Origin of the sequence: Pseudoalteromonas sp. TAE56 (genome assembly GCF_000497955.1) — a bacterium.
In the GTDB taxonomy this organism is placed as follows: domain Bacteria; phylum Pseudomonadota; class Gammaproteobacteria; order Enterobacterales; family Alteromonadaceae; genus Pseudoalteromonas.
Map to the genome: position 1 here is coordinate 1 of NZ_AUTN01000110.1, position 57,671 is coordinate 57,671.

Consider the following 57,671-nt stretch of genomic DNA (forward strand, 5'->3'; position numbering starts at 1 on the left):
ACTTTGTTGTCTGCCGTAACCAGTTCAATAATGCCGTGAACGCCTTCGTTATTTAGTTCATCATTTACTGTTGATGCAAAATTAACGGCGTTATTTGCATTGAACTGAGTCGTTATTACTGAATAGACTCCTTGCCAATTTACTGCCATTTTTATTACCTAATTTATGTTTAGACTTGATATGATAGGTATATTGTATACAATAATCAATATGCCAATGTGGCATTTTACAAATTTATAGATGCATGGTTCTAAACCAAAAAAGAAAGTTATGCTAAGGCACTGTAAGTAAATAACTAATAATTAATAATTAAAGTTGTTACAGCGTTGATTATTAATGGTACACAAAACAACACAGCCCGTTTATTACAGGCTAACAACGCAAATAGTATTAAGTGGAGTAACACATTTTGGCAGAGCAAAAAAAACAACAAATAGCTGTGGTTGGTGCTGGAATTATTGGCATTTGTTGTGCACTTAACCTACAACGAGCTGGCTTTTCCGTCACTTTGTATGACGAAAATGGATTGGCTCAAGGCTGTTCAAAAGGTAATGCGGGGCATTTTGCTACCGAACAAATCTTTCCACTTGCACACCCATCATTATTGAAAAAGTTACCGGGTATGTTATTCAACCCATTGGGTCCACTACGCATAGATTGGCGCTATATTTTTAAAGCGCTGCCATGGTTTTGGCTGTTTACAAAAAATATGAGAAGTAAAACCTACAGTGCAAATATAGAAGCGCTTAAAGCATTAAATAACAGAGCTATTACTGCATACGAGCACTTGCTCAATGAGTTTAATTTAGCCCACTTACTCACAAAAAAAGGAAGTTTGTTAACTTTTGAAACAACATCGCTCACACATATAAAAAAAATTTATAATAGCTTTATAGCTCAAGGTATTGCTGTTGAACTACTCAGCGCTGAAGAGGTTAAATTATTAGAGCCAACCCTATCGGCAGTAATAACACATGCTTTATTATTTAAAGATGTAGCCCACAGCGTAGATCCTTATTTTTTTTGCATTAATTTAGCTGAACAATTTAGTGCACTAGGGGGGAAGTTTTGCCAACAAAAAATATCTAAAATTAAGCAGTCTGACGGCGGGTATATACTCAGTAATAATCAACAAACATTTTTCGTTGATAAAGTTGTTGTTGCAGCAGGAGCATGGAGTAAATCGCTAATAGAGCCTTTAGGTTATAAGGTGCCATTAGATACTGAACGTGGTTACCACTGCATGCTAGCAAGTAATTATGGCTTATCTAGGCCTGTTGCGTCTGCAGAACGAAATTTTATTATGACCCCTATGATCCAAGGACTCCGTATTGCAGGCACTGTTGAATTTGCTGGCACTGAGCGAGAAATGAACGAAAAACGTGCTTTTGCATTAGTACCGCACGCAAAAGCAATGCTAAGTAATTCTTCTATTCCATCAGAACCGAGTAGCATATGGATGGGTTGTAGACCATCTTTGCCAGACTCATTACCCGTAATAAGTGAAGCACCTTACCACCCTAATTTATTTTTTGCCTTTGGCCACCAGCATCTCGGTTTAACACAAGGTGCCGTCACAGGAGAGTTAATCACTAGTTTATGTTTAAGACAAGACGCAGAGATTGACCTAACACCTTATAGTATATGCCGATTTAACACCCAAGCGGCAAGTAATTCACACATACCATTTGCCCAATAAGCACATTAACTAGGAGAGTATAATGACAACCAAAGGTATTGGCATTCAAACCAAAGAACAAGCACTTGCTAGTTTGAATGATGTGACTGAAGATTTAACCCCGATTCAACCACAAGAGCACCTAGAACGAATTAAAAAAGCTCAGCAATACATGCAGGCCAATGGTATTGATGCCATATATTTAAATGCAGGCACAAACCTTACTTACTTTACGGGAATGCGTTGGTATGCAAGTGAGCGTCTGGTGGGAGCAATTTTACCTGCTAATGGTAGTGTGCAATATATTGCTCCGTATTTTGAAATTGGTTCATTAAATGGCTTTAAAGTGATTGATGGTCCAATTCACGGTTGGCAAGAGCATGAAAGTCCATACGCATTATTTGTCAATATATTATCTGAAATGGGTATTGCTGCTAATGGCACAGTTGGTATTGACGAAAGCGCACAGTTCTTTATTTTTGATGGCATTAATAAAGCCCAAAATGGCTTAAAGTTAGTTAATGCACAGCCTGTTACTGCACATTGTCGCATGCATAAATCAGCCAATGAACTTGCATTAATGCAATGTGCTATGGATATGACGCTGGCGGTACATAAAGCAACTGCCAGTATGCTACATGAAGGCATCAGTACCACTGAAGTAGAAGCGTTTATAAAGCAAGCACACCAAAAAGTAGGCGCACCAGGCAATTACTTTTGCATTGTATTATTTGGTGTTGCAACTTCTTTCCCCCATGGTGTAAAAGACGCGCAAATATTAAAAAAAGGTGACATGGTATTAATTGATACTGGTTGTAAAGTGCATGATTACTTATCAGATATCACCCGCACCTACGTATTTGGTGAAGCGAGCGATCGCCAGCGCCAATTTTGGAACTATGAAAAAGCGGCACAAATTGCTGCATTTAATGAAGCAAAAATAGGCCAAACATGTGAAGCCGTAGATGCTGGAGCTCGTAATTATTTAACAGCACAAGGGTTGGGTCCTGAATACCAAACTCCTGGCTGCCCGCATCGCACTGGCCACGGCATTGGCTTAGACATTCATGAATGGCCATATTTAGTAGGCGGTGATAAAACCCCTCTTACTAAAGGTATGTGTTTTAGTAACGAACCAATGCTAGTTGTACCTGATGAATTTGGCGTGCGATTAGAAGATCACTTTTATATGACTGAATCAGGACCTAAATGGTTTACAGAACCCGCACACAGTATTGATAATCCATTTGGCTTGGCTGAGTAAGCCAGATAAACAAAAAATAAATTCGGCTATATAATATAATATTAAACAGCACAGTTGCTCAAACTGTGCTGTTATTATGCCACTTTATGCGTGTACTAATTAAGTTAAAGTTCTCTGCGGTTTGTGTCAACTAAGCCCTCGTCACCCTCTGCTTTACAAGTAAATAATCGCTGTATGAACCTAAAACTCTGCATGTTTTTAACTCATATTTTAAAGGGTAAGTTAAGTATGTAAACGTTATTATTAGTTTACTTTTAAACCCAAACACCATACCATTTATTGTATACAATATACATAAATACAAGGTGACGATAATGATAAAAAGTATAATCCTTCTACTACTCGTATTTTTAACTGTAGCTTGCCAACCACAAGCAGCGACTTATATTAAAAATCCTATTAAACCAATAACACCAGCACCATTAAAAGCTGATATAGCAGTGAACGGTTACACAAGTACACTAAAGGACATAGATATTAAGTTTTTGGGTAAAGAAGTTCCCTACACTTATAGTGAGAGTAAAATTGCTAATAGCCGAGGTTATAATTGGTGGATAAGCAAGCACTTTGCACTTAAAAGTGACCTACCTGAAGAAAAAGTAAGGCTATATTTAGAGTTATTAGAGATGTCTTATCCACACTATGTTGCGTTGTTTGGGATGGAGCCACCTAATATTGAACGCCAACGGATTGCTGTGGTTTATGGTAGTAGTCGTTCAAGAGTTCGTGAAGCTATGCTTGATGATGGTTTTTTACGTGGCGTTCATAAAACAGCTGGTGGTGAAACCATGTATTATAATCGCGCAGGTTACAACTTCCCTAGTCATAGAGAACATCATCAGCGCTACATCGTGATCCACGAAACAATGCATGCATTTCATATGGCATTAAATGGCCATTCTACTTGGGCACCCAATTGGATAACAGAAGGTCTAGCTGATTCAGTTGCTCATCATGTTTATGATCCAAATCTGAAACAACTAACAGTAATGGTATTTGATCGTGCCCCAATGAACTATATAGAGATGGGCTTAAAACAGTATTACAGCGAGAACAAACCCACTATTGAACAAATTAACGATGATCCTGCACTTAAACGCGGTCTTAATTTTTTTATCATTCATTATCTTTTAAGTTCACCAGAGCGAGCACAATTTTTTGCTTACTTTTTAAAGCAGCTTAGGCTAGCTAACCCCCATAGTGAGTCAACCCTTTCAACGGCTAACTCATTACTTAAACACACTTTTAAAGATTGGCAAGCAATTGAAGAAGGCTTCGCTGATTTTGTACAAAATATTAAGCCAAGTTTTCATATAGTGTCAGGACCATGGGAGCAAGATGGGGCTTCTTATTGGTTACGAAATACAGACTCAACTGATTTATCTCGTTTAGATATTAACCCACCGAGAAAACAGACCCACCCTGTCATGGATTTTCCTGGGCCATTATCGAATCAGATTATAAATATTTCTAACAAAAACCAAGTGGCTGTTTTAATCGGTTTTGAACAATCACAGATACGCCGAAGCGAAGTCGGTGTTGCTTTACAAGCAAAACGTAGCAAACATAATCAACTATATAGGCAGCGTTTTATTGGGAAAGAACAAATAAATGATGATCAGTTGTTGGAATTTATAATCGTTGATGGTGAACGCTTGCATATAAATGGGCAAAATATAAATAAATTTAGTTCATTACAGCTAGGCTTAACACCTGAAATTAGGGAGGCCTTAATTAAAAATAAATCTATTGCCATCCTGCTTTCTTTAGAGGAGGCACATATAAAAATCACCTTAACTGCACTAAATAATAAATTAATAGAGCAGCAAATTATTCTGCCTATCGCTCGTGATATACTAACAACATTAAACACCAAAAAAATCAGCTTACTAAGTAGAAACAACAACCATTTACTTACCCCTTATTTATATCCTGCTAACTCATTTAGTAATACACAGCCATCTGTTGCCCAAATACCTAATCCCTGGGTGTTTAAAAATTATAATTTACTAAGCCGCTTATTCAGAACGTGCCAAATTCATGTCTTTAAACTAACAAATTGTGAGCTTGAATTAAGTAAGTTAATGGCAAAGCTAACAGATAAAAAACACCATACAACTATTAACTCTGAGTTAAACTTAAAGCTTAACGATTACATGAAGCGATTAGGTGATATTGGTTTTAGAGCGCTTTCTGGTATTGATTCAAGTATATACTTTAATAAAAGTGATGCTTTTTTAAGAGTTTACAACCCCACAGATTTTGAACTAAAGATTTCAGCTAACATTCAATTTTTAGATACTAAAGGGAATGTTATTGCAAAACAAAAAATAAGTAATGCGCTAAAACCCGGCACTCATAATCTCGATTTAACGAAAGTCCAAGGCGCTAAAAGTTTAAAGGTTGACCAAAAACTACAATGGCAGTCACTTAGCTATCAATCACATTTTCGTGAATCTCTAATGCCCTTTAATGGTGTTGGAATGAAATATAAGTACACCAAAAACAATAAAAACATAGGTGTTTTCAGCGTAACGCTTACAGGACCATATTCAGGTAAAACTGATGGTACGCTCACTCTTTCTGCTATTTCTGATTTAAAACCTTTAGTAATAAAAGAACTCAAACAAAAGGTGAAAATAGAACCTTATGAGAGCAGAACCTATCACTTTGAATTAGCTAATAACAGTGAGCTCACTCGTGCAAATATTACAGCATATTTAGATGTAGATGGTGAAAAAATAAGATTAGTAAAAAACGTAAACTTAACTAAATAAAATCATGCGTTTTAAGTTGCTCACAAAAGCAGCTTAAAATTCTCGCCAACCTGCGAAAAAATAAACCTGCTTAGTAGTAACATTTATAATCGCTACAAAGTAAGCTTTCTTACATGACATTAAGTTATTTAAATCAAAGAGAAAAATGGGATTTTACGAGTAAATATAGATATATTGATTTTGGCAATCATTATGGATATGATAATGGCTATCATTTACAATTACCTTTTGGACTTCTTTGCTATGAAATTACTATTTAAACCAGCCAAAACTTTAGGTGCAAGCCTTTTACTAGCCTCGGCGTTTATGGCTCAACCAGTATTAGCTAACGGCCCTATTGGCGAGCATGTTAATCATCTTCAAGCTAACCTTAAAAGTTACGCAGAAGAAGTAGAATGGATGGTAGGCAAAGTTGATACCATGGTAAGCGACTACGATACTAAAGGCGCAAAATCTGTAAAAACTGATGATTTAATTGAATATTGGGAATCAGTTAAGTTTCACAGCGCAATAGAAACTAACTTTGTACCGGTATACGCTTCTATTTGGCAGGGTCTTTATGGCGTAAAAATGGCCATTGATAATAAGCAGCCTGCTGAGGAAGTTCGTAAACAACAAAAAGCGATGAACATAGCCTTGTGGCAAGGCCTTGGGGCTGTTAAGCTTGCTGCAAAATTCCAGCAAAAAGGCTTGTTAGACACTGTAAAAGCAACCGCTACAAAAGAAATGACACAAAGTGCCACAATTGATGAAATTAAGCACAAATTAGACCGTGTAGTAGCTAAATTTGCTGAGCGTTTACAAGACGAAGCAACTGAAATTGTTCATGACACTTACCTACACCTGTTTGAAGGCGTTGAAGGTACACTTATTGAGCAAGACGCTAACCTAGTTGAAGTGCTGGAAAAAGACTTTAACGTAACACTGCCACTAGCAATTAAAAACAGCAAAAGCGTAGATGAAGTACGCGATGTGATCAGTGATATGCAAACAAAATTAGACCGCGCTAAAACGCTTATAGAAAAAGCAGAAAAAGCCCGTAAGGATGTATTTTAAGTGAAGCGTAGGACCTTTATTCAAGGCCTAGCTGCGTTAGGGGTGGTTGGCTCATTGCCACTACCTCTTTCTCGTGCGCTAGCCGCTGATATAGCAAACCCAGTTTCTGTTGATGATTTACCAAAGCTTGAAGGTGAGTTAACCCTTTATTTAGGTCGAGGCGAAGGTGGTTTGTATGAAAACGTATTACAGGCAATCCAGAAAAAAAATCCAGACTTTAAACTCGGTATACGCCGAGGTCCTACTGCTGCTTTAGCAAATACCATTGTTGCAGAAGCTAAAGCCGGTGTTCGCCGCGCTGATTTATTTTGGGCGGTTGACTCAGGCGCTATAGGTTTGGTAACCGATGCAGGTCTTGCACAACCTATCCCAGGTGATTTATCTGCTCAGTTACAACCACAATTTAGATATAAAGAGTGGGCACCTGTAACTGGCCGTATTCGTACATTGCCATATAACACGTCGCGTTTGACCAAAGATCAAATTCCAACAAGTATTATGGAAATTGCCGACAGCGATTTAAGTATTGGTTGGGCGCCCGCCTACGCTTCTTTTCAATCGTTTGTAACCGCAATGCGAATTTTAGAAGGCGACGACAAAACTGCTAAGTGGCTTAAAAAAATTCAAAAACGTGCTAAAACATACGCTGGTGAATTAGGTGTTGTGATGGGCGTTGAACGCGGTGAAGTTGATATTGGTTTTGCAAATCACTATTACACTTTGCGTTTAAAATCAGGTAAGCCTGATGCCAAGCTAGATTTAGCATTTACACAAAATGATGCGGGCTGTTTAGTTAATGCATCGGGTGTATTAGCGCTTAACAATGATCCGCTTGCTACTAACTTTATGCGTTACTTACTAAGTAAAGAAGTACAAGGTTACTTAGCCAGTGAAGCGTACGAAATTCCGTTAGTAAATGGTATTACCCAACCTGAGGGTTTACCGTCACTTGCTAATATTTCTCCACCTAAAGTAGATTTAACACAGCTAGCTGATTTACGCCCTACTATAGATTTGATGCGAAGCAGCGGCGTATTGTAATGAAAATACCTGCCTCTTATCCAATGGCGCTGCTTGCAGCGCTTGTTGCGCTTACCCCTGTTTATGTATTAATTGTACTTGCAAGCGATGCAAGCTCAGTGTTTGACACCCACAATCTTCAAATTTTAGGAAACACGTTATCCTTAATGGGTTTAACGGTACTCGGATCTATTTTAATTGGTGTGCCACTTGCGTTTATTAGCGCGTATGTCCATTTACCATTTAAAAAGCTCTGGCTGGTTGTATTTGCAGCGCCGCTGGCAATTCCCAGTTATATTGGCGCCTTTACCCTCTATGCTGCTTTTGGCCCCGGTGGCGAAATAAACACCTTAACAGGAATAGAAACCCCATCTATGTATGGCCTAACCGGCGCTGCCATTGTAATGACGCTTTATACCTTCCCATTTGTAATGATGACAACTCGCTCATCCTTACTGAGCCTTGACGCGAGCATGGTTAACGCAGCGCGTACGCTTGGAATGTCGATGACGCAAAGTATATTTAAAGTAATATTACCGCGCGTAGTTAACGGTATTGCAGCAGGTTCTTTGTTAGTCGCGCTTTATACGTTATCAGACTTTGGCACGCCCGCAATGATGCGCCTAGATACCTTTACCCGCGTAATTTACGTTGAATACAACGCCTTTGCGTTAGGGCGTGCAGCCATGCTTTCGCTTCAACTGATGGTTATTGTTGGCTTTTTACTTTTAGTTGAATCACAAATAAAAACAGCGCCTGAGCGCCATGGTCGCCCGTTAATTTTATTTCCAAACAAATTACAGTTAAGTACCATGTTTGTTACGTTTGCACCTGTTTTACTGCTTGCTATTGGCTTGCCTTTGGCTATATTTTCGCTTTGGTTAGCTCGTGATGGTTTTAGCTCATTTGATTTTAATATTGCGTGGAACTCTACGTATGCATCGGGTATTGCGGCAATTGTAGCTGTTATCGTTGCGATTCCCGTTGCACATGCCGCACTGAGTGGAAAAACGGGTCGTATAATGGAGCGTGTTACTTACTTTGGTTTTGGTATTCCGGGTATAGTAATGGGCACAGCGCTTGTTTACGGTGGTTTGCAGTTACCGTTTTTATATCAAACACTGGGATTGCTTATTATTGCTTATATGCTGCGATTTTTACCACTTGCTGTAGGCTCTGTTAGAACAAGCACTGAACACTTAGATCCAAGCTTAGTAAAGTCTGCGCGCGTATTAGGGGCAAGCCCACGTGAAGTATTTACTCGTATAACACTGCCTTTAACAATGCGCGGTATTATTGCCGGTGCAGCATTGGTGTTTTTAGAGTCAATGCGCGAACTAGAAGCCACGCTACTCCTTGGCCCAACAGGGTTTGAAACACTCTCTACCTATTTATGGCGTGTATACGAAGCGGGCTACTTTGGTCGCGCTGCTATTCCTGGATTATTGTTAGTAGTGATATCTGCCTGCGGGTTAGCTATTATGATGTCTGGCGAAAAACGCAACCAGTTTGAACATTAAGGATTTAAAAAACAATGCTATCTGTAAGTCAGTTGTCTATAGATTATGGCAGTAACCGCGTAGTAAGCGATTTAAATTTATCCCTGGGTGAAAACGAAATCCTTATGCTTGTAGGGCCAACAGGTTGTGGTAAAAGTACAATTTTACAAGCCCTTGCGGGCCTTATACCTATTAGCGAAGGCGAAATAAACACGGGTAAATGGCGTGCTACACCTAAATTAACCATACCTCCTGAAAAACGCAGTGTAGGTATGGTGTTTCAAGATTTTGCGTTATTTCCGCACTTAACCGTACAGCAAAACATTTGCTTTAGATTAAAAGATACAGCCCCTGCTGAGTATTGGATAAACCTACTTGGACTGAGCGATTTTAGAGATAAAAAACCAGCAACGCTTTCTGGCGGCCAAAAGCAGCGCGTCGCACTTGCACGCACCCTTGCCCACCAGCCTGACTTTGTATTACTTGATGAGCCGCTTTCTAACTTAGATGCTGCCCTTAAAGACATGCTTCGCTGGGATATTAGAAACGCACTTAAAGCCGCTGGCGTACCTGCTATTTGGGTAACACATGACCAAGAAGAGGCACTTTCTGTTGGCGATCGTGTTGGCGTTTTAAAAGGCGGTGAAATTCAACAAATTGATACGCCAGAGCGCTGCTTTAGTACCCCAAACAATCGCTTTGTGGCACGTTTTTTAGGTGAGGCGAGCTTTATTAGCGGCCAATTTAGCCAAGGACAAGCCACTACTTCAATTGGTAATGCTCCCGCTCATGGCGTTGACTGTGAAAGTGGCGACGTTGATGTACTACTTCGACCAGACGATGTATTACTCGTTCAAAGCAGTGTTGGCAGTAACGGCGAAGTTATTTGGGTACGCTTTGAAGGTGGCAGCCGCTTGTGCGCTGTAAAACTTGCGTGCTCTACTGTTGTAACTAGTCGAGTAAGCCATGAAGTTGTGGTAAACCCTGGCGATGAAGTACATGTATCACTAAGTACATCCCACCCACTAGCGGTTTATAAATCTACAGACTGATATAAATATTGATGTAGGTATTAATTTAAACACTAATACCTACATCAATACTTGCTATTTAGACCCAAAATTCAGTTTAAATACGCTCCCCGTAAAAGCCTGTTGCGCTTAAAACTAATACCTTTTACCTTTAAAAAACTCACCATAGTCAATAAACAACAATAATATGCAGGTTAATTTATGAACCTCTTGCTATTAATCAGCTGTTGCTGTTTACTGAACAAAGATTAATGTTCAAATAGTTCCTCTCAGATATCGCTTATCAAGTTACGCCTTTTATATTAGTTGAAACCACACACACACATCAAAACACATTATTAAGCATTGCTTTTAGCGAACGTATTATAAAAATAAAGCTATAATCACAGCATTCCTGAACCTTAATTATCCTTTAAACGTTTATAAAGTTGTTCAGCCCTTAATGGTACAAAGGAACTAGATAGTGAATAAAATAAGTACCAAGAAAGAACTATTAGAATACTCTGAAAGTATTGTAAATACAGTTCGTGAGCCACTAATTGTTTTAGACCAGCACTTAAGAGTAGTAACAGCGAGTCGCTCATTTTATGAGTTTTTTCGCGCTAATCACAAAGACACCGTTGGAAAGTTAATATACAACCTTGGTAATAATCAATGGAACATTCCCAAGCTGCGTGAATTACTAGAAACGATATTGCCTCAAAAAACGAGTTTTGATGATTATAAAGTTGAGCACAATTTTAAAACAATTGGTTGGCGTACAATGCTGCTCAACGCAAGGCAAATTAAACGCACTCAGTCAAAAGATCGCATAATTTTATTGTCTATCGAAGATATTACCGAACGTAATGCGATTCAAGAAGGGTTAGTAAAAGCAAATAAAGCACTTGAAGTATTAACAAACGATTTAGAAAGTGCTGCACGAGTAAAGTCTGAGTTTTTAGCTAATATGTCGCATGAACTTAGAACCCCACTTAATTCTATTAATGGATTTTCTGAAGTGCTTTACGATGAAACATTCGGCACTTTAAACGACAAACAAAAACAATATGTCAAAAATGTATTGGTGAGCGGCAAACATTTATTGTTACTTATTAACGAAATATTGGACATGGCTAAAATTGAAGCCGGTAAAATGACCCTTACTATTTCTCACCTACCGATACGCCAAGTATTATACGAAATTACAGGCCTTACAGCAGATACAGCTAATCAGAAGCAACTGGATATGTGCCTTGAAATTGCTGATGACTTGCCACCAATTGAAGCAGACTCCCTTAAGGTTAAACAGATACTTTATAATTTGCTTTCAAATGCAGTGAAGTTTACACCCGATGAGGGTCAAATTGGTGTCAAAACACGACATACAGATACTGAAATAGAGATAACAATTTGGGATACGGGTATAGGTATAGCTGCTGAAAATATGGAAAAAATATTTGAAGGTTTTTTTCGCATTGAAACTCCCTACTCTAGATTAACAGAAGGTACAGGGCTAGGACTGCCTATTGCAAAAAGTCTAGTTAAGTTGCATGGGGGCGAATTTGTTATTGAATCTGAAGGTGTCAACAAGGGCACATCGGTTCGTATCACTTTGCCTATTAAACAAAAGCAGATGGTAAAGAATAATGAAAACCAAAATAGTTGTAGTTGACGATAATGCCAATAATTTATTGTTAGAGAAAGATCTCTTACTCATGGCAAATTTTAAAGTGTTTACTGCTATGAATGCAAAGGATGCACTTTTAACAATAAGACGTGAAATCCCGGAAGTAATTATATTAGATGTTCAACTCCCAGATATGTCTGGGACAGAAATTGCTAAAATTTTGCGAGATGAAATAGAAACGGCAAATATTCCTATCGTTTTTGTTACGGCTTCTGTTTTACCCGCAGATATAGACCAATTGCTGTGTATACCTAACAGCGCATATATTTCTAAACCTATAAATACGCGTACATTCGCAAAAGAAATTAGCTCATATATAAAGTAATAATAATTTTAAATTTAAGCTTCAATGCACAAGGAAAAGTTAATGAAAGATCACCCAGTAATTTTGATTGTAGATGATAACCTTCAAAATATAGAACTCATGCAAGCGTATCTTGAACCAAAAGGATATAAAACGGTAACAGCTACTGGTGGTCAACAAGCATTAGACATTTTAGCAAATCAGCCTATTGATCTTATTTTACTCGATATTATGATGCCGGGTATGAACGGCTTTGAAGTAACACGTCGTGTACGTGGAGACGCTTTATTAAAGCTATTGCCTATCGTCCTTATTACCGCTTTAAGAGAGACAAAAGAGCGAGTTAAAGGCATTGATGCTGGTTGCGATGACTTTATTACAAAGCCTGTAGATAAAAATGAGCTGTTATCACGCGTTAAGTCTCTTCTAAAGATTAAAGACTATAATGATTTAAGAACAAATTATCAGAAACAACTAGAAGCGGAAGTTGCCCAAAGAACAGAATCATTAAAGCAAGCAATGCTAAGCCTAAAAGAAGCTTCACTCGAAACAATTAATAGGCTAACTAAAGCTGCTGAATATAAAGATGAAGAGACCGGAGCGCATATTAAACGCATGAGCTTATATTCGGAAGCCGTTGCACGCAGCTTTGGATTAGATGAGACAACAGTTGAAAATATTTTATTTTCGGCATCTATGCATGATCTCGGAAAAATATCTACACCTGACCATATCTTGCTAAAAGCCGGTCAATTAGATGCTGCAGAATGGGAAATAATGAAACAGCATACCGTTGTAGGCGCTAATATACTTTCAGGTTCTGATTCAGAAGTTATTAAACTAGGTGAAATTATTGCCCGCTCACATCACGAAAAATGGGACGGCTCTGGTTATCCTGATGGCTTAAAAGGTAATGAAATTCCAATTTCAGCACGCGTTGTTGCTATTGCCGATGTATTTGATGCTCTCTCATCAAAGCGTCCTTATAAAAAATCATTCTCACAAGAGAAAACATTTGCCATTATCAAAGATGGTAGTGGTAATCACTTTGATCCCGCGGTAGTGGATGCTTTTTTTGCAGTTCAAGAAGAAATTCTAGCGATTAAACAGAAGTATGCTGAAAAATAACACGTCCATAATTAATTAGAGGAAACCCCATGAACGGACCAAACCCAAATAATCCTTCACCAATGGAAGGTTTTCCTCAAGTAGGTTTTTTAAAAAACTTTATTACTTCCGCCAATATTGAAGTAGGCGATTATACTTATTATGACGATCCTGATGGCCCTGAAAATTTTGAAAAAAATGTGCTTTACCATTTCGATTTTATAGGTGACCGTCTCATTATCGGGAAATTCTGCGCCATCGCTAAAGACGTTACTTTTATAATGAATGGTGCTAACCATCAAACTTCTGGCTTTTCTACCTATCCCTTTTTTATATTTGGTAATGGCTGGGAAAAGTCTGCACCAAAATCAAATGATTTACCCTTTAAAGGCAATACAGAAATTGGTCATGATGTTTGGATTGGGTATAACGCTACAATTATGCCCGGGATAAAAATTGGCAGCGGCGCTATTATTGCCAGTAAATCAGTTGTCACCTGCGATGTACCTGCTTATAGCGTTGTGGGTGGAAACCCCGCTAAAGTGATAAAAAACAGATTTGACGATAAAACAATAAATACGCTGCTAAATATAGCTTGGTGGGATTGGAGCAATGAAAAAATCACTGCTCATTTAGGTGCTATAACTCAAAATGATTTAGACCTGCTGTCTAAACTTTAGCACTACCACTCAAACATGTAAGCCATTTTACTTATTGTTTTAAGCGGGACATTATGAGAATTACGCTTAGCATATAAGTGCTGCATTGACTTGTCTTTCACTTCACCCACTATCACTTCTTTTACTTGATAACCTAGAGCAACAGCAGCTTGAGAGTAAGCTATAAATTCCCACTTTTTAATATTGGTGTTATCTACAATTACCAATGGCATACCTTGAGCAAGTGCATTTATAAAACGCGCTAAATTTAAATTATGAAATTGCGACAATTTAAATTTATCGAAATGATATTCGCCCTGCTCATTAATAAAGTAATCATCAGTTGAGCAGATTAGGTATTGGCTTTCGTCAACTCCACCTAATTCGTCAGCAAGGCTTTGCGCATAATAAGACTTACCGCTTCCTGGTAGTCCTCGTAAAATAAAAACTTGTTTCATAGCATCGATTTTTTAAGTGTGAATAAATATTAATTTGATTTGTTTGTTAATAATGCCACAAAATCATTAAATTTAAGAGCAACAAATCATAATAGTGGCAATTAAACTCTAAAAACTGTTTAAAAATAAACCGCATGCATAAAAACTTTTAAAGAGTTGCCCACAATAGTTTTTTTATTCAACTTTACTAGGTAAGATACAGGGTTCAAGTGCAGCGCCGTTTATGTGCAATTTATGCCCGAGTGTTGCGCACAGTTAAAATAAAATAGTTAGGCAACTTATATCATTGGAGTGAAGATGAGCCATTTAGCGATTTCAGAGCTATTAAAAGGCAATGTTGCGGTAGACAGCCAAGTAACAATTAAGGGCTGGATCCGTACTCGCCGCGATTCAAAAGCAGGAATTTCATTTTTAGCCGTTCATGACGGTTCGTGTTTTGATCCTATTCAAGCGGTAGTTCCTAATTCACTGAATAATTATGATGAAGTTACTAGCTTAACAGCCGGTTGTTCTGTGTCGGTTACTGGTGTTTTAGTACAATCTGCTGGCCAAGGTCAATCATTTGAAATTCAAGCTAACACTGTGACTGTATTAGGTTGGGTAGAGAATCCAGATTCATACCCAATGTCGGCAAAGCGCCACAGCATTGAGTACTTACGTGAGCATGCTCACCTTCGCCCTCGTACAAACATGATTGGCGCAGTAACACGTGTACGTAACTGTTTAGCACAAGCTATTCACCGTTTTTACCACGAGCAAGGCTTTTACTGGATCAGCACGCCAATCATTACGGCAAGTGACTGTGAAGGTGCTGGCGAAATGTTCCGTGTGTCTACGCTTGATATGCAAAACTTACCGCTTACAGATAAAGGCGAAGTTGATTACAGCGAAGATTTCTTCGGTAAAGAAGCATTCCTTACTGTATCTGGCCAATTAAACGGCGAAACTTACGCGTCTGCAATGTCAAAGATTTACACGTTTGGCCCAACATTCCGTGCAGAAAATTCAAATACATCTCGCCACCTTGCAGAATTTTGGATGGTAGAACCTGAAGTTGCGTTTGCTGATTTAGAAGACATCGCAAAACTTGCTGAAAACATGCTTAAGTATGTATTTAAAGCCGTACTTGAAGAGCGCCGTGATGACATGGAATTTTTTGCACAACGTGTAGAAAAAACCGCAATTACTCGCTTAGAAGAATTTGTAGATAAAGACTTCGCACAAGTTGATTACACAGACGCTGTAGAAATCCTTAAAACGTGTGGTAAAAAGTTTGAGTACGCTGTTGAATGGGGTGTTGATTTACAGTCTGAGCACGAACGTTACTTAGCTGAAGAACACTTTAAAGCACCGGTAGTTATTAAAAACTACCCGCGCGATATTAAAGCATTTTACATGCGCCAAAACGAAGACGGAAAAACCGTTGCTGCAATGGACGTAGTAGCACCAGGTATTGGTGAGATCATTGGTGGTTCACAACGTGAAGAACGCCTTGATGTACTTGATGCACGCCTAGAAGAAATGGGCTTAAACAAAGAAGATTACAGCTGGTACCGCGATTTACGTAAATACGGTAGCGTGCCACATTCAGGCTTTGGTTTAGGCTTTGAACGCTTGGTTGCTTATGTAACAGGTATGGGCAACGTACGTGATGTTATTGCCTTCCCTCGTACTAAAGGCAGCGCAACTTACTAATACTAAGTTAGCCGTTTATAAATACTAAAAACCAGCCAATTGGCTGGTTTTTTTGTGTTTTTAATTTACCGTATAAAAAAGCCGCAGCACTCTAAGAGCACCACGGCTTTCAACCAGAATAAATTTTGCTTAATTAAGCGTTATAAAGCGCCTTCAAGCTGAGGTAGTACTTCAAATAAATCAGCGACTAGGCCGTAATCTGCTACTTGGAATATTGGCGCATCAGGATCTTTATTAATCGCAACGATTACTTTTGAGTCTTTCATGCCCGCTAAATGCTGAATAGCACCGCTGATACCTACTGCAATATATAAGTTAGGCGCTACAATTTTACCTGTTTGCCCTACTTGCATGTCGTTAGGTACAAAGCCTGCATCAACTGCTGCACGCGATGCGCCAATAGCTGCACCTAGTTTATCGGCAATACCATTAAGTAATGCAAAGTTTTCGCCGTTTTGCATACCGCGACCACCCGATATGACCACACTAGCAGCTGTAAGCTCAGGGCGTTCTGATTCTGTTTGCTCAACACTTACAAAGCTGCTTAATTGCGAATCTGATACTGTATCTACATTTGTTATAGCAACAGCTGATTGCTCACCTTGTAAATCAAAGCTACTGGCACGTACGGTAATTACTTTTTTACTGTCGAGTGATTTAACCGTGGCGATTGCATTGCCTGCATAAATAGGTCGTTTAAATGTATCTGCGCCCACTACTGCGATAATTTCAGAAATTTGCGCAACATCTAATAGCGCGGCAACGCGTGGCATAAAGTTTTTGCCTGTTGTCGTTGCACTTGCAACAATGTTGCTGTAGTCATCGCTAAGCGATAAAACTAAATCGGCCATGCTCTCAGCTAACTGGTGTTCATAGACGCTATTATCAGCAACTAAAACATTAGCTACGCCATCAATGCTAGCAACGTGTGAGCTCATTGCACTTAAGCTGTTGCCTGCAATAAGTACATCAACAGGAAAACCCATTTTTACTGCAGCGTTAATAGTTTTTGAGGTTTCTGGTTTTAAGGCACCGTTGTCGTGCTCTGCAATTACGAGTGTTTTCATTTAAATCACCTTTGCCTCTGTTTTTAATTTTTCTACAAGCTGTGCAACGTCTTCAACAATAATTCCTGCGGTGCGTTTAGCTGGCTCTTCTACGCTTATTAATTGCATACGCGGTGTTAAATCAACACCAAGCGAATCAGCTGCTATTACTTCAAGCGGCTTACGTTTGGCTTTCATAATATTTGGCAGTGATGCGTAACGAGGCTCGTTTAAGCGTAAATCAGTTGTAACAACAGCCGGTAAGTTAAGTGCTACAGTTTGCAGGCCCCCATCAACTTCGCGGGTCACGTTTACTTTGCCATTTTCAATAACAACCTTGGATGCAAATGTACCTTGGCCACGTTTAGTTAAAGCCGCTAGCATTTGACCTGTCTGGTTATTATCTGAATCGATTGACTGTTTACCTAAAATTACAAGTTCAGGAGATTCTTGCTCTACAATTTTAGCGAGTAGCTTTGCAATATGGAGTGACTCGAGCTTTTCATCGGTTTCGATGTGAATGGCTTTGTCGGCACCCAGTGCTAGTGCTGTGCGTAATTGCTCTTGAGATGCTTTAGGACCAATAGTAACAGCAACAACTTCGCTGGNCCGGCTTCTTTTAGGCGAATGGCTTCTTCTATAGCAATTTCACAAAACGGGTTCATTGCCATTTTTACGTTGGTTAAATCAACGTCGCTGTTGTCACTTTTAACGCGTGCTTTTACGTTGTAATCAATCACTCTTTTTATTGGTACGAGAACTTTCATAGGAACTCCATAATTATTGAAACCTACAAGGTGACGTGCACGTCAACCTATTTATTTTATGAAATTAGACTACTTCCTGTTGACGTAAACGTCAACCTAAAATAACCTTTAACTATTCACAGTCTGTAACGTTTAATTTGCAAGGTTATAAATAGGCTGTACACCTTATTTAAATGCGTAGTAAACATTCGAATAAGTCCGTCATAGATAAAGAGGTTATTATGGTCGAACGTGAAACCATGGAATTTGATGTAGTAATTGTTGGTGCAGGACCTGCTGGGCTTTCAAGTGCAATTAAACTGGCGCAATTAGCACAAGAAAAACAACAAGAGTGCATGATTTGCGTAGTCGAAAAAGGTTCTGAAGTGGGTGCACATGTACTATCTGGTGCTGTATTTGAAACCAAAGCTTTGGATGAGCTACTACCAAGTTGGCAAGAACTGGGCGCCCCTGTTACAACCAAAGTAACTAACGATGAAATTTATTGGTTTAATAATGAGCAAAAAGCGACATCAATCCCCCACTTTGCTACGCCTAAAACATTCCATAATGATGGTAACTACATTGTGTCTATGGGTAATGTATGTCGATGGCTTGCAGAGCAAGCTGAAAACTTAGGCGTAGAGATATTCCCAGGATTTAGTGCTCACTCTTTAATAATTGAAGATAAAGCAGTAAAAGGCATTATTACTGGCGATATGGGAGTCGACAAAGACGGTAATGAAAAAGACGGTTACATGCCAGGCATGGAACTTAGAGCAAAATACACTATTTTTGCTGAGGGTTGCCGAGGCCATTTAGGTAAGCAGCTAATTAATGAATTTGCACTTGATGCAGATTCATCGCCACAACATTACGGTTTAGGCTTTAAAGAAATTTGGCAAATAGATGAAAGTAAACATGAGCTAGGCAAAGTAGTTCATGGTACAGGCTGGCCACTCAGCGGCGATACTAATGGTGGTGCATTTATGTATCACAGCGAAAACAATCAAGTTGTTGTAGGTTTAATTGTTGATTTAAATTACTCAAATCCGCATTTAAGTCCATTTGATGAATTTCAGCGAATGAAGCACCATCCTGTATTTAAAAAGGTACTTGAAGGCGGTGAACGTATTGCATACGGTGCGCGTGCTATTGCCAAAGGCGGCTTACATTCATTACCAAAAATGCATTTTGCTGGTGGATTACTTGTAGGGTGCGATGCAGGCACACTTAATTTTGCAAAAATTAAAGGTAATCACACTGCAATGAAATCGGGAATGATTGCCGCTGATGTTATTTTTGAAGCACTGCAAAATGAATTAGCAAATACCGATTTAACCAATTATCAAACTGCGTTTGAAAAAACGTGGGCATACAAAGAGCTATATCAATCTCGTAACTTTGGCCCTGCTATGCACAAATTAGGTAAGTTTATAGGTGGTGCATACAACACGCTTGATCAAAATATCTTTAATGGCGCTTTACCGTTTACGTTTAAAGATAATACGCCCGATCACTCTACCCTTGTTGATGCTAACGCCGCAGACAAAATAGCGTATCCAAAACCAGATGGGGAATTGAGCTTTGATAAACTTTCAAGTGTGTTTTTATCAAATACGAATCACGAAGAATCACAGCCGTGTCATTTAAAGCTCAAAGATGCGTCAATCCCTATTAACGTAAATCTAGTGAAATTTGATGAGCCTGCACAGCGTTATTGCCCAGCAGGCGTTTACGAAGTGCAAGAAGTAGAAGGCAGTAAAGAGTTTGTTATAAACGCTCAAAACTGTGTGCATTGTAAAACCTGTGATATTAAAGACCCTAGTCAAAACATTACATGGGTAACACCTGAAGGCGCTGGTGGGCCAAACTACCCGAATATGTAACTAAATTATGCGCTAGATACGTATTTAAGTACTATTTTTACATATAAATTATAAACATATCCTAAATTGCAGGGGCTTCGGCCCCTTTTTTACGTTATGCTAATAGCAGTTCTAATAAATATGAGTATTATCTATGCCGTCGTCAAAAGTTGTTTTTCGTTTTTTAGCAGAGCCTACCGATGTAAATTTCGGAGGTAAAGTTCATGGTGGGGCCGTCATGAAATGGATTGACCAAGCAGGCTATGCCTGTGCTGCTGGTTGGAGTGGTCATTACTGTGTAACGGTTTCGGTTGCAGGTGTTAAATTTAGACGCCCTATTCTAGTAGGCCAAATTGTAGAAGTAGAAGCTAAAATTGCCCATACGGGTAGAAGTAGCATGCAAATATTTATTCAAGTTAGATGTGGCGACCCAAAAACACAGAACATGGTAGAAACAAACCACTGTGTTATTAGTTTTATTGCTATGGACGAAACTGGCTATCCAATAGAAGTTCCTTCGTTTAAAGCCGTGACCGAAGAAGATATTAAATTAGAAAACTACGCTATAAAAATGAAAGAAATTGCGATAGAAACAGAAAATTTGCTTCATACAGTTTAGGTGCCAAAATAATCATTTAAGAATGTATCCTATAGGCATGTAAAAAACTCATAATGTTTTGTAAAACATACAACTTATATTTGAAAACAAAATCATCAAAAAGTTCATTTTGTTTATAAAACAATCTAAATGCCATAATAACTAATACAAAAGTAGCTATTATGGCGTTTTAATATCATTTTTAAAATTGGCATGTTCGCTGCAACTAGATAATTGTCGTTTGATAAGTTTAATCAAACATTTAAATTATTTTAAAGGAGCTATTCAATGATTAAAACACTTTCTCTTTCTGCACTTGCTTTAGCAACAATGGGTTTTAACTCTGCAGCACACGCTGACATTTCTGATTTCGATTCTCCACGTATCTACACAGGTATTGGTTACGGTCAATATTCTTTTGAATTTGAAGATAGCGATAACGACACTGATTTTGACGACGATGCACAAATGCTTAAAGGTTACGTTGGTGCACAATTTAATGAATACTTAAGCTTAGAGCTTGCATATCAAAACTTTGATGAAGTGAGTGATATCGACAGCAAAGCTGAAATTGATGGCGTATCGCTTGCCGCACGTCTGGGCTATCCTATCACTGAGAGCTTTTCTGTGTATGCAAAAGGCGGTTGGCTTGAATGGGATGCTGATTACACACAAGATTTACCAGTAGGCGGTGTAACAGCTTCTACAGATGGTGGTGATGCGTTTTATGGTGCGGGTATTGAATACGCACTTACAACAAATGTACAATTTCGTTTAGAGTACGAACGCTACAAACTTGATGACGATATTGATCCAGATATGGATGTAGCATCTGTATCAGTTCAGTACATGTTTTAATTAATATTTAACATGTATAAAAGGTAAGCCTAAGGGCTTACCTTTTTTGTTTCAGGCTCTTTTTAACTAATACAATCATATAAACCATTCAGTCTAATTAAAGATTTAAACCGAGCGGTTTATAAGTAATAAACTTTCTTACCTTAATGCGATAAAGACTAAATGCGGGTAGAATAGCGCTCTATTTTATTTGTACCCGAGTACTATGAGCGATTACACCATTTCGGCTATTGGCCACATTGAATCTCCTTATAAACAAAAGTTTGCTATACCTAGGCAACCGCGTTTAGTGCCCCAAGCTAAAGCAAAGCTTATTTTTGCACCTGATTTTAATCGCGAAGAATTTGTACGCGGGCTCGATGAATTTACTCATATTTGGTTGCTATTTCGTTTTCACGAAACAGCTGATAAAGGTTATTCTGCTATGGTACGCCCTCCACGATTAGGTGGTAATGAGCGAAAAGGCGTATTCGCTACCCGCGCTACATTTAGACCCAACGCGATTGGAATGAGCGCAGTAAAACTTGAAGGCATTGAATATAAAAACGGACAACTTAGCTTATTACTTGCTGGGATTGATTTACTTGATGGCACACCAATCATTGATATAAAACCGTATTTACCTTATTCAGACTCAATGCCCGATGCAAGCGCTGGCTTTGCTGACACGCGCCCTGAAACACAAATGACGGTTGAATTTAGCCCTCAGGCAATTGAGTTCGTTAATGCCCAATCACAATACCCAGACTTACATGATTTTATAGCCAATGTTTTAAAACAAGATCCTCGCCCTGCTTATAAAAAACAAAAAGAAGAAATGCAAAGCTACGGGATGACTCTCTATGACTTTAATATTCGCTGGCAGGTTAATAATGCACATAACTTAGTAACAAGCATAGAAAAAAACTAAATAACTCACTTAGCGCTTTAGTGTAAAAGCATCCGCTGGTAAACTTAAGCTCTATTAAAAGAATATAATTACTCTATTTCGGAAAAAACATGCGTACAAGCCAATATATACTCGCAACACTTAAAGAAACGCCTTCAGATGCTGAAATTGTATCGCATCAGTTAATGCTTAGAGCCGGTATGATCCGTCGCGTCGCTTCGGGTTTATACACTTGGTTACCCTCTGGTTTACGCGTGCTACGTAAAGTAGAAAACATTGTACGTGAAGAAATGGACAAAGCTGGCGCCATTGAAATGCTAATGCCTGTTATTCAACCTGCTGATTTGTGGGAAGAGTCTGGTCGTTGGAATGAATTTGGTCCTGAGCTTATGCGCTTTACAGACCGTCATAACCGTACGTTTGCACTTGGCCCAACACACGAAGAAGTTATTACAGATTTTGTTCGTAAAGAAATAAGCAGCTACAAACAACTACCGGTTACTTTATACCAAGTACAAACTAAAGTACGCGACGAACGTCGTCCCCGTTTTGGTGTAATGCGTGCTCGTGAATTTACAATGAAAGATGCCTACTCTTTTCACTTAAGTGAAGAGTGTTTAGATGCAACTTATCAAGCAATGCACAAAGCATACTGTAACATTTTTGAGCGTTTAGGCCTTGATTACCGCCCTGTTATAGCCGATACAGGCTCTATTGGTGGTAGCGTATCGCATGAGTTTCATGTACTTGCTGAATCGGGCGAAGATGCCATTGCATTTAGTGATGGCAGTGATTACGCCGCTAACATTGAAAAAGCAGAAGCACTGGCACCTATTGAAGCTCGCCCTGAAGCATCAAAAGAGCTAAAAGCGTTTCCAACACCTGACGCTAAAACTATTAACGAGCTTAAAAAACACTACGGTGTTAAGCCACATCGCGGTGTTAAAACGTTAATTGTTTATGGTACGCCTGATGAAAATGAAGTACGTGGTTTAGTTGCCTTAGTACTTCGTGGCGATCACGAATTAAATGAACTAAAAGCTGAAAAACACCCATTAGTAGACTCTCCGCTTGAAATGGCAACAGAGGCGGATATTGTTGCTGCTATTGGCGCAAAGCCTGGCTCATTAGGCCCTGTTGGCTTATCAATGCCTATTATTGTTGATAGAACAGCTAACATACTTGCTGATTTTGTTGCCGGTGCAAATAAAGACGACGAGCATTACAGCGGTATTAACTGGGATCGTGACGTAACTGATTACGACGTTGCTGATATTCGTAATATTGTTGAAGGCGATATGAGCCCATGTGGTGAAGGTACTTTGCAAATTAAACGCGGTATTGAAGTTGGGCATATTTTCCAACTTGGCACTAAATACTCAGAAGCCATGAAAGCCGGCGTGTTAAACGAAGGTGGTAAAAACCAAACAATGACTATGGGTTGTTACGGTATTGGTGTTTCACGTATTGTTGCCGCTGCTATTGAGCAGAACAACGATCAATACGGGATCATTTGGCCAAAATCAATCGCGCCATTCGATTTAGCAATTGTTCCAATGAACATGCACAAATCGCATCGTATTCCTGATATTGCAAATAACCTTTACCAAGGTTTAAAAGATGCAGGTCTTGATGTGTTATTTGATGATCGTAAAGAGCGCCCTGGCGTTATGTTTAATGACATGGAGCTAATTGGTGTGCCATTTACGCTAGTAATTGGTGAGCGTAACCTTGACGAGAATAAAGTTGAGCTTAAAAACCGCCGTACAGGTGAAAAGCTAATGATTGATATCGATACAGCAATTGATGCAATTAAAGCAGCCGTTAAAGGTTAATAACACCCACGCTTAGAACAGACTATAAGGCCGCATTTAAAATGCGGCCTTTTTTATGCGCAATTAATAGCAATGCGTAATGGTAGCTTATCATCAAATCACCTTTCCTAAGGCGCATTGAACTCGTGGGTTGAAATTCGCTCAATCTAGGGGCGATTTAATCGCAGCGCGAAGCTTGTAACCTAGTAGACTCGATAACTGCTCCTGCGTTATTCCACTGACTTACATCCATGTAAGAATAAGTAAAAGCCGAGCAAAGCTTCCGCGTCCTGCTTACGCCCCTTACCGACATCTATGTAGGCAACGAAGAGCTAATAGTCCCTATAAGAACTCAAAGGGTAGCGCATGTTTGGCATTTATACTGCGTTATCACCTATTTATGGGGAATAACCACGCTACATATGATCTTCCTTGCCTAAAAACAAACAGTCTGCTGTAAAATCAATCACGAAAGGTCAACACGCCCTAGCTCTATATAAATATTTTAATTGCATGACTTTGTATAAATTGTCATAGAGGCTTCGCTAAAGTGTCTCATAAGTGTCATTGGGTTTATCTACAGTGTTAATTATTACACTATGGATAACGGGCATGACAAACAATCAACAGCGTAAGAAACAACACTACCCTACTATTTGGATATCAGATGTTCATTTAGGTTACAAAGACTGTAAAGCCGATTATTTGCTCGATTTTTTAAACTCGGTAGAATCCGACACACTTTATTTAGTGGGTGATATTATTGATTTGTGGTCGATGAAAAGACAGTTTTATTGGCACCCTTCGCATTATCAAGTATTGAGCTGTATACAACAAAAAGCAGTTAACGGTACACGCGTCATTTATATACCCGGTAATCATGACGAAACGTTTAGGAACTATATAAATCAAACGTTATTTGGTATTGAAATCCACCAGCAGTTTATTCACACCACTAAAGCTAATAAACGTTTTTTACTCGTACACGGTGATGATTTTGATTCCGCGACACGCTATAACAAACTTATTAGTATCGCGGGCGATGCAGGATACGACTTTTTATTATTTTTAAACCGCTGGACCAATCGTATTCGAAAGCTATTTGGTGGTAATTACTACTCGCTTGCATCATGGATAAAAGCTCGCGTACACAAAGCACGTGAAGCAATTAAAGCCTTCGAAGATGCCGCAATTCATGAAGCTAAAAAGCAAAACGTAGACGGTATTATTTGTGGACACATTCATCATCCCAAAATAAAAGTAGGTGACGGAATTATGTATTGTAACGATGGAGATTGGATTGAGAGCTGTACAGCGCTGGTAGAGCAGCAAGATGGAAAAATTGAATTACTACATTGGTCAGACACACAATCCGTACTCGATAGCGCCGACATAACAAAGTTAAATATATCAACGGATGCTAAACCAAAAAAATCAGCTGCATAAGCAGCTGATTCTCAATTAATAACTATTAACTTAGCCAGGTGATTAACTTATCTTTTAGCGTTCTTGGCTTGATTGGTTTAGTAATATAGTCGTTCATGCCTGCAGTTAAACAACGCTCTCTATCACCTTCCATCGCGCTTGCTGTCATCGCAATAATAGGAATGTGTGTGTAATCGACTCCGGCTTTACTATTTCTGATTTCACTTGTTGTATCGTACCCATTTAGATTAGGCATTTGGCAGTCCATTAAAATTACATCAAAGGATTGTTCTGTGTTTTCTCTCAATGCTTCTAATGCTTCTACGCCATCTGATGCACAGGTGATTTTTACTTTAGTTCGTTTTAAAATCGCCTTAGCTACTTCAATGTTTATCATATTATCGTCTACTAATAATATATGATAAGCAGAAAGGTCAGGCTCTACTTGTTCTTCTGTTAAGCCCTTGGGTGGCGCTATAATACAATCATTACTAGCACCAAATAAGCTGGCTAACTTATAGCTGAATTGATCTTGGGTAAGCGGTTTATTTAAAATATGGCTACCTTCAGGTAACACCATTTTAGTTGGTTTATCGGTCACCATGTCGCGTAAAATTAAAACATACTTTTTATTAAACTGTTTACAGTAATTAATAAGGGCATCAATTTGAGGGTGCTCATCATCAATCAATAATAAGTCAGCCTCAAACTCTTTATGCTCACTAAAGTAGTCGAGTCTTATAATGTTTTCTGCATTCACTTTACAAGTTAATAGCAACAAATCGCACACATTTTGATAGACATTATCGCGCGCTATTAATGCAGCTACGCTAATGCTAGTAGCAAGTTCAATACCTGTATTTAGTTTTTTCTCTTGTGCGACGTGTAGCTCAACCGTTGCTGTAAATGTACTACCAACGCCCTTTTCACTTATAACAGTGATATTACCACCCATTAACTGAGCGAGCTTTTTACATATAGATAAACCTAAGCCTGTACCACCAAAGTGGCGGGTTGTGCTTGAGTCTTCTTGTGTAAACACTTCAAATAGTTTGTCTATGTTCTCTGGTGCTATACCAATACCAGTGTCTTTTATTGTAAAGCTCATTAATAACTTTGAGTCGGTAATGTACTTAGAACCAATTGTTAGACTTACTTCACCTCGGTGAGTGAATTTAAAAGCATTATTAACTAAGTTAATTAAAATTTGTTTAAGGCGATGGCTGTCGCCAATAACCATTCTGTCTACTACATCTTTAGTATCTAAAAATACTTCAAGACCTTTGCGCTGGCCCTGTAACGCTAAAGAGCTAATCATATCGCTACATACTGTAACAACATCAAATGTATGATTATCAATATCAAGCTTACCCGCTTCTATTTTCGAAAAATCGAGAATATCGTTAATCAAGTTCATCAGTGAGTTAGCACTGCTGTTGGCTAGTTTTAGGTAATGATATTGTTGTTCACTTAAGCCATCTTCTTTGAGCATTTCAAGCATACCCAAAACGCCATTCATCGGTGTACGGATTTCGTGAGATATATTTGCTACAAAATCACTTTTTGCTTGGCTTGCTGCTAATGCTTGATCAATTGCGCGCTCTAGCTCAACAGTCCTTTGTGATACTTTTAGCTCCAAAGTACTGTTCAAACCTTCAAGCTCTGATTGAGTGTTTTTTAACGAGCTAATATTTCTTAAAATAGCCGCTACTTGATAACGGTTATTGTATACATCAAAAATACTGCTGAGCGTAATTGAAAAGTATTGTTTATTGCCATAACCATCTGTGTAAATAGCTTCAAACGGCATTTTTGACCCGTTTGAAATTGTCTCTTCTATACAGTTGTTATCGACTTCATTTAAGTTAAATAAAGAGACAAAGTCAGGACTAACACCTGTAATTGAAGTACCAAAAACCTCTTTAGCCGTGCTGTTAAAGTGAACAATTTCGCCAGTTTGCTCAATTGTAAAAATAGCATCCAGTGAGTTTTCAATTACTTTATTATTTTGCTCTTTTAACGAATTAATTAACAATTTACGGTTTATGAAGCGTTGGTATAAAAAGGCAATAATTAAAAATATACCAAAAAACATGAGTAGCATAACAATAAAGTTTTGACGTCTTTCACTAACCTTTGCTAACAACGTTTTAGTATTAACACTTACACCAAGCTCTAAAGGTAACATAGCAATATCACCCTCAAGCGAAATACGTTTTTTTAATGTATAAGCAATTGGGTAATTACTTAGCGGTAAAGTACCTTGCTCTAGCATTGTGGTTGCAGCGGAAAATTCTTCAGTCCACGTTTTCGCTTTATTAAATTCAAATCCGAAGCGCAGTTGAGAGTTTGGATGATATAGAAATTCACCTTCATTATTCATGAGGTAAATGTGTGTTCCATCTGGCGATTCAACCGTTAAACTTTTTATTAATTTATCAGCAAAGTAGTTAGTGACTAATATTGCAAATATCTTATTTTTTTCATCAAAAACAGGCTTAGCTACACGAAAAGTACTTATATAGGGTTCTTGTATCTGCCCATTTTCACGGTTGTAATTAATAGGAGAAATATAAACACTTTTATTATCGAGCATGCTCGCTTTTATCATGTAATCGCGTTGACCTTTTTTTTGTAATTGCAGGCCTTGCAGTCGATTAATTTCCCCTAGCTGGTTTCGATCAACCCTAACAACTTCTTGCCCACCATCTGCGAGAATAATATAGCGAGCCTGAAGTATGCTGTCATCTGTGCGCATAAAACCACTAAAAATGCTCGCTAAGCGTTCTTCCCAAACGTCAATGTGCGTGCCTAACAAGGGATCTATTTTCTTGTTTTCAGTGGCGCGAGTAATACCTTTAATCGGGGGGGTAGCGTCTAAAAAGCGAATAGCGGTAACACTATCTTTGAGATGGTTTTTTAGTGAAAGGCTTTTTGTTTCAAGCTCACGTTTTAATTCTATTTGAGCTGAATGGTAAACATCACTTCTTACTTTTTGATCAAACAAATATAGAGAAGGCAAAGCTATAAGAACAAATATTATTGTTGCAACGAGCATTAATTTATTATTTTTTGTTACATTCAACAAAATATTTCTTTTTAGCATTTACCTTCACCATAAATTTTTATTGTTATTAGTATAGAGCATTAACGAAAGAATTGGACCATCTAACTAATCAGTTATCGCTATAATTTTTATAATAAAAAGACTAAATCATTAGTTTTATTTAAAGCTCACTCTCTATATGAATTATAAATGAATGAGAGTATCCATATCGACTTAGATAGACTATAAAATAGTTGTTTCAACCAATCATCCCTTTAAAATATAAAAGGTAGCCAATGCTACCTTTTATATTTTTTTAGAATGCTAAATCTATATAATTATCTAAATAATACATCTTCTCGGTTAAACCATTTAACACAAAATGCTAGTAACGCACCTGCAATAAGTGCGGTTGCTAAAAATATTAGCCCTACAAAGGTATAATCAACTGTGCCTTTAATTATGTCTTTAATGGCTAATGCGACGTTTGTTACCGGGATAAACGCGGTTTTAGCAGTCAATTCCATATTTGGCATTATGGAAATAATGATAGGGAAAAATACTACCATACTTAAAGGCTGCATATAATTTTGTGCCTCTTTAAATGTACGCGCATAAATTGAGATAGCTAACGCTAAAGAAGAGAATATGGCAGCCAGCGGAAGTAAAAGTAAAAAAATCATCAGTAAATCACTAACTGCTAGCGTACCGAAGGCCGTTTTAATAAAATCTAAGTCAGCAAATGTTAATGCAACTGCAACCCAACACCCCATACTCACAATCGTAATAGTGGTTGATGCAATAGAGGTAGTAAGTAATGTTATAAATTTACCGAGCACCAATTCTGTACGTGTAATGGGTGTAAGTAGGAGTGTTTCTAGTGTGCCGCGTTCTTTTTCGCCAGCACCTAAATCAATAGCTGGGTAAGTAGCCCCCATTAAAACCAATGGGATAAGTAAATAAGGTAAATAGGCGCCTATTTTTTCACCTAAGTTTTCACGTTTATCGGCTGTATCTACTTTAACAACTTCAATAGGGCCAAGAATAGCTTTATGCGCAGACTCTGCTATCCCAAAGCTTTTTAACTTATCAGCTTGCAGTACGTCACTGTATTCCTGAGCAAGTTCTTTAACCCGATCGAATAAATAGTTTATTGATTTAGCATCGTTAAATACAACTTGCCATTTACTTTGCTCACCACTGTCGAGAGTTTTTACGGCATTACTTGGCAAGTAAATCCCCATATCTATGTCGCCAGCGGTAACACCTGCTTTGAGATCTTCTATTGTATTAAAGGTTTTACTGCCATTATAAAGTTCAAAGCTTTTATGGTAAAACACTTTGTCGGTAAATTCTTGTGCGTATTCGCCGTTAATAATTACGTATGTATTTACTTTTTGATCGGCGTCAAGTGCAGCTTGCGTGCCAATAAAAGCAACAATAGCAAATATTATTGGGAAAATAAGTACTGGCAGCAACACAACAAACATAAGGGTTTTTTTGTCGCGAAGGAGCTCTTTTAATTCCTTTTTATATACTTCAAACATCATGTTTCTCCGTTAATATGTTCATAAACGCTTGATTAAGCTCATCACTATTACCTGCTTGTTTAAATTCATCTACTGTTCCGTCAAAGCAGCTAATACCTTCGTTAATTACAGCGACTCGGTCACATAAAAGTGCAACTTCATCTAAATGATGGGTAGAAAAAATAACAGGAGTACCTTGCGCCTTCAAACCCTTAATAAATTGAATAACGGTTTGCGTGGTCATTATATCGAGCCCCGTTGTTGGCTCATCGAGCACCACTACTGCTGGGCGATGTACAACAGCACGAGCGATATTCGCCTTTTGTTTCATACCAGTTGATAGGTTTTCAGCGCGTTTATCTACAAACTTATGCATATCAAGCAATGTGAATAGCTCATCACAACGCGATGCAATATCGCTTTTGCTCATACCGTGAAGCTTTGCAAAATACTCTATGTTTTCTTTTACGGTTAAGCGGCCATACAAGCCGGTAGAACCTGATAAAAAACCGATAGACTTACGCCCTAATAACGGTTTTTTTACAATGTCGTTTCCAGCAATTGTTATTGAACCTTCATCGGGCTTTAATGCGGTTGATATCATTCTAAGTGTTGTTGTTTTACCTGCGCCATTGGGTCCTAGTAATCCAAGTACCTCACCCTTCGCGCAGCTAAAGCTTACGTCTCGTACTGAATGAAAATAGTCTTTATCTTCACGAGGATCGATGTCGTCTATTTTATTTTTTTTGTGATCTTTAGTTAGCTTAAATTTCTTTTTAAGCCCAGCAACTTCTATCATGTTCGCATCCTTCGTTTCGCCCTAAAATAATCTGTATTGTTATAAAAAGAGTCGTCTTTGTTTTCATCATGCCAGCCAGGCACGCCTAATAACGGCAGTGGTGAAAGCTGTTTGTTATCGGCTAAGCAGTTATCTATTTTAATCATCTCATAAAGGGCTTGGTCTAGGTACTGATATTGAGTAACTAAATCTTTACAAAATGTTTCATCTGGTACACAAACAAACAATGCTTTACCCGTTAAACCTATATAAGGCTTGGTGAGCATTTCATAATTAGCATGGCCAAACATAAACGCTTTAATGCTTTTTCCCCATTCACTTTTATGCTCAACAAATGCTTTTTTCCATTGGTGATCGCGAAGCAATTCTTGCCATTTAGTATCGCTTATTGCCAATACCACACCACATTCGTCAAAGAGCGTTAATGCATTACGATGTTTGGTACGCTTTTGCAAACCATGTTCAGCTATATCTTGCACATGACGCTGGTTAATAAGCGCTTTGGTTTTAGGAAATAAACACCAAATAAAGCCACCAAACAAGTCATGCCAATTCTCACTGCGCGTAGGTACAACACCCGTTTCAAAAATAACTTGTTCGTAATAATGATCGCCAAAATCTACCTTTGCATCATCTTCAAAAGTAATAGGAATATTATTCGCATTAATAGCGGTTAAAAATGGAGAAAACCACTGCGGAGCCGGCCAATCAGTTAGTTCGTTAACTTTAAATAGCTCACGTAAGTGCGAAAATGCACCGGTTTCTAAACTACTAATTTGCCACTGCTCGGGGGGAGTAAAACGCTTCATTTAAACCTTTAACAATTTATGCCTATAATTTACGAGAAGTTTACCGCAAAAACTGGTTCTACTTAATAGAAGTTAATATACTAATCATAACTTAAAACAAAAAAAGAGCTGACATGAAACATTATTTCTCTCTCACACTCCTCGCTACTGCTGTTTTAGCAGGTTGCGCAACAACAAGTATTACACCTACTGATGTAACAAATGGTTATAACAGTATTCAAGCTGATGAATTGGCTAAACATGTAAAAGTACTCGCATCAGACGAATTTGGTGGTCGTGCTCCTTCATCACCTGGCGAAAAGCTAACGCTTGATTATTTAACTGCGCAGTTTAAAGCCCTAGGTTTAGAGCCAGGTAATGGCGACAGCTTCTTACAAGAAGTTCCACTTGTGTCGCTTGAGGCTGATGCAAACATGGTATTAAGTATTGGTGGTAAAGACTATCAATACAAAAAAGACATGGTTATGGGTAGCAGCCGCATAAGCGCACAAGAAGGCATAGAAAATTCTGAACTTGTATTTGTGGGCTACGGCGTTAACGCACCTGAATACAATTGGAATGATTACGAAGGATTAGACGTTAAAGGCAAAACGGTTGTAATGCTGGTTAACGATCCAGGTTTTGCAACAAAAGACCCTGCTTTATTTACTGGCGACGCGATGACCTATTATGGTCGTTGGACTTACAAATATGAAGAAGCGAGTCGACAAGGTGCCGCTGGTGCAATCATTATTCATGAAACAGCACCTGCTTCTTACCCGTGGTCGGTTGTTGAAAACTCGTGGAGCGGCGAGCAGTTTGGTTTTCAAAAAGAAAACAACAACATGGACCGTGTAGCCGTTGAAGGCTGGGTTACAACTGACGTAGCAAAAGAGCTCTTTACTAAAGCAGGTTTAGATTTTGATACCGTTAAAACAAATGCTGCTAAAGGTGCTTACCATGTTGATATGGGCGATTTAACTGCTTCTGTTAATGTTAAAAATACGATTAAAAAATCAGTGTCGTATAACTTTATTGCCACTTTACCTGGTAGTGAGAAACCAGATGAGCATGTTATTTACTCGGCTCATTGGGATCACTTAGGTACAGATAAAACACGTAAAGGCGATCAAATTTATAACGGTGCTCACGACAATGCAACGGGTACCGCTGGGCTAATTGAAGTAGCTGAAGCCTTTACTAAACTACCTAAGCACCCTAGCCGCTCAATGACATTTTTAGCGGTAACTGCTGAAGAGCAAGGCTTATTAGGTTCTAAATACTATGCGGCAAATCCAGTAATTGCAGCGGATAAAACAGTCGCTAACATAAACATGGATAGCTTAAATTTATTAGGCAAAGTAAAAGACATGAATGTGGTTGGTATAGGTAAATCACAAATGGATGAGTTTTTAGAAACTGCAGCTAAAGAGCAAGGCAGAACAATATCAGGCGATCCTAAACCGTCATCTGGTGGCTATTACCGCTCTGATCACTTTGCATTCGCTAACATGGGTATTCCGGCTATGTACGCAGGTGGCGGCACCGTGGCTGCTGATGAAGAAACGGCTAATTACCGTAAACGTATGAGCTTAGTACTTCGCGGTTGTTACCATCAACCATGTGACCGTTACCGTGATGAATGGGATTTATCGGGTGCTGTTCAAGACTTACAATTATTTTATAAGGTAGGTTTTGATATTTCTGAAACAGAACAGTGGCCAACGTGGAATACAAGCTCTGAATTTCAGCGTAAGTAGTTCTATTTAATCACAGCCTAAAATTTAAGTTTAAACTAACTTAGATTTAGCTATCGAAAAACTCAAACAGAGTAATCGATTTAAATAGATGCAAATGATATTGATTATCATTTAATTAAAATATACAGTGTGACCTAGTTAATTTATTAGGTCGCATTATATGATTTCACTTCCTCACATTGGTTTTATTACTCCTGCCTCAAAACGATTTTTGAGCCAAAATAAACGCTTACTGCTGCCTTTATTTATTTTAACTTGCCTTGCAATACCGCAATTACGCGAAATTACAATGACCGCACTCAGTGATGCATTTTTTCAAGTAAGTGTGTTTGTTGCTGCTACCCTTTTAATTTATTACTACGCTATAGAACACTTACCTCAATTAGAGCTTAGTTATTTAAGTGCCAAGTCCCCTATTTTAGAAATTAGCTTTGCAGCGGTTTTAGGTGCATTACCTGGCTGTGGTGGTGCTATTATTGTGGTTACTCAATTTACGAAAGGCCAAGCAAGCTTTGGTGCTATTGTTGCTGTGCTAACAGCTACAATGGGAGATGCAGCATTTTTATTACTTGCTACCCGCCCTACTGAAGGCTTGTTAATTATGGGAATAGGGTTAGTTGTGGGTACATTTAGTGGTTTACTGGTTAATACAATACACAAAAAGGACTTTTTACGCCCAACAGTGCAAGAACAAAAGCACCAAATTAAAATACTCTCAACTAACATTATTAAAATCAGTAAACCGGTTTGGATGGTAGCAATTATCCCAAGCCTTATAATTGCCTTTTTGATTGCGTTTAATGTTGATTTTTCACAGTTTGGTTCAAACACAAGCACTGTAATTACACTATTTGGTGCATTAATGGCTTTATTTATTGTTAGTATTTGGGCACTTTCGTCAAGAGGTGAAAGCTATCAAGAAGTAACGTCAGAAGACGATACATGTCACCCTCCTTCTAAAATAATAAAAGTATTACAAGATACCCATTTTGTTACGGCATGGGTTGTCGCCTCTTTTATGCTATTTGAGATTTTGGTTAACATTGCAGGGCTTGATTTAAAAACGTGGTTTGTACATTACGCCTATTTAGCCCCATTAATTGCAGTGCTTATTGGTTTTTTACCTGGCTGTGGCCCGCAAATAATTGTTACAACGCTTTATATTCAAGGCATTATTCCCTTTAGTGCTTTAGCAGGAAACGCAATTTCTAACGATGGTGATGCGTTATTCCCAGCAATAGCAATGGCGCCTAAAGCTGCAGTTATAGCTACACTTTATACGTCTATTCCCGCATTAATAGTTGGTTATGGGTTATATTTTTTTGCTGAAATTTAAAAAATGAGATTTAAAAATACAAAAAAGCTCAGCAATTGCTGAGCTTTTAACATGTTAAGTTATTCTTACTTATACAGTAGTTGGTTCTGCTGCTAATTCTTTTGGATTTGGACCAAAATCGTTCTCGCCTTCGTGCGAATCTTGCGCAAGAAAAACAATTAAAACAATCCAACCGATGATTGGTACTAACCAAAGTAACTGCCACCAGCCTGAACGGCCTGTGTCATGAAGACGACGTGCACCCGCACTTAAGCCAGGAATTAATAGCGCTAAGCTATAAATAGAGCCAATGAACATTGTACCTAGTACACCATCAATCGCATTACAAACTACTGAAAAAATGAAGTTAAATAATATAAACATCCAATATGCTTTACGACGATTACGGCCTGAAAAATCTGCGTAGCTACGCAACGCGTTCATATAATGTTCCATGAAATTTCCTTAGTGTTATTTTTTATATTCCCTAACGGGGTTAATCTAATTACTTTTTAGTAACATTTGTATCTTAATTAAAAACAGCTCAAATTAAAACAAAAAACCAGCTAAAAGCCGGTTTTTATTACATATTAACAATTTAGCTATTAACTCATAGCCATCATCATTGCTGATGGATTTTCTAAGTACGATTTCCATAAATTATTAAAACGAGCAATAGTGCCCCCATCAATAACACGATGATCCCCAGACCAACTCACTTGCATAATAGCTTTACTTACAACTTGCCCACTTTCGTCAAAACGCGGTAAATACTGTAATTTACCAAGCGCAACAATTGCCACTTCTGGTTTATTAATTATAGGGGTCGCAATAGTGCCGCCAATCGCACCAATGTTAGAGATGCTAATTGTCCCACCTTTTAAATCATCCGGTGCAACACGCCCTTCTCGCGCTGAATGAGTTAAGCGGGTTAAATCATTTGCCACATCAACAATGCTCTTACTCTGGCACGATTTAATATTAGGCACTAACAAGCCAATTTTAGAATCAACCGCTATACCGATATTATGATCGTTATAATAGGTAAGCTCTGAGCATTCATCGTTCACTTTTGAATTAAGTACAGGGTACTCTTTCATTGCTAGCGACAATGCTTTTACAAAAAATGGCATCATAGTGAGCTTTACGCCTTGTGCTTTGTACTGATCTTTTAAAGAACTACGCAAAGCTATAAGCTGCGTTAAGTCTATTTCATCACTAAACGTAAAGTGCGGAATAGTTGAAACCGACGCTACCATTTGCTTGGCCATGGCCGCTTTAATGCCTTTAATTTGCTCGACTCTTACGCCACCGCTTTGATTCTGCGTTTGGTTTTGTACTGCTCTTTGAGAAGCATCGCTATCAAGCGGTGAAGTATCAATAGTATTTGGCACTTCGCCTTTTACAAACTCTTCAATATCTTGCTTGTAAATACGTCCATTTTTACCACTACCTGGTACACAGGTTAAATCAACATCTAGTTCACGTGCTTTACGACGAACCGCAGGCGATGCCACCGCTTTTTGATTGATAACTTTAGCAGCTTGCTCTGTTTTAACTGGGGCAACTTTTTCAGCGACGGCATTAGTTTGAGCCTTTACGACCGCTTGGTTTATATCAACACTTGGTTTTACTGCACTGCCTGCAATTGTCATTTGAAACAACGGGCTATGTACTTTGGCTATTTCGCCTTTTTGATAATATAACTTTTGTACAGTGCCTGTATATTTTGCCGGAATTTGTACTAATGCTTTGTCGGTCATTACGTCACAAACCGCTTGGTCTTCATCTATTTCGTCGCCTTCAGCAACTAACCAATCAACAATCTCACACTCAACAATACCTTCACCAATATCTGGTAATATAAAGTCCTCAACCACATCAGCTGCATCATTAGTTTTATTTCCAGCTTGTACTGGCTCTTGTACTACTTCATTGCTAATGCTTTCACCTGCTACATCCATAGCAAATAAAGGAGCGTGTACCTTAGCAATCTCTCCTTTTTGATAATATAACTTTGAAATTACACCATCATGCACTGCCGGAATTTGTACTAATGCTTTGTCTGTCATAACATCGCAAATTGGCTGATCCTCAGATACGGTATCGCCTTCTTGTACTAGCCACTCAACTACTTCGCATTCAACAATGCCTTCACCAATATCGGGTAATATAAAATCTTTAGCCATGGTAACCCCTAAAAATCCATTGATTGTTTAATTGCAGCCAACACTTTTAGTGCATCCGGTACGTATTCTTTTTCAAGTGCCAGCGGGTATGGGGTATCTAGACCACATACACGTAAAATTGGCGACTCTAAATGCAAGAAACACTCTTGTTGTATTGTTGCTGCTATCTCTGCACCAAAGCCATTGGTTATAGGCGCTTCATGACTCACGATTAAACGGCCGGTTTTAGTAACCGATTTAGCAATCGTTTCAACATCCCAAGGTAAAATACTACGAAGGTCAATTACTTCACAGCTTATACCTTGCTCGCTTGCTTGCTTTGCTGCATCTTCAATAATTTCCATTTGAGCACCCCACGCTAAAAGCGTAATATCACTACCCTCTTGTACTACTTCAGCCGTGCCTAATTCAATACTATAATCTTCTTCTGGCACTTCGCCAATTGATGCACGATATAAACGCTTAGGCTCAAAAAATATGACCGGGTTGTCGTCTTTAATTGACGCACGTAATAATCCTTTAGCTTGATAAGGGTTACGCGGTACAACTACTTTCAAACCTGGTGTGTGCGCAAAATACGCTTCGGGTGATTGTGAATGGTACAAACCACCGGCAATGCCACCGCCATAGGGCGTACGAATAGTTAAGTTACCGACATTAAATTCATTACCACTGCGATAACGAAACTTAGCGGCTTCATTTACTATTTGATCAAACGCTGGAAAAATATAATCAGCAAATTGAATTTCTGCTAATGCAGGCGCACCAAAAGCCGCTAAACCATTAGCAAAACCTAAAATACCTTGCTCGGTTAAAGGCGTATTAAAAACACGATGTTTACCGTACTTCTCTTGCAAGCCAGATGTTGCTCTAAATACACCACCGAAGTAACCAACATCTTCACCAAAAATACAGGCTTGAGGATGTTCATTCATCGTAATATCCAGAGCAGAGTTAATTGCGTGGAGCATGTTCATTTTAGCCATTACTTAATTCTCCCTGCGGTTACTGGGTAAGCATCTGGATGCTGTTTTATATGTTCTTTTAGTTGCTCGTACTGGCGTTGCAATAATGGAATTGGTGTATCGTAAACGTCAGATATCAATTCTTCTAAAGCGGGCTTCGCAACAACTTCAGCACGTTTAAGCGCTGCTAAAATTTCTTCACGAATCGACTCTTTTGCTTTTAAATCGTCTTCTTCGTTTAACCAGTCTTGCTTGACCAGCCATTTTCTAAATTTATCAATAGGACACGTTTGATGATTCGCCTCTTCATCTTTAGAACGATAACCACTTGGATCGTCTGACGTAGAATGCGCTCCTAAACGATAAGCAATCGATTCAATAAGTACAGGTTCACCTTGTGTTGAAGCTATTTCGCGTGCTTTTTCAGTCGCCGCATACACAGCAAGTGCATCGGTGCCATCAACACGAATTGTTTTAATACCATAACCCACTCCACGAGAGGCAATACCATCGCCTTTAAACTGCTCATCAGCAGGGGTAGATATGGCATAACCGTTATTACGTGCAAAAAATATAACCGGCGCTCTGTGAACCGCTGCCATATTTAAACCAGCATGAAAGTCACCTTCAGATGCAGCACCTTCACCAAAATAACAAATGGTTACATTATCAATTGTGCTGGAAAGCTCGCCTGTTTTAGCGTCGATGTGCTTTATTTTTTGGCCATATGCATAACCTGTTGCCTGTGGTATTTGCGTACCCAATGGCGATGAGATCGTCATGTAGTTTAGCGCTTTAGAACCATAGTGAATTGGCATTTGACGACCTTTGCCTAAATCCAATTCATTTGAAAACATTTGGTTCATAAATTGATCAAGCGTAAAGCCACGATAATGCAGTGCTGCCTGTTCACGATATTGAGCCATGATCATATCGTCTTGATCAAGTGCAGCAGCAGAGGCTGTAACTGCGGCTTCTTCGCCTAGGCATTGCATATAAAAGCTAACACGGCCTTGGCGCTGCGCGCCTTGCATACGTTCATCTAACAAACGTATAAAACGCATTGTTTCATATAACTTAATAGCGGTATGTTTTGAAATATCAGGTGCGGTTGCACTAGGATGAATGTCGCCGTCCTCAGTTAAAATACTAAGGGTTGGAATATTAAGCGCTTGACCATCAATAAATTCAAGCTCGTGGTTAATATTCAGCGATACGTTATTTGGATTACTCATAACCTACCTTCTTTTGTTGTCGGTAAAACAGTGCCCCTTTAAATTATTATTATGGGTGATTGCTGCTGGTTAAACTTTGCAACATCTGCACTATCTTTAATTAAAGCTGCCAACACTTTACGTTAACGTAAAGTGTTATTCAACAGATCTGGGACGAAACAAAAGCAAATACAGGTTAAATAAGTGGCAAGTTAACGATACGGTTACTTTAATTAATAGTAATCATATAGTTAACTTGAAGACATCAGTGGTCTGATGAGTTTAATTAGACGAAATTGCTATCAATATCCATTGGAATAACTGTAAGGAGTGCTCTTTGCCCTAATGCTACGCTCGCATTTGGGAAAATAATAGCCTCTCCTTCAACGTCAGCGTAAATCGCTTTATCACCGTCGGTTGCAAGAAGTTCACCTTTCGCAAAGCCAGTAAAGTTCTCAGCATTATCAGAAAAAGGAAAACTAAAATCGTCCTGCGTTTTATTAATTGTGCGATGGACAGCAAATAACTCAAAATCGTTTGCATTAAATTCAGGATATTCAACTTCATTTTGACTAATTAATGCAGTTAAGGTTTGCTTTGTTTTTTCAAAGCGAGCCATGTCGTTTTGGCCAAATGGTTTAACTTGACCTAGCTCTACGGTAAATGAATCAGCTCCATGTATAAATGACGAATAATAGCTAAATGTTGTTGCAGGAGATTTCATCATAAGTACGGTATTTACACCACAACTCAATAAAAATTGTAACTGCGACTTTTTCCAAGGCTTACCATGTAAAAATGGATACACAGCAAATTTTTCGTTTTTAGAGCCTCTAATTGCAGTGTGTAAGTCGTAATGACACCGGCTACTGCCTTGCTCGCCACGTGTATAAAAATCGCTTACGTATTGCTCAAGCTTTGCAGCACGGGTACGCTCATTATTCATTGGTACACCTTCAACTGTATGGTTACCATTAAATAATCTATTTAAGTTTTCTTCTACAAAACGCAGGCCAATATTAATTGATTGTGGATTACCATAAATAAACAAAGCGCGCTGCTTAAGTATCAGCTCGCCTTTTATAATTTGTTTAATAAGTGCATCACAAATTTCAATTGGCGCAGTTTCGTTACCGTGTACGGCGCTTGAATAAACTACATCTTTTGACGTTGTAACAGCAGGTTGAAACTCGATTACACCGGTATCGTGTATATTTACACGAGTTCCATTATCTAAAACAAACTCACCTGCATCTAAATGCCATTCGTTATTGCAACTAAGCGTTAAAAAATCGCCAGTGTGTTTTAATTCATTTAAGTAAGATGGATTGGCTGACATATAATAAGCCCTTAAAAAATAATGTGAGAGTAGACTCTTATGAATATATTTTTATATACACAAGGTATAGAAACGAAAACGGCTGAATAAATCAGCCGTTTTAAAATTATTAGATTAAGTTAGCTTATAACTGAATCTACAAGCTTTTTAGCTTCTTTTTCAAGTAATGCTAAATGCTCTTCACCTTTAAATGATTCAAGGTATATTTTATAAATATCTTCAGTACCTGATGGACGCGCTGCAAACCAGCCGTTCTCAGTTACCACTTTTAAACCACCAATGGCGGCATCGTTACCTGGTGCATGAGTCAATTTTTGCAAAATAGGCTCGCCAGCAAGTGTATCTGCTTTAACATCAGAAGCACTCAATGCTTTTAAACGTGCTTTTTGACCGCTTGTGGCTGGTGCATCTAGGCGTTTATAAATTGGAGAACCAAACTCTTGTTCTAATTCTTTATAAAGCACTGATGGCGTTTTACCTGTCACAGCCAAAATCTCTGCGGCTAATAGACCCATAATGAAGCCATCTTTATCTGTACACCATACAGAGCCATCAAAACGTAGGAATGCAGCACCTGCGCTTTCTTCGCCACCAAAGGCAAGCTTGCCTTTGCTTAAGCCTTCAACAAACCATTTAAAGCCTACTGGTACTTCTTTAACCTTACGGTTGTTACGAGCAGCGACTTTGTCGATCATAGAGCTAGAAACCAATGTTTTGCCAATTTCTACGGTTTCATTCCAATCACGGTGTTTAAGTAAGTAATCGATTGCCACTGCTAAAAAGTGGTTTGGATTCATTAAGCCATCTGGCGTTACAATACCGTGACGATCGTAGTCAGGGTCATTACCAATAGACACATCAAAATCATCTTTTAGTGCAATAAGATTTGCCATTGAATAAGGTGATGAACAATCCATACGAATTTTGCCGTCTTTATCAAGTGGCATAAAAGCAAAACGTGGATCAACAACATCATTAACTACGGTTAAATCTAAATTATATTTTTTTGCAATGACTGGCCAAAAATTAATACCTGAACCACCTAGTGGATCGATACCAATTTTAATACCTGCATCGCTGATTGCTTTTAAATTAACGATATTTGCTAAGTCATCAATATAAGGAGTCATTAAATCTTCGTAGCGGATAAAGCCCGAACGCGATGCTTTAGCGAATGGGAATAACTCAACTTCAACTAAATCTTCTAATAAAAGTTGATTAGCTCTGTCTTCAATCCACTTAGTTACGTCGGTATCAGCTGGTCCGCCATTAGGTGGATTGTATTTAAAGCCACCATCTTCAGGAGGGTTATGCGAAGGCGTAACAACAATCCCGTCTGCTAATTCATTTGGGTGTAGTTTATTGTGGCTCACTATAGCGTGGCTGATAACTGGCGTTGGTGTAAAATCACCGTTTTCTTGCGTTATCACTTGCACTTCGTTAGCAACTAATACTTCAATAGCCGAGTTAAATGCCGCTTCACTCAATGCGTGTGTGTCTTTGCCTAAAAATAACGGACCAAATATGTCATTTTGTTTTCTGTAATCACAAATAGCCTGAGTAATCGCTAGAATGTGTGACTCGTTAAATTTAACATCGTAAGAACAACCACGGTGCCCTGAAGTACCAAAAGCAACACAATGATCTGGATTTTGTTCAAGATCAGGTTCGTTTAAGTAGTACGCAGATACTAATTTAGGTACATTAACCAATGCCGATTGTGGAGCAGTTTTGCCTGCGCCTGAGTGAATAGCCATTATATTTCCTTACAGGTAATCGCGAATTTTTTCAGCTTGCTCTGCACTATATCCAAGGCAAAGAGCAACTTCATGAAGCATCATTTTTTTACGTGTTGTATTAGAATTAGTCATAACCCAATATTCACTATCGGTTATGTTCTTAGGGTTCATACTACTCCCGCTGTTTACTAAAGCTTCTTTACTAGTAGCAAAGTAAACACGGTCACGCCCTTTTATGTCTAATACCGCAGAAAAATCAGTTTTATGTGTGCGGTAAAATGCACTTAAAATAAACAAAAAGCGTCCAACAACGCCCTTTTGCATTGCCAGCTCTTCTTTATTTAATACATTAAAAACATTATCGCTTTTTTGCTTCACTGGTGCGTGAGCTAAAGGCGTTTGTTTTTTTGCAGTCTCAGCAGCAGATGGCTCTGAGCTTTTTAATGTGGCGGTAGACGTAGTCGCAGTTTGATTATTTTGAGTTAGTTCTAGGTTTGCGGTTTGAATTTTTTCGCCGCTCAGATTTAATAAACGACGTAAAATAGTGGATGCACTTTCACCAATACTTTGCGTATTGCTTGCAATATATTGATATAACTCGTCGTCTATGTCGATTTGTTTCATGTTCTTCCTGTCATTACGGGTCACATTTTTTTCTCCCGTGTGATTATACCCAAACCAATCAGAAATGCGAGTTACAACAAGCACTCCCGTAAACATATTAATATTTACCTAATTGTTGTTGATTTAACGCCCAAAAGCCCAATTTAATAAATAGTCGCTGTATTTTTTGCTTTTTAGAGCAATGCTCGGCAAACTATGGCGAAATTTTCAGGAGGCGGGTATGCAGTTAAATTACAGGCAACAAGGGCAAGGTCCTAATGTTATTTTGATACATGGGCTTTTTGGATCATTAGAAAACCTAAATGTAATCGCAAAACCATTAAGTGAACACTTTAATGTTATTAACGTTGATTTACGCAACCACGGACTTTCACCGCATAGCAAGGAAATGAACTACCCGGCAATGGCTCAAGATATTGTTGAGTTATTAGCAGATTTGAACATAGATAAAGCACATTTAGTTGGGCATTCTATGGGTGGTAAAGTGGCAATGGAATTAGCGCTTACACATCCTGAACTTGTAAATAAGCTTGTTGTACTTGATATAGCACCTGTTAGTTACCCCGCTCGCCACACAAAAATATTACAAGCATTAAAAGCAGTTTCAGCGCAGTCAATAGACGATAGAAAGCAAGCTGATGTAATTATGCAACCTTATATAGAAGAACTGGGAGTGCGACAGTTTCTACTTAAAAGTCTCGCTAAAAATGAGGAAGGTCATTTTGCATGGCGGTTTAACTTAAATGTGCTTGACGAAAAATATTCTACAATCACATCCAATGTTAATGAAAATAATTCTTGTTCATGCGATACTCTTTTCATTAAAGGTAATGATTCTGACTATATTTTGCCTGAGCATCGTACTGCAATTAAAGCTCGCTTTAAAAATACTAAAGCTAAAATAATTCATGGCGCAGGCCATTGGCTTCATGCTCAAAAGCCACTTGCTGTAAATAAAGCGATAAACGACTTTTTAACTGCGGTTTAAAGTAATTTTAATCGCGTGTTTTTGATTTTGCGCACTAAATATATGAATAATTATATGCTATAGTACGCGCCGTTTAATTTAAAGGTTATACGTTGATGGTCAGTCAGTTAATTAACGAATTTGATACCCTAGGGTTGTATTTTGGCTTAGCCGGTATTTTCATATTCATCGGCATGGCAATTAAAGACGTACTAAAAAGTGGCAATGTGCCTAAGTTCGGACAATACATTGTCTGGGGCGTGCTCTTTTTAGGTTGTTCGGGCTTTATTGCTAAAGGGCTTATTCAAGTATTTTGGCAAGGCGCAGGTGTAGGTTAAGCATGGCGAAGTCAGAAACAGATAGAACTACACTCGATTTATTTGAATACGAAAAACGCCCAGGCAGACCTAAAACCAATCCCCTTTCACGGGATATGCAGTTAAAGGTAAATAAACGTAATCAAATAAAAAGAGATAAAGCACGTGGTTTAAAGCGTGTTGAATTTAAAGTTTCATCGCAGTTATATCAAGCATTGAGTGATATGGCAGATGCACAAAATATTAGCCGCAGTGCGCTGATTGAAACAATTTTACAAGAAAGATTGGCTATTGATACATAAAAGGTTTTAAATCCATGGCAAGTGTAGGCATTTTTTTCGGAAGTGACACAGGTAACACAGAACACGTAGCAAAAATGATCCAAAAAGAATTGGGTAAAAAGCTAGTGGCTGTTCATGATATTGCAAAAAGCTCTAAAGAAGAGATTGCTGAATTTGATTTGATCTTATTCGGTATCCCTACTTGGTACTACGGCGAAGCACAATGTGACTGGGATGATTTTTTCCCAGAGCTTGAAGAAGTAGACTTTGAAGGTAAACTTGTCGCTATTTTTGGTTGTGGAGACCAAGAAGATTACGCTGAGTACTTTTTAGATGCTATGGGCATGATCAACGATATCGTTACTGAGCGTGGCGCTATTGTGGTTGGTCATTGGCCGAGTGAAAGCTATGACTTTGAAGCATCTAAAGGCATGGCTGATGATAAACATTTTGTAGGTTTGGGTATCGACGAAGACCGCCAACCAGAGCTTACAGAACAACGTGTTAAAGCATGGTCTGCTCAAGTATATGAAGAAATGTGTTTAAGTGAATTAGCTGACTAATTTACTGCATATATCGCTAACTGTTTAAATAATTATCAAACAGTTAGCGTTTTAAGCTTTAGTGGCAATATAAATCAATTGTTCTTTGCACTTAACGCTTAGGCACGTTATCCTGTTTGTTGCTAATGTGTCGTGTACATCTTTGCAAGATGTCTAGTATAACCAAATAAAATTGAGACAGATTTAATGACTGATCATAACTTGGAACTTAAAAAAGCCGGTTTAAAAGTAACTTTACCGCGTATTAAAATATTAGAGATTTTACAATCTCCAGATAACCAACACATCAGCGCTGAAGATGTTTACAAAATTCTTTTGGATTTAGGCGAAGAAATTGGTCTTGCAACTGTATACCGCGTACTTAACCAATTTGATGATGCGGGTATTGTAAGCCGTCATCACTTTGAAGGTGGCAAATCAGTATTTGAACTTTCTGGGAGCACACACCACGATCATTTAGTATGTTTGAAATGTGGCAAAGTGGTAGAGTTTGAAGATGAAATGATTGAACGTCGCCAACTTGAAATTTCTGAAGAAAATGGTATTACACTTACAAACCACTCTTTATATTTATACGGTGAGTGTAATGATAAAGTAGCGTGTAAAGAGTTTAGCGACGCTAACAGCTAATACCGCTTTTAAAAAGCAATAAAAAACCTGCTAAGTGCAGGTTTTTTTGTGTCTAAAATACGCTTGTAATAAACATACCCAGTAAAAACTGGGGATATTAAACCTGAACTCTGGTTAAGAGATTTACCAACGTATTGAATCATGGTGATATTTAAATTTATTTTCTCTAGCCAGAGATTTTAAGTGAAAACAAGGCGAATTCACGCGTCAATAGCTGGCCTATTGCAAGTAAATTCAACGCAGTTAGCGCTGAAAATAGTTGCTCGAGATAGATTTATTATCCAGAGTTCAGGTTTTTTAGATATTACTTTTGAGTTTTAGACCATGAATCGCGAAGACCCACTGTTTGGTTAAATACAACGTTCTCTGATTTAGAATCACGAGAGAAATAACCTGTACGCTCAAACTGAAAGCCCTGCTCTGCTTGTGAATTGGCAAGCGATGGCTCTAATTTAGCGTTTGATAAAACAACCAGTGACTCAGGATTTAATGTTGTTTCAAACTCATCAGCGGCTGCTGGGTTTGGCACACTAAACAAACGATCGTATAAACGAACTTCTGCGGTAATAGACTCTGGTACTGAAACCCAATGAATAACACCTTTTACTTTACGTCCGTCACTTGGATTTTTACCAAGTGTTTCAGCATCGTAAGTACAGAAAATAGTTGTGATTTCGCCGTTTTCGTCTTTTTCAACACGCTGTGCTTTAATAACATAAGCACCACGTAAACGTACTTCTTTATCAAGCACTAAACGTTTGAATTTGTTATTCGCTTCTTCTTTAAAATCTTCTCGTTCTATATAGATTTCACGAGTAAATGGTACATCACGGCGACCCATTTCTTCTTTATTTGGGTGATTGGCCACAGATAAAACCTCAACCTTGTCTGCATCGTAGTTTTCAATAACAACTTTAACAGGATCGAGTACGGCCATTGCACGCGGTGCATTTTCGTTTAAATCTTCACGGATACACGCTTCAAGCATGCCCATTTCAACCATATTCTCTTGCTTTGTTACACCAATGCGCAAACAAAACTCACGAATTGAGCCAGGTGTATAACCACGGCGACGTAAACCTGCAATTGTAGGCATACGTGGGTCATCCCAGCCCTCAACAAAATTGTTTACCACTAAGTCGCTTAGCTTACGCTTTGACATAATAGTGTATTCAAGGTTTAAGCGTGAAAACTCAATTTGTTGTGGATGACACTCTAAACTAATGTTATCAAGTACCCAATCGTATAAACGACGGTTATCTTGGAATTCTAATGTACATAACGAATGTGTAATGCCCTCTAGCGCATCAGAAATACAGTGCGTAAAGTCATACATTGGATAAATGCACCACTTGTCTGCTGTTTGATGATGATGAGCAAAACGTACACGGTAAATAATTGGATCGCGAAGCACCATAAATGAGCTTGCCATATCAATTTTTGCACGCAAGACACATTCACCTTCTTTGAATTCGCCAGCACGCATTTTTTCAAATAACGCTAGGTTTTCTTCAACTGAAGTATCTCTGTATGGGCTGTTTTTACCTGGCTCTTTTAATGTGCCACGATATTCACGTGCTTGATCTGCTGTTAAAAAACAAACGTACGCTAAACCTTTTTCAATTAACTCAACAGCGTAGCCATATAAAGTATCAAAATAATTAGAAGAATACTTTATATCACCATCCCAATTGAAACCTAACCACTGAACATCTTCTTTTATAGAATTAACGTAGTTAATATCTTCTTTTTCTGGGTTTGTATCGTCGAAACGTAGGTTACATAAACCATTGTAATCTTTTGCGATGCCAAAATTTAAACAAATTGATTTGGCATGACCAATATGCAAAAAGCCATTTGGTTCAGGTGGGAAACGTGTATGCGTAGTGGCATGTTTTCCACTTGATAAGTCTTCATCAATTCGGGTTCTAATAAAGTTACTTGGGCGATTCTCAGTTTCCGCCATAGGAGTGCAGTCCTCTAAATATTACGTAATAACAAAACTAATGCATTATTACAAAAACATACACTAACATACAGCAATAGATTAAGGTTTATTTTAGATATTACTTAACTTTAATTCAGCTTAACTCTTGTTTATGAATAAAATTTGTTTTAGCGCAATATTTAAGTCATCAAAGCCAATTATAGTAGCAAAATAACCTACTTTATAAGGATTCGAAGATGGCTACACTTAATCAACATCGTGTATATATTCCAACTAACGCACGCGCAAACCACTACCTTTTAGCAGAAGTCACCCCAAATCAGGATTTTTACAAAAGCTTTAGTAATATAAATTGTTGCTATGAACGTGTTGCGCGCCAACTGTTTGCTTCTTGCGATGAGTATGAGCTTCATAATGTGCACTTATTAGCGAATGATAAATTGCCCGTTGTAAGGTTTAATGATGAGTCTTATCAGTTTGAGACAGATAAACAGATGCTCTTTTTTTATAACCCTTGCTATCATGAAGCGCATAAGATTTATTACACTGAAGGTACACAGAGTAAAAAAATACGTATTCTATTTTTAGCTACAGGCGATGATTTACGAGCCAACTCTGCAGAATTTCATAATAAAGTTCAAAAAGTCTTAAACACTCTACAAGAACAACTTTTAGTAAATCAATCCCAGTTTAAACTTCGCGATCATCAACACTTAACATATGACCTATTTGCTAAAGAAAAAGGCAATAAGGAAAGCTATGGTTACAAATTAAGAAGCCTTTTCCCTCGCTATCAGTCAAGACAATGCAGCATACCCAATGATTACGCAGAGATGACTTACGCGACTTTTACTATACCGGTTTCGCGCGCTATTAAAACGCAATTTCAAACACTAATGAACACAAATGACTATGCTAAATTTTATGACTACTTTGCCTACTCATTTATACGTGCGTGTCAAAATAACAACCTGAATCATGGCGCTATGGTTGCTAATGGCGCAACACCTATTATACGAAACAGTAAAATTGATAAAAGTGAAGGCAATGCAGAACTTCAAAAATTAAGTTTTGATATTGACTCTAATGAAAATCAGATTAAGTATTTTTATGAGGCAAATAAACTAGTAGAGACCCTACATTTTGTAGTGGTTGCTACGCAACAGGATAAACATGAAATGGGGTACGGTCGATTTATGAACCAAGTGGAAAAAACAATTCATTCTCTGTGCAATGAGCTAGCCATAAATAAGCAGCGACAAGATTTATCTTTACGTTTCTTCCAGCATATTAGTTACCCGTTTTAAATTTTCAGCTAATAACAAAAAGGCCCGCATATGCGGGCCTTTTTAAAGGAAACAAGCGATTACCAGCCTGTTTTCTCTTTAAGTGCTTTACCGATATCAGCAAGTGAACGTACAGTTTTTACGCCCGCAGCTTCTAATGCAGCAAATTTCTCATCAGCAGTACCTTTACCACCGGCAATGATTGCGCCAGCGTGACCCATACGCTTACCTTCTGGTGCAGTAACACCAGCAATGTAAGATACTACAGGTTTAGTTACGTTTGCTTTGATGTACTCTGCAGCTTCTTCTTCTGCAGTACCACCAATTTCACCAATCATTACGATTGCTTCAGTTTGTGGATCTTTTTCGAACATTTCTAGAACGTCGATAAAGTTAGTACCTGGAATTGGATCACCACCAATACCAACACACGTAGACTGACCAAAACCAGCATCAGTAGTTTGCTTAACTGCTTCGTACGTTAAAGTACCAGAGCGAGAAACAATACCTACTTTACCAGGTTTGTGGATATGACCAGGCATGATACCAATCTTAGTCTCACCAGGAGTGATAACACCTGGACAGTTAGGACCGATCATACGAGTACCTGTTTGATCTAGTTTGATTTTAACATCAACCATATCAAGTGTAGGGATACCTTCAGTGATACAAACAATCAGCTCGATGCCAGCATCGATAGCTTCTAAGATTGCATCTTTACAGAAAGGAGCTGGTACATAAATAACTGAAGCTGTTGCGCCAGTTTCTTGAACAGCATCACGAACTGTGTTGAATACAGGAAGACCAAGGTGCGTTTGACCGCCTTTACCCGGGCTAACACCACCAACCATTTGTGTACCGTACTCAAGCGCTTGCTCTGAGTGGAAAGTACCTTGGCCACCAGTGAAACCTTGACAGATAACTTTTGTATCTTTATTGATTAATACAGACATTATTTGCCCTCCGCAGCAGCAACAACTTTCTCAGCAGCGTCTGTTAGTGATTCAGCAGCAATGATATCTAGACCAGAGTTCTTAAGAACTTCACGACCTAATTCAGCATTAGTACCTTCTAAACGTACAACAACTGGTACGGTTACGCCAACTTCTTTAACTGCACCAATGATGCCTTCAGCAATCATGTCACAACGTACAATACCGCCAAAGATGTTTACTAAAACAGCTTTAACATTGTCGTCAGAAAGAATGATTTTGAATGCTTCAGAAACACGTTCTTTAGTCGCGCCGCCACCAACATCTAGGAAGTTAGCCGGTTTGCCGCCATGTAGGTTTACGATGTCCATAGTACCCATCGCTAGGCCTGCACCGTTAACCATACAACCAACATTGCCATCTAGAGCAACGTAGTTAAGTTCGAAGCTTGCTGCGTGTGCTTCACGTGCATCTTCTTGAGATGGATCGTGGAACTCACGGATTTTAGGTTGACGGTAAAGTGCATTACCATCGATACCGATTTTGCCGTCAAGACAGTGAAGATTACCTTCGTCTGTGATTACTAACGGGTTGATTTCAAGTAGTGCGAAATCAAAATCAGTGAACATTTTACCAAGACCCATAAAGATCTTAACAAACTGCTTCATTTGTACTGGGTTAAGACCCAATTTGAAGCCTAGCTCACGTGCTTGGAAAGCCTGTGGACCCACTAGTGGATCGATTTCAGCTTTGTGGATAAGCTCAGGTGTTTCTTCTGCAACAGTTTCAATTTCAACGCCGCCTTCAGTAGACGCCATGAAAACTACTTTGCGAGATGCACGGTCAACTACTGCACCTAGGTACAATTCGTTAGCAATGTCAGTACAGCTTTCAACTAAAATTTTAGCTACTGGCTGGCCTTTCTCGTCTGTTTGGTAAGTAACTAGGTTTTTACCCAACCAGTTAGCTGCAAACGCTTTTACTTCGTCGATAGTTTTAACTAGCTTTACACCGCCAGCTTTACCACGTCCACCTGCGTGAACCTGAGTTTTAACAACCCACATATCACCGCCGATTTTTTCAGCAGCTGCTGCAGCTTCTTCAGGTGTATCGCAAGCGAAACCTTGAGAAACTGGTAAACCATATTCGGCAAAAAGTTGTTTTGCCTGATACTCATGCAAATTCATGATGCTTTATCCAATTTTTTATACTAAAAGAGCTGAATATTTTTTCAAATAAACAACTATCCCAAATTGCGCACCTAGTATAGATCCCAAGGCTTAACATGAAAACCCCAGTAAGACCAAAGGCGCAAAAAAAAAGCTGTGAATGTTCATTCACAGCTTACATTTCATACAACTAGATTAAACATCTAGCAATAAGCGAGTTGGATCTTCAAGCAACTCTTTAATAGTCACTAAGAAACCAACAGATTCTTTACCATCAATAATGCGGTGGTCATAAGAAAGTGCTAAATACATCATAGGAAGTATTTCAACTTTACCATTTACAGCCATAGGACGGTCTTGGATTTTATGCATACCCAAAATCGAAGATTGTGGCAAGTTAATGATAGGTGTAGATAGTAATGAACCAAATACTCCACCGTTAGTAATAGTGAAGTTACCACCGGTCATATCAGCAAGCGTAAGCTTACCATCACGACCTTTAAGTGCTAACTCACGAATACCTTTTTCGATTTCAGCAACAGATAATTTGTCACAATCTTTAAGTACTGGAGTAACTAGACCACGTGGAGTAGATACTGCAATGCTGATATCAAAATAGTTATGGTAGACAATATCGTCACCATCGATTGATGCGTTAACATCTGGGAAACGCTTAAGTGCTTCAGTTACCGCTTTCACGTAGAAAGACATGAAACCTAAACGAATCCCATGACGCTTTTCAAACACTTCTTGGTACTGCTTACGAAGGCTCATGATTGGTTCCATGTTCACTTCGTTGAATGTTGTTAACATTGCAGTTGAGTTTTTAGCTTCAAGAAGACGTGTTGCAATCGTTTTACGTAAACGGGTCATAGGAACACGTTTTTGAGTACGATCGCCCATCGGTGCTGCTGGAGCAGAAGCTTCTGCTTTTTTAGCCGCTGGCGCTGGCGCTTTTAAGAAAGTATCAACGTCTTCTTTAGTTACACGACCATTTTTACCCGTGCCATTAATCTTAGAAGCGTCTAAGCCTTTCTCAGCGATTAAACGACGAACTGATGGTGTTAACACATCTGAACTTTCGCTTGAATCTGCTGCTGGCGCAGAGTCTGCTTTTGCAGCTGGTGCCGCTGGTGCACCGCCTGCTTTAACCGAACCAATTACTTGCTCGCCTAATACAGTATCGCCTTCGCCGTGAATGATATCACCCATGATGCCATCTTCTTGAGCTACTACTTCAAGAACAACTTTATCTGTTTCAATATCTACCAAGTTTTGGTCGCGTGTTACCGCGTCACCTGGTTGTACATGCCATGTAGCAATTGTTGCGTCTGCAACTGATTCTGGAAGTACAGGTACTTTAATGTCCACTTCTTTACCTTCTGATGCTGGTGCTGATTGCGCCGCTGGCGCGTCTTCTGATTTAGCTGGTGCTGATTCTTCTTTAGTTGAACCTTCACTTGCTGGCGCTGCATCAGCATCACCAAGTAAACCCATAACTTGATCGCCAAGTACGGTTGCACCTTCTTCTTGTGATATTTCTGTAATTACACCGTCGTGCTGTGCAACCACTTCTAAAACCACTTTATCTGTTTCAATGTCTACTAAGTTTTGATCGCGAGTTACTTTGTCGCCAACACTTACATGCCATGTAGCAACGGTAGCATCTGCAACCGACTCAGGAAGAACAGGAACTTTAATTTCTGTGCTCATTGCTTATCCTTTATTTTCTATAGTAAGCGCGTCGGCTACGAGCGCTTGTTGTTCTTTAGTATGTACTGACATGTAACCACACGCTGGCGATGCAGAGGCTTTACGACCTGCATATTTTAATTTAGCACCTTGTGGGATTGCATCAATAAAGTGATGTTGTGAACAGTACCATGCGCCTTGGTTTTGTGGCTCTTCTTGACACCAAACAAAATCAGTTACGTGTTGGTAACGCTCTATAATTGTTTGCATTTCATCGTGTGGGAACGGGTATAACTGTTCAACACGTACAATTGCAATATTATCTTGCTCAAGCTTACGACGTTCTTGTAATAGCTCGTAGTAAACTTTACCGCTACAAAATACAACTCGCTCTACTTTCTCTGGCTTAATATCATCGATTTCGTCAATCATATTATGGAAAACACCGTGTGAAAGCTCTTCAAGTGATGAAGTAGCAAGCGGATGACGAAGTAGTGACTTAGGCGTCATAACAATCAATGGACGACGAAGTGGTCGAACTGATTGACGACGAAGCATAGCGTAAACTTGCGCTGGCGTTGAAGGAACACATACTTGCATATTGTGATCAGCACATAGTTGTAAGAAACGCTCTAGGCGTGCTGAACTATGCTCTGGACCTTGACCTTCGTAACCATGAGGTAACAATATTGTAAGACCACATAAACGGCCCCATTTTTGCTCACCAGAACTTAAAAATTGGTCAAATACTACTTGAGCGCCATTGGCAAAATCACCAAATTGAGCTTCCCAAAGTAGTAATGAAGTTGGCTCCGCAGTTGCATAACCATATTCAAAGGCAACAACAGCTTCTTCAGAAAGAACAGAGTCAAATATTTGAAAAGTACCTTGGTCTTCACTCAAGTGTTGAAGTGGCGTATAAGTAGCGCCGTCTGATTGGCTATGAACTACTGCATGACGGTGGAAAAAAGTACCACGTCCTGAATCCTGACCCGTTAAACGAATATCAGTACCTTCAGTTGCAATTGTTGCATAAGCAAGCGTTTCAGCCATACCCCAATCAAGTGGTTTCTCTCCAGAAGCCATTAGTTTACGGTCGTCATAGATCTTTTTAACGCGTGACTGTGCTTTATACTGCTCTGGGTAAGAAGCTATCTTCTCACCAAGAGCCTTAAGCTCTTCTAAAGGTACGCTAGCATCATACTCAACGTCCCATTCATGACCAACATACTTTGCCCAATCAGAAGAATGTGAAGTCTCTGGCTGTATTTCAGAAACAACACAGTTACCTTCATCTAATGCATCACGATATTCATCAGCGAGCGCTTTAATTTCTTGTTCAGAGAAAGAACCTTCAGCAATAAGTTGATCTGCATAGATTAAACGCGGCACTGGATGTTTTTTGATTTTTTGGTACATAACAGGCTGAGTTGCATTAGGCTCATCAGCTTCATTGTGACCATGGCGACGATAACAGACTAAATCGATTACTACATCACGCTTAAACTGATTTCTAAAATCAAGTGCAATTTGAGTAACAAATGCAACTGCTTCAGGATCATCTGAATTAACATGGAAGATAGGAGACTGGACCATTTTAGCAATGTCAGTACAGTATGGCGTTGAACGAACGTCATCTTGCTTCGAGGTTGTGAAACCTACTTGGTTGTTAACAACAATACGAATACTACCACCACAGCTAAACGCGTTAGTTTGTGACATATTAAACGTTTCTTGTACAACACCTTGACCAGCAATCGCAGAGTCACCATGGATTGTAATTGGTAATGCTTTAATACCAGAGCTGTCACCTAAGCGATCAAGACGAGCACGCACAGAGCCCATAACTACTGGATTAACAATTTCAAGATGTGATGGGTTAAAAGCAAGCGCCATATGTACATTGCCACCTTTGGTAGCAAAATCAGACGAGTAACCCATATGATACTTAACATCACCAGAACTTAATGTTTCTTTGTGAATACCAGCAAATTCATCAAATAACTCTGATGGGTTTTTACCAAGTACGTTCACAAGAACATTTAAACGACCGCGGTGAGCCATACCAATAACAGCTTCTTGTTGGCCGCTTTCACCAGCACGGTGAATAAGCTCTTTAAGCATTGGAACTAACGCATCACCACCTTCAAGTGAAAAACGTTTAGCACCTGGAAACTTTGAGCCTAAATATTTTTCAAGACCGTCAGCTGCTGTAAGCCCTTTCAGGATACGAAGCTTTTCATCTTTTGAGAATTTAGGTCTAGACTGGACAGATTCAAGACGTTGTTGTAACCAACGTTTTTCCTCTGTTGATGTGATGTGCATATACTCAGCGCCAACCGAACCACAATAAGTAGTTTTCAGAGCTTGGTATAATTCACCTAAAGGCATAGTATCGCGCCCAACGGCAAACGATCCTACGTTAAACTCGCGGTCAAAATCACTTGAAGATAAGTCGTGGTACTCTAGCTCTAAATCTCGTACACGTTCTCGCTGCCAAATGCCTAATGGATCTAGGTTTGCATTTTGGTGTCCTCGAAAACGGAAAGCATTAATAAGTTGTAGAACTTTAACCTGTTTAAGGTCACCGCCACTACCCTCTGCTACCACTACTTCTCTATGCTTGTTTTTAGCAAGCTGTGCAAACTGTGCTCGAACCTCTGAATGTTTTACTTCAACATCCACACCATCAACTTTAGGTAATTGTTCAAACACTTCTCGCCATTCGTCTGGCACAGAAGTCGCATCGTCTAAATACGCTTCATAAAGCTCTTCTACATAAGCAACGTTGCCGCCGTTTAAATGTGAAGATTCTAGCCATGCCTTCATCACACCTTCGTGCATTTATAAGCCCTTTTTTTTAGCGCAGAAATTAATAGTTATTATAACAAGATGGCTAATATAATTTTAATATTAGCCATCTTACCTTTACTAAGCTATCAAACCGCTCGGTTTAGTAACATAGATTTGATTTGTCCAATTGCTTTGGTCGGATTAAGACCCTTAGGACAAACGCTAACACAGTTCATGATACTGTGACAACGGAACACACTGAACGCATCGTCTAAATCCGCTAAACGTTCTTCAGTTGCTGTATCTCGGCTATCAGCCAAGAAACGGTAAGCATGAAGAAGGCCTGCTGGACCAATGAACTTGTCTGGATTCCACCAGAACGAAGGACACGATGTTGAACAACATGCACACAAAATACACTCATATAACCCGTCTAATTTATCACGTTCTTCAATAGTTTGAAGACGTTCGCCTGCTGCAGGCTGATCATTAATTAAATAAGGTTTAACTTTTTCGTACTGAGTGTAGAACTGACTCATGTCAATAACAAGGTCACGGACCACAGGTAAACCTGGTAGTGGACGTACTACTATTTTACCTTTGCCATTTTTTTGTAGCGTAGATAAAGGAGTAATACATGCTAAACCATTTTTACCATTCATGTTAACACCATCAGATCCACACACACCTTCACGGCATGAACGACGGAAAGATAATGTAGGATCTTGTTCTTTTAGAAGAATAAGTGCATCCAACACCATCATGTCGTGACCTTCCTCTGTTTGCAAGGTGTATTCTTGCATACGAGGAGCGTTGTCAACATCTGGATTATAACGATAAACTGAAAATTGTACTTGTGCCATCGTCTATCTCCTAGTAAACACGTGCTTTAGGTGGGAAAGCTTCACGCGTTTTAGGCGCATAGTTTACATCACGCTTGCTCATTTCATCCGTTACAGGATTGAATACTGAGTGACATAACCAGTTTTCGTCATCACGATCTGGGAAGTCAAAGCGAGAATGTGCACCACGGCTTTCTGTACGGAAGTTTGCAGCTACTGCAGTTGAGTAAGCTGTTTCCATTAAGTTGTCTAGTTCAAGACATTCGATACGCTGCGTGTTGAAGTCTGATGATTTATCATCAAGACGAGCATGTTGCAGACGTTCGCGAATTTCTTTAAGTTCTTGAAGACCTGCAGCCATTGAGTCACCTTCACGGAATACCGAGAAGTTAAGCTGCATACATTGTTGTAGGTCTTTTTTGATTTGAACTGGATCTTCACCTTGGCCAGCCGTTGAGTTTTCCCAACGATTGTAACGTGCAAGAGACGCTTCTAAATCTGATTCTGAAGCAGCTTTAGATATTTCAACGTCATTTAGGTACTTACCTAAGAAGTTACCCGCAGCACGACCAAACACAACTAAATCTAGTAATGAGTTACCACCTAAGCGGTTTGCACCATGTACAGATACACAGGCAATCTCACCTACTGCAAATAAACCTTGAACTACTGTTTCGTTGCCTTGAACATCGATTTGTAGCGCTTGTCCATTTACATTAGTAGGAACACCACCCATCATATAATGACAAGTTGGAATTACTGGAATTGGCTCTTTTGCAGGGTCAACGTGAGCAAATGTTTTAGCAAGGTCACATACGCCAGGAAGACGTAAGTTAAGTGTTTCTTCACCTAAGTGGTCAAGTTTTAACTTAAGATGTGGACCCCAAGGACCATCACAGCCACGCCCTTCACGGATCTCAGTCATCATTGAACGTGCAACAACGTCGCGAGACGCTAAGTCTTTTGCGTTTGGAGCGTAACGTTCCATGAAGCGCTCGCCATCTTTATTTAAAAGATAACCGCCTTCACCACGACAACCTTCAGTTACTAGCGTACCAGCACCTGCAATACCCGTTGGGTGGAACTGCCACATTTCCATGTCTTGCATAGAAATACCAGCACGTGTTGCCATACCAACACCGTCACCAGTGTTAATGTGAGCATTAGTGGTTGATGCAAATATACGACCTGCACCACCAGTAGCTAATACAACTGCTTTAGATTTGAAGAAGGTAACTTCACCTGTCTCAATCTCAATTGCAGTACACCCTACTACATCACCATTATCGTTTTTAACTAAATCAAGTGCATACCATTCAGAGAATACATTTGTTTTGTTTTTAACGTTTTGTTGATAAAGAAGGTGTAATAAAGCATGGCCCGTACGGTCAGCAGCAGCTGCAGTACGTGCGGCTTGTTCACCACCAAAGTTTTTCGATTGACCACCTAAAGGACGTTGGTAAACACGGCCATTTTCAAAACG

General features: G+C 38.9%; 46 protein-coding genes and 1 pseudogene (1 of these 47 running past the window's edge). 26 read left to right on the forward strand and 21 right to left on the reverse strand.

Annotated features, from left to right (window positions below; translation table 11 throughout):
* Window positions 1-409 precede the first annotated feature (409 nt).
* The 11 genes from L656_RS0113140 to L656_RS0113190 all read left to right on the forward strand — a co-directional run bounded on the left by L656_RS0113140 (window position 410) and on the right by L656_RS0113190 (window position 14,085).
* A complete protein-coding gene (locus L656_RS0113140; protein ID WP_024599539.1) occupies window positions 410-1,699 on the forward strand; it encodes an NAD(P)/FAD-dependent oxidoreductase in 1,290 nt (429 codons plus the stop codon).
* A 22-nt stretch (window positions 1,700-1,721) separates the two neighbouring features.
* Window positions 1,722-2,942, forward strand: coding sequence for a M24 family metallopeptidase (locus L656_RS0113145; protein WP_024599540.1), 1,221 nt, complete (start codon window positions 1,722-1,724; stop codon window positions 2,940-2,942).
* A 314-nt stretch (window positions 2,943-3,256) separates the two neighbouring features.
* Entirely contained in the window at window positions 3,257-5,719 is a 2,463-nt protein-coding gene (locus tag L656_RS0113150) for a hypothetical protein (protein ID WP_024599541.1), read from the forward strand.
* Between the two features lie 243 nt (window positions 5,720-5,962).
* Window positions 5,963-6,775, forward strand: coding sequence for a hypothetical protein (locus L656_RS0113155; protein ID WP_024599542.1), 813 nt, complete (start codon window positions 5,963-5,965; stop codon window positions 6,773-6,775).
* The gene (locus tag L656_RS0113160) at window positions 6,776-7,816 is read left to right on the forward strand and encodes an extracellular solute-binding protein (RefSeq protein ID WP_024599543.1); all 1,041 of its coding nucleotides are present in this window, start codon (window positions 6,776-6,778) and stop codon (window positions 7,814-7,816) included.
* Entirely contained in the window at window positions 7,816-9,315 is a 1,500-nt protein-coding gene (locus L656_RS0113165; protein ID WP_024599544.1) for an ABC transporter permease, read from the forward strand. The genes L656_RS0113160 and L656_RS0113165 overlap by 1 nt, the downstream gene beginning before the upstream one ends.
* Window positions 9,316-9,329: 14 nt before the next feature.
* Window positions 9,330-10,346 carry an ABC transporter ATP-binding protein gene (locus L656_RS0113170; RefSeq protein WP_024599545.1) on the forward strand — a complete coding sequence of 339 codons (1,017 nt, stop codon included), beginning with the start codon at window positions 9,330-9,332 and terminating at the stop codon, window positions 10,344-10,346.
* A 442-nt stretch (window positions 10,347-10,788) separates the two neighbouring features.
* Entirely contained in the window at window positions 10,789-11,979 is a 1,191-nt protein-coding gene (locus tag L656_RS0113175; protein ID WP_024599546.1) for a sensor histidine kinase, read from the forward strand.
* Entirely contained in the window at window positions 11,954-12,319 is a 366-nt protein-coding gene (locus L656_RS0113180) for a response regulator (RefSeq protein WP_024599547.1), read from the forward strand. The genes L656_RS0113175 and L656_RS0113180 overlap by 26 nt, the downstream gene beginning before the upstream one ends.
* A 42-nt stretch (window positions 12,320-12,361) precedes the next feature.
* A complete protein-coding gene (locus tag L656_RS0113185; RefSeq protein WP_024599548.1) occupies window positions 12,362-13,426 on the forward strand; it encodes an HD domain-containing phosphohydrolase in 1,065 nt (354 codons plus the stop codon).
* 14 nt (window positions 13,427-13,440) lie between these two features.
* On the forward strand, window positions 13,441-14,085 hold the full coding sequence (locus tag L656_RS0113190; protein ID WP_446727581.1) for a Vat family streptogramin A O-acetyltransferase: 645 nt from the start codon (window positions 13,441-13,443) through the stop codon (window positions 14,083-14,085).
* Window positions 14,086-14,087: 2 nt separating this feature from the next.
* On the opposite strand, the gene L656_RS0113195 is transcribed toward L656_RS0113190, so the two are convergent.
* Entirely contained in the window at window positions 14,088-14,522 is a 435-nt protein-coding gene (locus L656_RS0113195; RefSeq protein ID WP_024599550.1) for an ATP-binding protein, read from the reverse strand.
* 297 nt (window positions 14,523-14,819) lie between these two features.
* Between L656_RS0113195 and asnS the strand changes: the two genes are divergently transcribed.
* On the forward strand, window positions 14,820-16,217 hold the full coding sequence (gene asnS, locus L656_RS0113200; protein ID WP_024599551.1) for an asparagine--tRNA ligase: 1,398 nt from the start codon (window positions 14,820-14,822) through the stop codon (window positions 16,215-16,217).
* A 140-nt stretch (window positions 16,218-16,357) separates the two neighbouring features.
* Here asnS and L656_RS0113205 read toward each other — a convergent pair whose 3' ends face one another.
* Together L656_RS0113205 and L656_RS01000000122280 are read right to left on the reverse strand one after the other, a co-directional pair.
* Window positions 16,358-17,284: an electron transfer flavoprotein subunit alpha/FixB family protein gene (locus L656_RS0113205; RefSeq protein WP_024599552.1), complete on the reverse strand. Its 927-nt coding sequence runs from the start codon at window positions 17,282-17,284 to the stop codon at window positions 16,358-16,360.
* Window positions 17,285-18,030: pseudogene (locus L656_RS01000000122280) on the reverse strand (electron transfer flavoprotein subunit beta/FixA family protein).
* Between the two features lie 221 nt (window positions 18,031-18,251).
* On the opposite strand from L656_RS01000000122280, the gene L656_RS0113215 reads away from it, so the two are divergent.
* The 6 genes from L656_RS0113215 (at window position 18,252) to L656_RS0113245 (ending at window position 25,482) form a co-directional block, all read left to right on the forward strand.
* Window positions 18,252-19,898 carry an electron transfer flavoprotein-ubiquinone oxidoreductase gene (locus L656_RS0113215; RefSeq protein WP_024599553.1) on the forward strand — a complete coding sequence of 549 codons (1,647 nt, stop codon included), beginning with the start codon at window positions 18,252-18,254 and terminating at the stop codon, window positions 19,896-19,898.
* A gap of 133 nt (window positions 19,899-20,031) precedes the next feature.
* Entirely contained in the window at window positions 20,032-20,496 is a 465-nt protein-coding gene (locus L656_RS0113220) for an acyl-CoA thioesterase (RefSeq protein WP_007586808.1), read from the forward strand.
* A 267-nt stretch (window positions 20,497-20,763) separates the two neighbouring features.
* Window positions 20,764-21,333, forward strand: coding sequence for an outer membrane beta-barrel protein (locus L656_RS0113225; protein WP_024599554.1), 570 nt, complete (start codon window positions 20,764-20,766; stop codon window positions 21,331-21,333).
* Between the two features lie 205 nt (window positions 21,334-21,538).
* Window positions 21,539-22,243, forward strand: a complete 705-nt coding sequence (gene tsaA / locus L656_RS0113230) for a tRNA (N6-threonylcarbamoyladenosine(37)-N6)-methyltransferase TrmO (RefSeq protein WP_024599555.1) — start codon at window positions 21,539-21,541, stop codon at window positions 22,241-22,243.
* An 89-nt stretch (window positions 22,244-22,332) separates the two neighbouring features.
* Window positions 22,333-24,057: a proline--tRNA ligase gene (locus tag L656_RS0113235; protein WP_024599556.1), complete on the forward strand. Its 1,725-nt coding sequence runs from the start codon at window positions 22,333-22,335 to the stop codon at window positions 24,055-24,057.
* A gap of 591 nt (window positions 24,058-24,648) precedes the next feature.
* Window positions 24,649-25,482 (forward strand): UDP-2,3-diacylglucosamine diphosphatase, encoded by an 834-nt coding sequence (locus L656_RS0113245; RefSeq protein WP_024599557.1) that lies wholly within the window; start codon window positions 24,649-24,651, stop codon window positions 25,480-25,482.
* A gap of 25 nt (window positions 25,483-25,507) precedes the next feature.
* Here L656_RS0113245 and L656_RS0113250 read toward each other — a convergent pair whose 3' ends face one another.
* The 4 genes from L656_RS0113250 to L656_RS0113265 all read right to left on the reverse strand — a co-directional run bounded on the left by L656_RS0113250 (window position 25,508) and on the right by L656_RS0113265 (window position 31,644).
* Window positions 25,508-28,567 carry an ATP-binding protein gene (locus tag L656_RS0113250; RefSeq protein WP_024599558.1) on the reverse strand — a complete coding sequence of 1,020 codons (3,060 nt, stop codon included), beginning with the start codon at window positions 28,565-28,567 and terminating at the stop codon, window positions 25,508-25,510.
* Window positions 28,568-28,845: 278 nt separating this feature from the next.
* The gene (locus L656_RS0113255; RefSeq protein WP_024599559.1) at window positions 28,846-30,054 is read right to left on the reverse strand and encodes an ABC transporter permease; all 1,209 of its coding nucleotides are present in this window, start codon (window positions 30,052-30,054) and stop codon (window positions 28,846-28,848) included.
* Window positions 30,047-30,835 (reverse strand): ABC transporter ATP-binding protein, encoded by a 789-nt coding sequence (locus tag L656_RS0113260; RefSeq protein ID WP_007586825.1) that lies wholly within the window; start codon window positions 30,833-30,835, stop codon window positions 30,047-30,049. The genes L656_RS0113255 and L656_RS0113260 overlap by 8 nt, the downstream gene beginning before the upstream one ends.
* Window positions 30,832-31,644, reverse strand: a complete 813-nt coding sequence (locus L656_RS0113265) for a DUF3025 domain-containing protein (RefSeq protein ID WP_024599560.1) — start codon at window positions 31,642-31,644, stop codon at window positions 30,832-30,834. Before L656_RS0113265 ends, L656_RS0113260 begins: the two co-directional genes overlap by 4 nt.
* A 113-nt stretch (window positions 31,645-31,757) precedes the next feature.
* On the opposite strand from L656_RS0113265, the gene L656_RS0113270 reads away from it, so the two are divergent.
* Both L656_RS0113270 and L656_RS0113275 read left to right on the forward strand, forming a co-directional pair.
* Window positions 31,758-33,383 carry a M28 family metallopeptidase gene (locus tag L656_RS0113270; RefSeq protein ID WP_024599561.1) on the forward strand — a complete coding sequence of 542 codons (1,626 nt, stop codon included), beginning with the start codon at window positions 31,758-31,760 and terminating at the stop codon, window positions 33,381-33,383.
* A gap of 160 nt (window positions 33,384-33,543) precedes the next feature.
* Entirely contained in the window at window positions 33,544-34,719 is a 1,176-nt protein-coding gene (locus tag L656_RS0113275; protein WP_024599562.1) for a putative manganese transporter, read from the forward strand.
* 69 nt (window positions 34,720-34,788) lie between these two features.
* Here the strand turns inward: L656_RS0113275 and L656_RS0113280 are convergent, their stop codons facing one another.
* The 7 genes from L656_RS0113280 to seqA all read right to left on the reverse strand — a co-directional run bounded on the left by L656_RS0113280 (window position 34,789) and on the right by seqA (window position 42,768).
* Entirely contained in the window at window positions 34,789-35,154 is a 366-nt protein-coding gene (locus L656_RS0113280) for a DUF805 domain-containing protein (RefSeq protein ID WP_010552684.1), read from the reverse strand.
* 149 nt (window positions 35,155-35,303) lie between these two features.
* Window positions 35,304-36,887, reverse strand: coding sequence for a dihydrolipoyllysine-residue acetyltransferase (locus L656_RS0113285; RefSeq protein WP_024599563.1), 1,584 nt, complete (start codon window positions 36,885-36,887; stop codon window positions 35,304-35,306).
* A gap of 8 nt (window positions 36,888-36,895) precedes the next feature.
* Complete coding sequence (locus tag L656_RS0113290; RefSeq protein WP_024599564.1) at window positions 36,896-37,873, reverse strand: alpha-ketoacid dehydrogenase subunit beta; 978 nt, start codon at window positions 37,871-37,873, stop codon at window positions 36,896-36,898.
* The gene (locus tag L656_RS0113295) at window positions 37,873-39,087 is read right to left on the reverse strand and encodes a thiamine pyrophosphate-dependent dehydrogenase E1 component subunit alpha (RefSeq protein ID WP_024599565.1); all 1,215 of its coding nucleotides are present in this window, start codon (window positions 39,085-39,087) and stop codon (window positions 37,873-37,875) included. Before L656_RS0113295 ends, L656_RS0113290 begins: the two co-directional genes overlap by 1 nt.
* A gap of 265 nt (window positions 39,088-39,352) precedes the next feature.
* Window positions 39,353-40,405: a succinylglutamate desuccinylase gene (astE, locus tag L656_RS0113300; RefSeq protein ID WP_024599566.1), complete on the reverse strand. Its 1,053-nt coding sequence runs from the start codon at window positions 40,403-40,405 to the stop codon at window positions 39,353-39,355.
* A 119-nt stretch (window positions 40,406-40,524) separates the two neighbouring features.
* Window positions 40,525-42,162 (reverse strand): phosphoglucomutase (alpha-D-glucose-1,6-bisphosphate-dependent), encoded by a 1,638-nt coding sequence (gene pgm / locus L656_RS0113305; protein ID WP_024599567.1) that lies wholly within the window; start codon window positions 42,160-42,162, stop codon window positions 40,525-40,527.
* 9 nt (window positions 42,163-42,171) lie between these two features.
* Window positions 42,172-42,768 carry a replication initiation negative regulator SeqA gene (gene seqA / locus L656_RS0113310; RefSeq protein ID WP_024599568.1) on the reverse strand — a complete coding sequence of 199 codons (597 nt, stop codon included), beginning with the start codon at window positions 42,766-42,768 and terminating at the stop codon, window positions 42,172-42,174.
* 220 nt (window positions 42,769-42,988) lie between these two features.
* Between seqA and L656_RS0113315 the strand changes: the two genes are divergently transcribed.
* The 5 genes from L656_RS0113315 to fur all read left to right on the forward strand — a co-directional run bounded on the left by L656_RS0113315 (window position 42,989) and on the right by fur (window position 45,526).
* A complete protein-coding gene (locus L656_RS0113315; protein WP_024599569.1) occupies window positions 42,989-43,756 on the forward strand; it encodes an alpha/beta fold hydrolase in 768 nt (255 codons plus the stop codon).
* A 95-nt stretch (window positions 43,757-43,851) separates the two neighbouring features.
* Window positions 43,852-44,073 carry a DUF2788 domain-containing protein gene (locus L656_RS0113320; RefSeq protein WP_002962930.1) on the forward strand — a complete coding sequence of 74 codons (222 nt, stop codon included), beginning with the start codon at window positions 43,852-43,854 and terminating at the stop codon, window positions 44,071-44,073.
* Window positions 44,074-44,075: 2 nt separating this feature from the next.
* Window positions 44,076-44,354 (forward strand): LexA regulated protein, encoded by a 279-nt coding sequence (gene ybfE / locus L656_RS0113325; RefSeq protein WP_002962928.1) that lies wholly within the window; start codon window positions 44,076-44,078, stop codon window positions 44,352-44,354.
* A 14-nt stretch (window positions 44,355-44,368) separates the two neighbouring features.
* The gene (gene fldA, locus L656_RS0113330; RefSeq protein WP_007586856.1) at window positions 44,369-44,896 is read left to right on the forward strand and encodes a flavodoxin FldA; all 528 of its coding nucleotides are present in this window, start codon (window positions 44,369-44,371) and stop codon (window positions 44,894-44,896) included.
* Window positions 44,897-45,082: 186 nt separating this feature from the next.
* A complete protein-coding gene (fur, locus tag L656_RS0113335) occupies window positions 45,083-45,526 on the forward strand; it encodes a ferric iron uptake transcriptional regulator (protein WP_024599570.1) in 444 nt (147 codons plus the stop codon).
* 304 nt (window positions 45,527-45,830) lie between these two features.
* On the opposite strand, the gene glnS is transcribed toward fur, so the two are convergent.
* Entirely contained in the window at window positions 45,831-47,492 is a 1,662-nt protein-coding gene (glnS, locus tag L656_RS0113340; RefSeq protein ID WP_024599571.1) for a glutamine--tRNA ligase, read from the reverse strand.
* 218 nt (window positions 47,493-47,710) lie between these two features.
* Here glnS and L656_RS0113345 point away from each other — a divergent pair, with 218 nt between their 5' ends.
* Entirely contained in the window at window positions 47,711-48,781 is a 1,071-nt protein-coding gene (locus tag L656_RS0113345) for a DUF3083 family protein (RefSeq protein WP_024599572.1), read from the forward strand.
* 59 nt (window positions 48,782-48,840) lie between these two features.
* Here the strand turns inward: L656_RS0113345 and sucD are convergent, their stop codons facing one another.
* From sucD to sdhA, 6 genes are all read right to left on the reverse strand, one after another.
* Window positions 48,841-49,713 (reverse strand): succinate--CoA ligase subunit alpha, encoded by an 873-nt coding sequence (gene sucD, locus L656_RS0113350; protein ID WP_024599573.1) that lies wholly within the window; start codon window positions 49,711-49,713, stop codon window positions 48,841-48,843.
* Window positions 49,713-50,879: an ADP-forming succinate--CoA ligase subunit beta gene (gene sucC, locus L656_RS0113355; protein WP_024599574.1), complete on the reverse strand. Its 1,167-nt coding sequence runs from the start codon at window positions 50,877-50,879 to the stop codon at window positions 49,713-49,715. Before sucC ends, sucD begins: the two co-directional genes overlap by 1 nt.
* Window positions 50,880-51,056: 177 nt before the next feature.
* Window positions 51,057-52,574, reverse strand: a complete 1,518-nt coding sequence (gene odhB, locus L656_RS0113360; RefSeq protein ID WP_024599575.1) for a 2-oxoglutarate dehydrogenase complex dihydrolipoyllysine-residue succinyltransferase — start codon at window positions 52,572-52,574, stop codon at window positions 51,057-51,059.
* 3 nt (window positions 52,575-52,577) lie between these two features.
* Window positions 52,578-55,397, reverse strand: coding sequence for a 2-oxoglutarate dehydrogenase E1 component (gene sucA, locus L656_RS0113365; RefSeq protein WP_024599576.1), 2,820 nt, complete (start codon window positions 55,395-55,397; stop codon window positions 52,578-52,580).
* Window positions 55,398-55,492: 95 nt separating this feature from the next.
* Window positions 55,493-56,209: a succinate dehydrogenase iron-sulfur subunit gene (locus L656_RS0113370; protein WP_007375751.1), complete on the reverse strand. Its 717-nt coding sequence runs from the start codon at window positions 56,207-56,209 to the stop codon at window positions 55,493-55,495.
* A gap of 10 nt (window positions 56,210-56,219) precedes the next feature.
* A protein-coding gene (gene sdhA, locus L656_RS0113375; protein ID WP_024599577.1) for a succinate dehydrogenase flavoprotein subunit crosses the window boundary here: on the reverse strand, window positions 56,220-57,671 show its 3' portion. Its footprint extends 321 nt past the window's final position; the window shows 1,452 of its 1,773 coding nt (coding positions 322-1,773); the start codon falls outside the window, past its right edge; its stop codon occupies window positions 56,220-56,222.

Coding starts and splice junctions, on each gene's coding strand:
- L656_RS0113315 (WP_024599569.1), top strand. CDS start 42,989: ATGCAGTTAAATTACAGGCAACAAGGGCAAGGTCCTAATGTTATTTTG.
- L656_RS0113170 (WP_024599545.1), top strand. CDS start 9,330: ATGCTATCTGTAAGTCAGTTGTCTATAGATTATGGCAGTAACCGCGTA.
- astE (WP_024599566.1), bottom strand. CDS start 40,405: ATGTCAGCCAATCCATCTTACTTAAATGAATTAAAACACACTGGCGAT.
- L656_RS0113145 (WP_024599540.1), top strand. CDS start 1,722: ATGACAACCAAAGGTATTGGCATTCAAACCAAAGAACAAGCACTTGCT.
- L656_RS0113150 (WP_024599541.1), top strand. CDS start 3,257: ATGATAAAAAGTATAATCCTTCTACTACTCGTATTTTTAACTGTAGCT.
- L656_RS0113370 (WP_007375751.1), bottom strand. CDS start 56,209: ATGGCACAAGTACAATTTTCAGTTTATCGTTATAATCCAGATGTTGAC.
- L656_RS0113195 (WP_024599550.1), bottom strand. CDS start 14,522: ATGAAACAAGTTTTTATTTTACGAGGACTACCAGGAAGCGGTAAGTCT.
- sucA (WP_024599576.1), bottom strand. CDS start 55,397: ATGCACGAAGGTGTGATGAAGGCATGGCTAGAATCTTCACATTTAAAC.
- L656_RS0113220 (WP_007586808.1), top strand. CDS start 20,032: ATGCCGTCGTCAAAAGTTGTTTTTCGTTTTTTAGCAGAGCCTACCGAT.
- fldA (WP_007586856.1), top strand. CDS start 44,369: ATGGCAAGTGTAGGCATTTTTTTCGGAAGTGACACAGGTAACACAGAA.
- asnS (WP_024599551.1), top strand. CDS start 14,820: ATGAGCCATTTAGCGATTTCAGAGCTATTAAAAGGCAATGTTGCGGTA.
- pgm (WP_024599567.1), bottom strand. CDS start 42,162: ATGGCTATTCACTCAGGCGCAGGCAAAACTGCTCCACAATCGGCATTG.
- L656_RS0113245 (WP_024599557.1), top strand. CDS start 24,649: ATGACAAACAATCAACAGCGTAAGAAACAACACTACCCTACTATTTGG.
- L656_RS0113320 (WP_002962930.1), top strand. CDS start 43,852: ATGGTCAGTCAGTTAATTAACGAATTTGATACCCTAGGGTTGTATTTT.
- L656_RS0113155 (WP_024599542.1), top strand. CDS start 5,963: ATGAAATTACTATTTAAACCAGCCAAAACTTTAGGTGCAAGCCTTTTA.
- L656_RS0113280 (WP_010552684.1), bottom strand. CDS start 35,154: ATGGAACATTATATGAACGCGTTGCGTAGCTACGCAGATTTTTCAGGC.
- L656_RS0113165 (WP_024599544.1), top strand. CDS start 7,816: ATGAAAATACCTGCCTCTTATCCAATGGCGCTGCTTGCAGCGCTTGTT.
- L656_RS0113225 (WP_024599554.1), top strand. CDS start 20,764: ATGATTAAAACACTTTCTCTTTCTGCACTTGCTTTAGCAACAATGGGT.
- L656_RS0113255 (WP_024599559.1), bottom strand. CDS start 30,054: ATGTTTGAAGTATATAAAAAGGAATTAAAAGAGCTCCTTCGCGACAAA.
- sucC (WP_024599574.1), bottom strand. CDS start 50,879: ATGAATTTGCATGAGTATCAGGCAAAACAACTTTTTGCCGAATATGGT.
- ybfE (WP_002962928.1), top strand. CDS start 44,076: ATGGCGAAGTCAGAAACAGATAGAACTACACTCGATTTATTTGAATAC.
- L656_RS0113275 (WP_024599562.1), top strand. CDS start 33,544: ATGATTTCACTTCCTCACATTGGTTTTATTACTCCTGCCTCAAAACGA.
- L656_RS0113185 (WP_024599548.1), top strand. CDS start 12,362: ATGAAAGATCACCCAGTAATTTTGATTGTAGATGATAACCTTCAAAAT.
- sucD (WP_024599573.1), bottom strand. CDS start 49,713: ATGTCTGTATTAATCAATAAAGATACAAAAGTTATCTGTCAAGGTTTC.
- L656_RS0113250 (WP_024599558.1), bottom strand. CDS start 28,567: ATGCTAAAAAGAAATATTTTGTTGAATGTAACAAAAAATAATAAATTA.
- L656_RS0113205 (WP_024599552.1), bottom strand. CDS start 17,284: ATGAAAACACTCGTAATTGCAGAGCACGACAACGGTGCCTTAAAACCA.
- L656_RS0113215 (WP_024599553.1), top strand. CDS start 18,252: ATGGTCGAACGTGAAACCATGGAATTTGATGTAGTAATTGTTGGTGCA.
- L656_RS0113295 (WP_024599565.1), bottom strand. CDS start 39,087: ATGAGTAATCCAAATAACGTATCGCTGAATATTAACCACGAGCTTGAA.
- L656_RS0113180 (WP_024599547.1), top strand. CDS start 11,954: ATGAAAACCAAAATAGTTGTAGTTGACGATAATGCCAATAATTTATTG.
- tsaA (WP_024599555.1), top strand. CDS start 21,539: ATGAGCGATTACACCATTTCGGCTATTGGCCACATTGAATCTCCTTAT.
- seqA (WP_024599568.1), bottom strand. CDS start 42,768: ATGAAACAAATCGACATAGACGACGAGTTATATCAATATATTGCAAGC.
- L656_RS0113235 (WP_024599556.1), top strand. CDS start 22,333: ATGCGTACAAGCCAATATATACTCGCAACACTTAAAGAAACGCCTTCA.
- L656_RS0113285 (WP_024599563.1), bottom strand. CDS start 36,887: ATGGCTAAAGATTTTATATTACCCGATATTGGTGAAGGCATTGTTGAA.
- fur (WP_024599570.1), top strand. CDS start 45,083: ATGACTGATCATAACTTGGAACTTAAAAAAGCCGGTTTAAAAGTAACT.
- L656_RS0113290 (WP_024599564.1), bottom strand. CDS start 37,873: ATGGCTAAAATGAACATGCTCCACGCAATTAACTCTGCTCTGGATATT.
- odhB (WP_024599575.1), bottom strand. CDS start 52,574: ATGAGCACAGAAATTAAAGTTCCTGTTCTTCCTGAGTCGGTTGCAGAT.
- L656_RS0113345 (WP_024599572.1), top strand. CDS start 47,711: ATGGCTACACTTAATCAACATCGTGTATATATTCCAACTAACGCACGC.
- L656_RS0113270 (WP_024599561.1), top strand. CDS start 31,758: ATGAAACATTATTTCTCTCTCACACTCCTCGCTACTGCTGTTTTAGCA.
- L656_RS0113260 (WP_007586825.1), bottom strand. CDS start 30,835: ATGATAGAAGTTGCTGGGCTTAAAAAGAAATTTAAGCTAACTAAAGAT.
- glnS (WP_024599571.1), bottom strand. CDS start 47,492: ATGGCGGAAACTGAGAATCGCCCAAGTAACTTTATTAGAACCCGAATT.
- L656_RS0113265 (WP_024599560.1), bottom strand. CDS start 31,644: ATGAAGCGTTTTACTCCCCCCGAGCAGTGGCAAATTAGTAGTTTAGAA.